54 protein-coding genes (1 of these 54 running past the window's edge) are annotated in these 55,612 nt (G+C 68.8%); 29 read left to right on the top strand and 25 right to left on the bottom strand.

Going from position 1 to position 55,612, the window contains the following annotated elements; translation table 11 throughout:
* A complete protein-coding gene (locus LRH25_RS32705; protein WP_259372474.1) occupies positions 1-135 on the bottom strand; it encodes a hypothetical protein in 135 nt (44 codons plus the stop codon).
* A 525-nt stretch (positions 136-660) separates the two neighbouring features.
* Between LRH25_RS32705 and LRH25_RS06190 the strand changes: the two genes are divergently transcribed.
* From LRH25_RS06190 to LRH25_RS06255, 14 genes are read left to right on the top strand one after another with little or no spacing between them, the layout of a single operon-like run.
* The gene (locus LRH25_RS06190) at positions 661-2,244 is read left to right on the top strand and encodes an AMP-binding protein (RefSeq protein ID WP_231010495.1); all 1,584 of its coding nucleotides are present in this window, start codon (positions 661-663) and stop codon (positions 2,242-2,244) included.
* Positions 2,234-3,202 carry a tryptophan 2,3-dioxygenase family protein gene (locus LRH25_RS06195; protein ID WP_231010496.1) on the top strand — a complete coding sequence of 323 codons (969 nt, stop codon included), beginning with the start codon at positions 2,234-2,236 and terminating at the stop codon, positions 3,200-3,202. The genes LRH25_RS06190 and LRH25_RS06195 overlap by 11 nt, the downstream gene beginning before the upstream one ends.
* A gap of 58 nt (positions 3,203-3,260) precedes the next feature.
* The gene (gene kynU, locus LRH25_RS06200; RefSeq protein ID WP_231010497.1) at positions 3,261-4,490 is read left to right on the top strand and encodes a kynureninase; all 1,230 of its coding nucleotides are present in this window, start codon (positions 3,261-3,263) and stop codon (positions 4,488-4,490) included.
* Positions 4,487-5,839 carry an FAD-dependent oxidoreductase gene (locus LRH25_RS06205; protein WP_231010498.1) on the top strand — a complete coding sequence of 451 codons (1,353 nt, stop codon included), beginning with the start codon at positions 4,487-4,489 and terminating at the stop codon, positions 5,837-5,839. Before kynU ends, LRH25_RS06205 begins: the two co-directional genes overlap by 4 nt.
* The gene (locus tag LRH25_RS06210; protein ID WP_141291837.1) at positions 5,833-6,486 is read left to right on the top strand and encodes an ABC transporter ATP-binding protein; all 654 of its coding nucleotides are present in this window, start codon (positions 5,833-5,835) and stop codon (positions 6,484-6,486) included. Before LRH25_RS06205 ends, LRH25_RS06210 begins: the two co-directional genes overlap by 7 nt.
* The gene (locus LRH25_RS06215; RefSeq protein ID WP_231010499.1) at positions 6,483-7,811 is read left to right on the top strand and encodes a hypothetical protein; all 1,329 of its coding nucleotides are present in this window, start codon (positions 6,483-6,485) and stop codon (positions 7,809-7,811) included. The genes LRH25_RS06210 and LRH25_RS06215 overlap by 4 nt, the downstream gene beginning before the upstream one ends.
* A 54-nt stretch (positions 7,812-7,865) precedes the next feature.
* A complete protein-coding gene (locus tag LRH25_RS06220) occupies positions 7,866-8,159 on the top strand; it encodes an acyl carrier protein (protein WP_231010500.1) in 294 nt (97 codons plus the stop codon).
* Positions 8,159-9,415: a beta-ketoacyl-[acyl-carrier-protein] synthase family protein gene (locus tag LRH25_RS06225; RefSeq protein WP_231010501.1), complete on the top strand. Its 1,257-nt coding sequence runs from the start codon at positions 8,159-8,161 to the stop codon at positions 9,413-9,415. The genes LRH25_RS06220 and LRH25_RS06225 overlap by 1 nt, the downstream gene beginning before the upstream one ends.
* Complete coding sequence (locus LRH25_RS06230; protein WP_231010502.1) at positions 9,412-9,906, top strand: 3-hydroxyacyl-ACP dehydratase FabZ family protein; 495 nt, start codon at positions 9,412-9,414, stop codon at positions 9,904-9,906. Before LRH25_RS06225 ends, LRH25_RS06230 begins: the two co-directional genes overlap by 4 nt.
* On the top strand, positions 9,903-10,832 hold the full coding sequence (locus LRH25_RS06235; RefSeq protein ID WP_141291461.1) for an ABC transporter ATP-binding protein: 930 nt from the start codon (positions 9,903-9,905) through the stop codon (positions 10,830-10,832). Before LRH25_RS06230 ends, LRH25_RS06235 begins: the two co-directional genes overlap by 4 nt.
* Complete coding sequence (locus LRH25_RS06240) at positions 10,829-11,590, top strand: ABC transporter permease (RefSeq protein ID WP_141291459.1); 762 nt, start codon at positions 10,829-10,831, stop codon at positions 11,588-11,590. The genes LRH25_RS06235 and LRH25_RS06240 overlap by 4 nt, the downstream gene beginning before the upstream one ends.
* Before the next feature lie 13 nt (positions 11,591-11,603).
* Positions 11,604-13,400 carry an alpha/beta hydrolase family protein gene (locus tag LRH25_RS06245; protein WP_231010503.1) on the top strand — a complete coding sequence of 599 codons (1,797 nt, stop codon included), beginning with the start codon at positions 11,604-11,606 and terminating at the stop codon, positions 13,398-13,400.
* Positions 13,400-14,752, top strand: coding sequence for a condensation domain-containing protein (locus tag LRH25_RS06250; protein WP_231010504.1), 1,353 nt, complete (start codon positions 13,400-13,402; stop codon positions 14,750-14,752). The genes LRH25_RS06245 and LRH25_RS06250 overlap by 1 nt, the downstream gene beginning before the upstream one ends.
* Before the next feature lie 5 nt (positions 14,753-14,757).
* A complete protein-coding gene (locus tag LRH25_RS06255) occupies positions 14,758-15,360 on the top strand; it encodes a hypothetical protein (protein ID WP_141288224.1) in 603 nt (200 codons plus the stop codon).
* 24 nt (positions 15,361-15,384) lie between these two features.
* Here LRH25_RS06255 and LRH25_RS06260 read toward each other — a convergent pair whose 3' ends face one another.
* From LRH25_RS06260 to LRH25_RS06295, 8 genes are all read right to left on the bottom strand, one after another.
* Positions 15,385-16,329 carry a CysB family HTH-type transcriptional regulator gene (locus LRH25_RS06260; protein WP_141288225.1) on the bottom strand — a complete coding sequence of 315 codons (945 nt, stop codon included), beginning with the start codon at positions 16,327-16,329 and terminating at the stop codon, positions 15,385-15,387.
* Positions 16,330-16,476: 147 nt separating this feature from the next.
* Complete coding sequence (locus tag LRH25_RS33005) at positions 16,477-18,030, bottom strand: GGDEF domain-containing protein (RefSeq protein WP_170200910.1); 1,554 nt, start codon at positions 18,028-18,030, stop codon at positions 16,477-16,479.
* Positions 18,031-18,107: 77 nt separating this feature from the next.
* A complete protein-coding gene (locus tag LRH25_RS06270; RefSeq protein WP_141288227.1) occupies positions 18,108-18,575 on the bottom strand; it encodes a DUF1801 domain-containing protein in 468 nt (155 codons plus the stop codon).
* A gap of 185 nt (positions 18,576-18,760) precedes the next feature.
* Positions 18,761-19,141 (bottom strand): hypothetical protein, encoded by a 381-nt coding sequence (locus LRH25_RS06275; protein WP_141288228.1) that lies wholly within the window; start codon positions 19,139-19,141, stop codon positions 18,761-18,763.
* 47 nt (positions 19,142-19,188) lie between these two features.
* Positions 19,189-19,605, bottom strand: coding sequence for a hypothetical protein (locus LRH25_RS06280; RefSeq protein ID WP_141288229.1), 417 nt, complete (start codon positions 19,603-19,605; stop codon positions 19,189-19,191).
* A complete protein-coding gene (locus tag LRH25_RS06285; protein ID WP_141288230.1) occupies positions 19,602-19,967 on the bottom strand; it encodes a hypothetical protein in 366 nt (121 codons plus the stop codon). The genes LRH25_RS06280 and LRH25_RS06285 overlap by 4 nt, the downstream gene beginning before the upstream one ends.
* Before the next feature lie 126 nt (positions 19,968-20,093).
* Complete coding sequence (gene asd / locus LRH25_RS06290; RefSeq protein WP_141288231.1) at positions 20,094-20,975, bottom strand: archaetidylserine decarboxylase; 882 nt, start codon at positions 20,973-20,975, stop codon at positions 20,094-20,096.
* Positions 20,976-21,131: 156 nt separating this feature from the next.
* Positions 21,132-22,310 carry a hypothetical protein gene (locus tag LRH25_RS06295; protein WP_231010505.1) on the bottom strand — a complete coding sequence of 393 codons (1,179 nt, stop codon included), beginning with the start codon at positions 22,308-22,310 and terminating at the stop codon, positions 21,132-21,134.
* Positions 22,311-22,528: 218 nt separating this feature from the next.
* Between LRH25_RS06295 and LRH25_RS06300 the strand changes: the two genes are divergently transcribed.
* The gene (locus LRH25_RS06300; RefSeq protein ID WP_231010506.1) at positions 22,529-24,202 is read left to right on the top strand and encodes an aminotransferase class III-fold pyridoxal phosphate-dependent enzyme; all 1,674 of its coding nucleotides are present in this window, start codon (positions 22,529-22,531) and stop codon (positions 24,200-24,202) included.
* A gap of 373 nt (positions 24,203-24,575) precedes the next feature.
* On the opposite strand, the gene LRH25_RS06305 is transcribed toward LRH25_RS06300, so the two are convergent.
* The gene (locus LRH25_RS06305) at positions 24,576-25,163 is read right to left on the bottom strand and encodes an NAD(P)H-dependent oxidoreductase (protein WP_231010507.1); all 588 of its coding nucleotides are present in this window, start codon (positions 25,161-25,163) and stop codon (positions 24,576-24,578) included.
* A gap of 82 nt (positions 25,164-25,245) precedes the next feature.
* Positions 25,246-25,881, bottom strand: a complete 636-nt coding sequence (locus LRH25_RS06310; RefSeq protein ID WP_141291052.1) for a hypothetical protein — start codon at positions 25,879-25,881, stop codon at positions 25,246-25,248.
* 149 nt (positions 25,882-26,030) lie between these two features.
* Between LRH25_RS06310 and LRH25_RS06315 the strand changes: the two genes are divergently transcribed.
* Entirely contained in the window at positions 26,031-27,302 is a 1,272-nt protein-coding gene (locus LRH25_RS06315) for a glycosyltransferase family 4 protein (protein ID WP_231010508.1), read from the top strand.
* A 73-nt stretch (positions 27,303-27,375) separates the two neighbouring features.
* Here the strand turns inward: LRH25_RS06315 and lplT are convergent, their stop codons facing one another.
* Positions 27,376-28,635, bottom strand: coding sequence for a lysophospholipid transporter LplT (gene lplT, locus LRH25_RS06320; RefSeq protein ID WP_231010509.1), 1,260 nt, complete (start codon positions 28,633-28,635; stop codon positions 27,376-27,378).
* 105 nt (positions 28,636-28,740) lie between these two features.
* On the opposite strand from lplT, the gene LRH25_RS06325 reads away from it, so the two are divergent.
* From LRH25_RS06325 to LRH25_RS06335, 3 genes are read left to right on the top strand one after another with little or no spacing between them, the layout of a single operon-like run.
* On the top strand, positions 28,741-29,535 hold the full coding sequence (locus LRH25_RS06325) for a hypothetical protein (protein WP_231010510.1): 795 nt from the start codon (positions 28,741-28,743) through the stop codon (positions 29,533-29,535).
* Positions 29,493-31,928 carry a hypothetical protein gene (locus LRH25_RS06330; RefSeq protein ID WP_231010511.1) on the top strand — a complete coding sequence of 812 codons (2,436 nt, stop codon included), beginning with the start codon at positions 29,493-29,495 and terminating at the stop codon, positions 31,926-31,928. The genes LRH25_RS06325 and LRH25_RS06330 overlap by 43 nt, the downstream gene beginning before the upstream one ends.
* A gap of 5 nt (positions 31,929-31,933) precedes the next feature.
* Entirely contained in the window at positions 31,934-32,704 is a 771-nt protein-coding gene (locus LRH25_RS06335; RefSeq protein ID WP_141290481.1) for a hypothetical protein, read from the top strand.
* A 76-nt stretch (positions 32,705-32,780) separates the two neighbouring features.
* On the opposite strand, the gene LRH25_RS06340 is transcribed toward LRH25_RS06335, so the two are convergent.
* From LRH25_RS06340 to LRH25_RS06355, 4 genes are all read right to left on the bottom strand, one after another.
* Complete coding sequence (locus tag LRH25_RS06340; protein ID WP_141290483.1) at positions 32,781-33,095, bottom strand: type II toxin-antitoxin system RelE/ParE family toxin; 315 nt, start codon at positions 33,093-33,095, stop codon at positions 32,781-32,783.
* Complete coding sequence (locus tag LRH25_RS06345) at positions 33,092-33,364, bottom strand: YlcI/YnfO family protein (RefSeq protein ID WP_141290485.1); 273 nt, start codon at positions 33,362-33,364, stop codon at positions 33,092-33,094. The genes LRH25_RS06340 and LRH25_RS06345 overlap by 4 nt, the downstream gene beginning before the upstream one ends.
* A 99-nt stretch (positions 33,365-33,463) precedes the next feature.
* Positions 33,464-34,876 (bottom strand): aminotransferase-like domain-containing protein, encoded by a 1,413-nt coding sequence (locus LRH25_RS06350; RefSeq protein WP_231010512.1) that lies wholly within the window; start codon positions 34,874-34,876, stop codon positions 33,464-33,466.
* Between the two features lie 423 nt (positions 34,877-35,299).
* Entirely contained in the window at positions 35,300-37,459 is a 2,160-nt protein-coding gene (locus LRH25_RS06355; protein WP_141290680.1) for a phosphocholine-specific phospholipase C, read from the bottom strand.
* Between the two features lie 145 nt (positions 37,460-37,604).
* Between LRH25_RS06355 and LRH25_RS06360 the strand changes: the two genes are divergently transcribed.
* The gene (locus tag LRH25_RS06360) at positions 37,605-39,620 is read left to right on the top strand and encodes a M61 family metallopeptidase (RefSeq protein ID WP_231010513.1); all 2,016 of its coding nucleotides are present in this window, start codon (positions 37,605-37,607) and stop codon (positions 39,618-39,620) included.
* A 169-nt stretch (positions 39,621-39,789) separates the two neighbouring features.
* On the opposite strand, the gene LRH25_RS06365 is transcribed toward LRH25_RS06360, so the two are convergent.
* The 7 genes from LRH25_RS06365 to LRH25_RS06395 form a co-directional block, all read right to left on the bottom strand.
* Entirely contained in the window at positions 39,790-40,221 is a 432-nt protein-coding gene (locus LRH25_RS06365; protein WP_141288319.1) for a YciI family protein, read from the bottom strand.
* A gap of 166 nt (positions 40,222-40,387) precedes the next feature.
* Complete coding sequence (locus LRH25_RS06370; RefSeq protein WP_141288318.1) at positions 40,388-40,909, bottom strand: GNAT family N-acetyltransferase; 522 nt, start codon at positions 40,907-40,909, stop codon at positions 40,388-40,390.
* Positions 40,910-40,944: 35 nt separating this feature from the next.
* Complete coding sequence (locus LRH25_RS06375) at positions 40,945-41,436, bottom strand: hypothetical protein (protein ID WP_141288317.1); 492 nt, start codon at positions 41,434-41,436, stop codon at positions 40,945-40,947.
* Positions 41,437-41,503: 67 nt separating this feature from the next.
* Positions 41,504-41,950, bottom strand: coding sequence for a GNAT family N-acetyltransferase (locus LRH25_RS06380; protein WP_141288316.1), 447 nt, complete (start codon positions 41,948-41,950; stop codon positions 41,504-41,506).
* Positions 41,951-42,240: 290 nt separating this feature from the next.
* Positions 42,241-43,557 carry a type II toxin-antitoxin system HipA family toxin gene (locus tag LRH25_RS06385; protein ID WP_141288315.1) on the bottom strand — a complete coding sequence of 439 codons (1,317 nt, stop codon included), beginning with the start codon at positions 43,555-43,557 and terminating at the stop codon, positions 42,241-42,243.
* A 1-nt stretch (position 43,558) separates the two neighbouring features.
* The gene (locus tag LRH25_RS06390; RefSeq protein ID WP_231010515.1) at positions 43,559-43,879 is read right to left on the bottom strand and encodes an XRE family transcriptional regulator; all 321 of its coding nucleotides are present in this window, start codon (positions 43,877-43,879) and stop codon (positions 43,559-43,561) included.
* Positions 43,880-43,982: 103 nt separating this feature from the next.
* Positions 43,983-44,714: a helix-turn-helix domain-containing protein gene (locus LRH25_RS06395; protein ID WP_141288313.1), complete on the bottom strand. Its 732-nt coding sequence runs from the start codon at positions 44,712-44,714 to the stop codon at positions 43,983-43,985.
* A gap of 112 nt (positions 44,715-44,826) precedes the next feature.
* On the opposite strand from LRH25_RS06395, the gene LRH25_RS06400 reads away from it, so the two are divergent.
* The 8 genes from LRH25_RS06400 (at position 44,827) to LRH25_RS06435 (ending at position 51,463) form a co-directional block, all read left to right on the top strand.
* Positions 44,827-45,321 (top strand): YiaA/YiaB family inner membrane protein, encoded by a 495-nt coding sequence (locus tag LRH25_RS06400; RefSeq protein ID WP_231010516.1) that lies wholly within the window; start codon positions 44,827-44,829, stop codon positions 45,319-45,321.
* Positions 45,321-45,788 carry a hypothetical protein gene (locus tag LRH25_RS06405; protein WP_231010517.1) on the top strand — a complete coding sequence of 156 codons (468 nt, stop codon included), beginning with the start codon at positions 45,321-45,323 and terminating at the stop codon, positions 45,786-45,788. The genes LRH25_RS06400 and LRH25_RS06405 overlap by 1 nt, the downstream gene beginning before the upstream one ends.
* Complete coding sequence (locus LRH25_RS06410) at positions 45,785-46,579, top strand: DUF2145 domain-containing protein (protein WP_231010518.1); 795 nt, start codon at positions 45,785-45,787, stop codon at positions 46,577-46,579. The genes LRH25_RS06405 and LRH25_RS06410 overlap by 4 nt, the downstream gene beginning before the upstream one ends.
* 63 nt (positions 46,580-46,642) lie before the next feature.
* Positions 46,643-48,565, top strand: a complete 1,923-nt coding sequence (locus LRH25_RS06415; protein ID WP_231010519.1) for an MFS transporter — start codon at positions 46,643-46,645, stop codon at positions 48,563-48,565.
* Between the two features lie 3 nt (positions 48,566-48,568).
* Positions 48,569-48,847, top strand: coding sequence for a hypothetical protein (locus LRH25_RS06420; protein ID WP_141287249.1), 279 nt, complete (start codon positions 48,569-48,571; stop codon positions 48,845-48,847).
* A complete protein-coding gene (locus LRH25_RS06425; RefSeq protein ID WP_141287248.1) occupies positions 48,844-49,641 on the top strand; it encodes a prolipoprotein diacylglyceryl transferase family protein in 798 nt (265 codons plus the stop codon). The genes LRH25_RS06420 and LRH25_RS06425 overlap by 4 nt, the downstream gene beginning before the upstream one ends.
* Positions 49,638-49,988, top strand: coding sequence for a hypothetical protein (locus tag LRH25_RS06430; RefSeq protein WP_141287247.1), 351 nt, complete (start codon positions 49,638-49,640; stop codon positions 49,986-49,988). The genes LRH25_RS06425 and LRH25_RS06430 overlap by 4 nt, the downstream gene beginning before the upstream one ends.
* The gene (locus LRH25_RS06435; RefSeq protein ID WP_141287246.1) at positions 49,985-51,463 is read left to right on the top strand and encodes a radical SAM protein; all 1,479 of its coding nucleotides are present in this window, start codon (positions 49,985-49,987) and stop codon (positions 51,461-51,463) included. The genes LRH25_RS06430 and LRH25_RS06435 overlap by 4 nt, the downstream gene beginning before the upstream one ends.
* Here the strand turns inward: LRH25_RS06435 and LRH25_RS06440 are convergent.
* Positions 51,444-52,244, bottom strand: coding sequence for a DUF4397 domain-containing protein (locus tag LRH25_RS06440; RefSeq protein ID WP_141287245.1), 801 nt, complete (start codon positions 52,242-52,244; stop codon positions 51,444-51,446). The genes LRH25_RS06435 and LRH25_RS06440 overlap by 20 nt on opposite strands.
* Before the next feature lie 174 nt (positions 52,245-52,418).
* Between LRH25_RS06440 and argG the strand changes: the two genes are divergently transcribed.
* Positions 52,419-53,759, top strand: a complete 1,341-nt coding sequence (gene argG, locus LRH25_RS06445) for an argininosuccinate synthase (RefSeq protein WP_141287244.1) — start codon at positions 52,419-52,421, stop codon at positions 53,757-53,759.
* 36 nt (positions 53,760-53,795) lie between these two features.
* Here the strand turns inward: argG and LRH25_RS06450 are convergent, their stop codons facing one another.
* Positions 53,796-55,612 carry the 3' portion of a hypothetical protein gene (locus LRH25_RS06450; RefSeq protein ID WP_141287243.1) on the bottom strand. It continues 196 nt past the right edge of the window, so 1,817 of the gene's 2,013 nt are visible here — the last part of the coding sequence; its start codon lies off the right edge, out of view; the stop codon is at positions 53,796-53,798.

Here is a 55,612-nt window from a genome sequence, read left to right on the forward strand (position 1 = left end):
TCACGAGCAGCTCAGGCAGCCGACGGCTTGGGCAGCCACGGCGTCGACGCTCTGGGTGTCGACGATTTCGAACGCGTCGACTTCTTGCAGCAGCGCGACGTCAGCGGCCGAGATCACGGTGGTTTCGATGCTCATAGTTTCTCTCCTTGAGTGTTAAGAAAAACCCCGGCATGGACATGCCTGGGTGGCGGGTTTTTACATGCCATCGCCCTGTTTCCGACATCCCCTGACATGGGGGGTTATTCAAAACAATGGCGATCGACTGAAAACCAAACCCGCGTAACACCAGGAAACCGATCTGAATCTATTTGTATCTGCAGTTTCACTGCCGCACAGCCGGGCACGCTGCTTACATCCATGCACATTCCTCAGCTTCGCCTAATGCTCGCCTAACGCAGCGTTTGCGCTGCTGCGCTAGGGGTGTGCGCGCGATGGCGCGCCGCACGCGTCAGCGCGCATATACCAGGGCCGAAAGATATTCGAAAGTGCTGCTTTCAAGGCGTTACAGATACACCCTGGCCGGATATCGGATATTTCCATTCCGAGAATAACCAACCCCCTTCAACGTGGGATATCGAGCCGGATTCGCGCGGTGTGCAATCGGCGCGCAGGAGATCCCGAAAAGGGTTTTCCAAAACCCCACAAACCAGGGCGAGAAAAATGAACCACATCGACTGGACCGAGCTGCTGGCGCAGCCGCAGATCAATCTGGCGGACTGCCTGGTGCAACGCCACGTGCGCGAAGGCCGCGGCGCGCGGCCGGCGCTGCTGTTCCACGACAGCCGGCTCAGCTACGACGACCTGCAGCAGGCCATGGCCCGCAGCGCCAACCTGCTGCAGCGCCACGGCGTGCAGCCCGGCGACCGGGTGCTGCTGGTGGTGCCGGACAGCCCGGCCTTCGTCAGCAGCTTCTACGCCATCCTGGCGCTGGGCGCGGTCGCCGTGCTGGCCAACCCGCTGCTGCCGCCGGCCGACCTGGTCTACATGGCCCAGCATGCCGGGGCCTGCTTCGCGGTGATGCACCAGGGCATTGGCGCCAAGGCGCAGGCCGTCGGCGAAGCAGGCGTGCAGGTGCTGCAGTGCGGCGACGGCGCCGGCGAGCGCGGCGAGCTGGAACGCGCCGCCGCTGGCGAGCCCAGCGTCTTCCCCATTGCCGAAACCGCGGCCGACGCGCTGGCCTACGTGCTGTTCAGCTCCGGCACCACCGGCAAGCCCAAGGCGATTCCGCGCCGCCACCGCGACATCCTGCACTGCACGCGGGCTTTTGGCGACGACATCCTGGCGATGGACGAAAACGACCTCATCGTCGCCGTGCCCAAGCTGACCTTCGGCTATGCGCTCGGCGGCTCGCTGCTGTTTGCCGGCGTGGCCGGTGCGGCGGCGGTGGTCTTTCCGCTGCGCTCGACCGCGGCCATGGTCGCCGAGCAGATCGAGCGCCACCGGCCTTCGGTCTTCCTGGCCACGCCGCGCATCCTCGCCGAGCTGCTGAAGAGCCCGGGCGCCGAGGCGCTGCTGGACAGCGTTCGCATTGCCACCTCGGCCGGCGAGCCGCTGCCGCCCTCTGTGCTGCAGGCCTGGCGCGCGCGGCTGGCCGCACCTTTGATCGACGGCTTCGGCTCGACCGAGGTCGGCCACATCTTCCTGTCGAACTCGGTGGGCGACATCCGCGAGGACAGCTGCGGGCGCTGCCTGTCCGAGTTCCGCGTCAAGCTGATCGGCGACGATGGCCAGCCCGTCAGCGAAGGTACCTCGGGCCGCATGTGCATTGCCGGCCCCAGCGTGGCCAGCGGCTACCTGAACGACCCGGAGCGCTCGGCCGCCAGCTTCGACGGCGAATGGCACATCAGCAGCGATCTGTTCACCTGCCGCGACGGCGCCTACACCTACGTTGGCCGGGCCGACGACATGGTCAAGAAGGGCTGCGGCGAATGGGTCTCGCCCTACGAGGTGGAAGACGCGCTGATGAAGCTGGACGCGGTGCTGGAGGTCGCGGTCGTCGGCAGCCGCACGCCGGCCGGCGTGATCGGGCTGAAGGCCTTTGTGGTCACCACGCCGAACACACCCGTCTCCGAAGCGCTGGTCGCCACGCTGATCGAGCACACCCGCCAGCGCTGGCCCGACTTCCCGCACAAGCACCTGGACGAGGTCGAGTTCATTGCCGAGCTGCCGCGCAACGTGGCCGGCAAGGTGCAGCGCCAGCAGCTGCGCCAGCAGTCGCTGACCGAGTTCTCGTATGACTGCTGAGGCCTGCCCGCTGGGCAGGGGTGGCGCAGCGCAGGCCGGGCTGCATGCCGGCCTGCGTTATGCCGGCTACCTGCGGCTGGACCAGGTGCTGGGCGCGCAGGCGCCGCTGAGCGCGGACACCGCGCAGCCCATCCACGACGAGCACTTCTTCATCGTGCTGCACCAGGCCCACGAGCTGTGGTTCCGCCAGTGGCTGGTCGAAGCCGCCGCGGTGCTGCAGGCCGATGCGCAAGCCCCCGGCTTTTTTACCGACGCACTGCCCAAGCTGCACCGCATGGCCGAGATCCAGGCGCTGCTGAATCAGCAGCTGGGCCTGCTGGCCACGCTGGACCCGCTGCAGTTCCTGGCCATGCGCCCGCTGCTGGGCAGCGCCTCGGGCAGCCAGAGCCTGCAGTTCGTGCTGATGGAAGCCACGCTGGGCACGCTGGACGAAGCCCGCGCGCCGCAGGCCTGCACGATGATGACGCCGGCCGAAAGCACGCAGGTGCTGGCCACCTGCCGCCAGCCCACGCTGCACGACCAGCTGGCACGCGGCCTGGCCGCCGAATGGCAGCGCCAGCAGGCCACGCCGGCCGCCAAGGCCTGCCACGCGCAATGGGCCCAGGCGCTGACGGAACGCGAAGCGGCGCAGGGCTGGCCGGCACTCGCGCTGCCCGCGGCCTTTGCCCGGCTGCCCCGCGCGGCCGCGCTGGCAGCGCTGCTGGCGCGCTCGCGCAGCCAGCCGCGCGAGCGGCTGATCGACGACGCGCTGGACCGCCTGTGCCAGCTCGAACAGCTGCTGCACCGCTGGCGCCTCCAGCATGCCGAGCAGGTGCGTGAACTGCTGGACGAGCTGCCCGGCACTGGCGGCAGCAGCGGCCACCGCTACCTCAGCGCCAATGCCGCCGCACAGCCGCATTCGGCACTGCGCACGCTGCGCCAATGGGCCGCCCGGCCAGGCATCCAGGTGCCTGCATGAGACCCGCTGGGCCGCCCCCAAGGGCGAAACCGGAGCACGCAGTGCGGAGGGCAGTCCAGTGACGTTGCAGCCCGCCCTGGCCCACGACGCCTTCTGCCGCCCGCTGGCCGCAGACGGTCAGTCGCTGAGCTACCTCTGCGGCCATTCGCTGGGCCTGGCGCCACGCGCCGCGGCCGAGCGCGTGGCGCACGAGATGCACCGCTGGGCCACGCTGGGCGTGCGCGGCCATTTCGAAGGTGCAGACCGTGGCGACACGCCCTGGGCCCAGGCCAGCGAGCCGCTGCGCGCGCCGCTGGCACGGCTGGTCGGCGCCTCGGTCGACGAGGTGGTGGCGATGAACAGCCTCAGCGTCAACCTGCACCTGCTGCTGCTGAGCTTTTTCCGGCCCCAGGGCGCACGCTCGCGCGTGCTGCTGGGCCGCCATGCCTTTCCTTCGGACCGGCTGGCGCTGGAGTCGCAATGCCGGCTGCACGGGCTGGACCCCGCGGCCTGCCTGGTCGAGGCGCAGGCCACCGAAGGCGTGTCGATGACGGACGCGGTGCTGCGCGAGCTGCACCGCCACGGCGAGCGCGTGGCGCTGGTCTGGCTGGACGCGGTGGACTACACCACCGGCGAAGTGGTGGACATTGGCCGCGTGGCCCGCGCCGCGCAGGCCGCCGGGGCCCGCGTCGGCTTCGATCTGGCGCATGCGATTGGCAACCTGCCGCTGGCGCTCAGCGAAGACGGCGTGGACTTTGCCGTCTGGTGTGGCTACAAGTACCTCAATGGCGGGCCGGGCGGCCTGGGCGGTGCTTTCGTGCACCGCCGCTTCCATGACGATGCGCAGCTGCAGCGCCTCGAAGGCTGGTGGGGCCAGGCCGCCGGCTCGCGCTTTGCCTGGGGCCAGCAGCCGCGCGAGCGGGAGCCAGGCGCCGGCGCCTGGCAGCTGAGCAATCCGCCGGTGCTGGCAGCGGCGGCGCTGGCCGCATCGCTCGAACTGTTCGACCGTTTCCCGGCCAGCACCTGGCGCGCCCGCAGCCTGGCGCTGACCGCGCTGGCGCGCGACAGCATCGAGGCGCTGGACCGCCCGCCGCTGCGCATCCTGACCCCCGCCGATCCGGCGCGCCGGGGCTCCCAGCTGTCGCTGGACCTGCCGGGCCAGGCGGTGGCGATGGAACACGCGCTGCTGCGCCACGGCGTGGTCTGCGACGCGCGTGGCGCCAACATCCTGCGGGTCTCGTTCTGCCCGCTCTACAACGACGCCGACGACGTTCGCGCGCTGGCCCAAGCCCTGGAGCAACTGCTGTGAAACGCGTCTGCATTGCCGGCGCCGGCCTGGCCGGCCTCTACCTCGCGGTGGCGCTGGCCCGCCGCGGCATCGCGGTCCAGCTGCACGAGCGGCGCGAGGCTTCCGAACTGGGCCTGACGGAAGACGCCAAACGCCGCTCGATCGCGCTGGCGCTGTCGCACCGCGGCCTGCATGCGCTGGGCAGCCTGGGGCTGGAAGCCCGGGCCAGCGAGATCGGCCGGCGCATGCTCGGCCGGGTCATCCACCAGGCCTCCGGCGAACTCGCCTTCTCGGCCTACGACCCGACCGGCCAGGGCCGCATCCTGGCGGTGCAGCGGGCCGAGCTGTACGAGCTGCTGGCCGATGCGGCGCGGCGCGAGCCGCTGGTCACGCTGCGCTTCGGCCAGGGCTTGCGGGACTGGGCGCATGGCGAAGACGGCCAGGTCCAGGTGCGTTTCGACAACCTTGCGCAGCCCGCCACCTTCGACGCGCTGCTCGGTGCCGACGGCGCCGACTCGCGCACCCGCGCCACGCTGGAACGCCAGCGCGGCGTGGCCTTCCAGCGGGTCGACTTCGAGCAGGCCTACAAGGAGGTGCGGCTGCGCGTGGCGCCGCGTCCGGCCGGGCAGGACGGGCTGCACATCTGGCCGCGCGACGAGGTGATGCTGATCGGCCTGCCCGGCCGCCAGGCCGGCGAGCTGGACGGCACGCTGTTCCTGCCGCGCGCCGCCGAGGCTGCCTGGTTCGGCCTGGACGCGGCGGCGCTGCAGCAGCGTTTTGCCACGCTGTTCCCGGACCTGCAGCTGCCCGCCGGCGAAGCCCAGGCGCTGCGCAGCCGCCCGCTGGGCCGCATCAGCACCATCGAAGGGGGGCCCTGGTGCGACGGGCCGGTGCTGCTGGTGGGCGACGCCGCGCATGCAGTCACGCCCTTCCTCGGCCAGGGCATGAACTGCGCGCTGGAAGACTGCGAGCTGCTGCTGGACTGCCTGGACCAGGCCAGCGGCTTTGCGCCCGCCTTCCAGGCCTTCTACCAGCAGCGCCGCGAGGACGCGCAGGCGCTGGGCCAGATGTCCACCCGCAACCTGCAGGAAATGATGGTCGAGACGCGCACCCCCGCCTATGCTCGCCAGAAGCAGTTGGAAGCCTGGCTGGCCACGCGCTTTCCCGGCGTGTTCCTGCCCAGCTATTCCGCGATCACCTTTGATCGCATGCCTTACGCCAAGGTCTTGCGCATGAAGACACTCCAGGAAGCGCTGCTCGCGCGCTTGCAGACGGCCAGCGGCGAGCCGCCCGCCGCGGCCCAGGCCGAGCGCGAAGTGGCCGCCTACCAGGCTGCGTTTTCTTCGCTGATGGCGGAGCCCGCATGCTGAACACCGCTGCCACGGCGCCGCTGCTGCAGGTCAACCAGCTCGGCAAGCAGCTGGGCGCCCGCGTGATCTTCCGCAGCCTGAGCTTTGCCTGGGCCCAGCCCGAGCTGGTCTGCGTGCGCGCGCCCAACGGCGCCGGCAAGACCACGCTGCTGACCATGCTCGCGGGTGCCGCGCTGCCCGATGCCGGCCAGGTGCTGCTGCAAGGCCTGGACCTGGCTCGCTCGCGCGAACAGGCTGCGCGCCAGCTGGCCTTCGTGCCGGACGGCTGCCCGATCTACCCTTTCCTGACCGGCCGCGAATGGCTGGCCTTTGCCGCTTCGGTGCACGGCAGCAGCCCGGCCGCGAGCGACGATCTGGTGGCGCGCTTCCAGATCACGCCGCATCTGGACACCCGCTTCGGCGCGATGTCGCTGGGCACCGCGCGCAAGTTCCTGCTGGCCTCGGCACTGGCCAGCGACGCGCCGGTGCTGATCATGGACGAGCCGACCAACGGCCTGGACACCCGCTCGCTGGCCGTCTTCAAGGACTGCCTGGACCAGCGCCGCAGCCGCGGCCTGGTCGTGCTCACCTGCCACGACACGCAGCAACAGCAGCTGCTGGGCGTGCGCACCGTCGAGCTGGCGGACCTGGAGGCGGTGCCAGCGTGAAGCCGACCGAGTCCATGCCGGCGCCCACGCAGATGGCTCGGGCCGAGCGCCCCGCCGAGCCGCAGCCTGCCCGCCTGCCTTCGGGCAAGCGTTCGACCGCGCCCTCGCCCAGTGGGCAGACCACGTTCCGCAAGCTGTTCTGGTGGCGCATGCACCATGTCGCCAGCGTCGGCTTCCGGCTGCTGACGCGGCGCTGGCAGGCCGCCATCCTGGTGCTGTTCATGGTCTCGCCCAAGCTGATGCCGCTGGCCCAGCAGCTGGAGATCCTGGGCACGCCGGTGCTGCGCCTGACCGAGCCCGGCGCGCCGGCCACCACGCTGGGCGTTTGGCTGCTGATGCTGAGCCTGGCGGCCAGCTGGTGCGCGCTGCAGGCAGGCCTCTTGAGCGGCGGCCCGGCCTGGGTCTACCTGCGAACGCTGCCGCTGCCCAGGCACCTGACGCGCCGGGTCGACCTGGCGGTGCTGGCGGTGGCCGACCTGCCGCTGCTGCTGCCGTTTTTCGCCGCCCAGTACACGCTGCACCACGAGGCCGGCCCGGCCGGCCATGCCCGGCTGGCGGCCACGCTGGTGCTGGCCGCGCAGCTGCCGCTGGTCCAGCTGCTGGGGCTGCAGCGTTCGCGGGCGCTGCTGCCGCTGCTGGCCACGCAGGCACTGGCGCTGCTGGCGGTCGCGCTGGGCCTGGGCAGCGGCTGGCTGGCGCTGCTGCTGCTGGCCGCCAGCGCCGTGGCGCTGTGGCTGCCGGATGCGGTTCGCCAGCGCCGGCCGCGCGCCCCGCTGCCGCCACCGGCCTGGCTGCGCATGGACGCGCAGCAGGCACCGCGGGCCAACCTGCTGCGGCTGGACCTGCGCTTTCTGCTCGCCCCTGCGCAGATGCTGCGCCAGCTCGGCCTGCTGACCGCCACCGGGCTGCCGGTGCTGCTGTGCTGGCTGCTGCCGCGGCTGGGCGTGCAGGCGGTGGTCGTGCATTACGTGCTGCTGATGCTGCTGGTGCCGCTGCTGTTTGCGCTGGCGGGCCGGGCCTTCGACCTGCGCCAGCTGCACGCGCCAATGGCCGCGCTGCATGCCAGCCAGGGCATCAGCCCGCGGGCCACGATGCAGGTCGGCCTGCTGGTGCTGCAGCTGCTGGGCCTGCTGGCGCTGCTGCCGCTGGCGCTGGCGCTGCTCTACAGCCTGGGCGCCGCCCGCGCGCTGTGGCTGCTGCCGGCCGGCCTGCTGGCGCTGCTGCTGCTGGCCGCGCTGAACTACCGCGGCGACCAGGGCATGTTCATTCCCAAGGTCCTGATTGCCGCGGCCGCCAGTGGCGGCCTGATGTATGCGCTGCTGTGAGCGGCGCCGCTTGCCCATCCCACCTTGCCTTTCCCACACGCCCGGAGGAATGCCATGACCCCCATCGACAGCATCAAGGCCCTGACCATCGACTACCTGGTCAACACCGCGCAGGTCCCGCGCGAGGAGCTGGCCAACGGCGCGGTCAAGCTCTCCGCGCTGAACATCGACTCGCTGTCGCTGGTCGAGATGCTGTGGATGGTGGAGGAGCAATACGGCGTGACCATCGGCCGCACTGAAGCGCTGCGCGACATGACGCTGGACGACATGGTTGCCGCGCTGGCCGAGCAGCACCGCCAGCGCGGCCAGCCGGGGCTGGACCCGCTGCCGCTGCCGCTGGCTTCGTGATGCGGCGCGCGGTGGCCATCACCGGGCTGGGCGCGGTCACCCCGCTGGGGCTGGACTTCGCCAGCAGCATGGCCGCGTTGCTGGCTGGGCAGAGCGGCGTGCGCGCCGCGCCGGCGCCCATCCTGGCGGCGGCGCCCACGGCGATTGCCGCCTCGGTGCCGGAAGGCTTTGCCGCACGCATCGCGCCGGCCGAGGCGGGCTACGACCGCGTCACGCTGCTGGGCCTGGCCGCTGCCCGCGAGGCCGTCGCGAATGCCGGGCTGGCGCCCGATGACGCGCAGCGCGAGCGCATCGGCGTGTTCACCGGCATTGGCATGGGCGGCCTGCTGACGCTGGAGACCACGATGCGCGACGTCGAGGCCAAGAAGGCCCAGCGCGGCCCGAACGGGCCCATCCTGGTGCACCCGTTCACGGTGCCGCGCATGATGCCCAACGCGCTGTGCGCCTGGTTGGCCATCGAGCTCGGCCTGCACGGGCCCACGCAGAGCTACAGCGTGGCCTGCGCCTCTTCGGCGGTGGCGCTGGGCGAGGCCATGCGCTGCATTGCGCACGGTTATGCCGACGCCATCGTCGTCATCGGTGCCGAGGCCTTGCTGTCGCCCGGCTCCTACGCCGCCTGGCAGGCGCTGCGCGTGCTGGCCACGCCAGATGCTGAGGACCCGGCCCGCAGCCACAAGGCCTTCGACCTGAAGCGCTCGGGCTTTGTGCTCGGCGAGGGCAGCGCCGCGCTGGTGCTGGAAGCCGAGGACTTCGCGCGCCGCCGTGGCGCCCGCATGCACGCGCGGCTGGCCGGCTACGGCAACAGCACCGATGCGCAGCACATCACCAAGCCCTCGCGGCCAGGCCAGGCTGCCGCCATGCGCGACGCGCTGCGCGACGCGGGCTTGCCGGCCGATGCGGTGGGCTACGTCAATGCCCACGGCACGGCCACGCCGCTGGGCGACCTGGTCGAGTCGCAGGCGATTCACGACGCTTTTGGCGCGCACGCCAGCCACCTGGCGGTCAGCGCCACCAAGTCCATGCACGGCCACCTGATCGGTGCCGGCGGCGCGCTGGAGTTCGCGATCAGCGTGCACGCGCTGGCCAGCGGCTCGATCCCGCCGACCGCCAACCTCAGCGAGCAGGACCCCGGCTGCGCGCTGGACGTGGTCCCCGGCAGCGCACGCCACGGCCAGCAACTGGACGCCGTGATGTCCAACTCGTTTGCCTTTGGCGGCAGCAATGTGTCCTTGATTGCCACGCGGGCTGACGCATGAGTGCCACGCTTGAGTCAGTGACGGCACCATTGCAGCTGGACCGCAACGCGATCGAGCAGCTGATCCCGCACCGCGGCGATGCGCTGCTTGTGCACAGCGCCGAGGTGCTGGGCGAAGGCCGCTTTGCCGGCAGCGCCTGCTGGTCCACCGAGCTGGCGGCGATGCAGGGTCATTTTCCGGGCCGGCCCATCGTGCCGGCGGTGCACCTGGTCGAGGCCGCGGCGCAGATTGCCGGCGCCGCGCTGCGCGCCAGCGAGCCGCAGGCCCAGGCCGCGGGAGGTGGGCAGCTGGGCGTGCTGGCGATGATCCAGCGCTGCAAGTTCCTGCGCGCTGTGCTGCCGGGCCAGCAGGTGCGCTTCACGCTGGCGGTGGACCGCGCCACGGCCGGTTTTGTCTCGGTCAGCGGCCAGGCCGCGGTCGACGGGCAGCGGGTGGCCGAGTTGTCGTTTGTGCTGGGGCTGGCCGGTCCGGCCGAGCTGGGTTTGTCATGACCTTGGCGCTTCAGATTGCCGGCTTGCGCAAGGTCTACGACAGCGGCTTTGTCGCGCTGCAGGACCTCAGCCTCAGCGTGCCGCGTGGCGAGGTGTTTGCGCTGCTCGGGCCCAATGGCGCCGGCAAGAGCACGCTGATCAACATCGCCTGCGGCATCGTGCGCGCCAGTGGCGGCACGGTGCAGGTCGAGGGATTCGACACGGTGCGCGAAGCCCGCCAGGCGCGGGCCCGCATCGGCCTGGTGCCTCAGGAACTGCCCAGCGATGCCTTCACCACGGTGCAGGCCGGCGTGGCCTACAGCCGCGGGCTGTTCGGCCATGCGCCGAACCCGGCCCGCATCGAGGCGGTGCTGCGCAGCCTGTCGCTGTGGGACCAGCGGCGCAGCCCGATGAAGGCGCTCTCGGGCGGCATGAAGCGCCGGGTGCTGATCGCCAAGGCCCTGTCCCACGAACCCTCGCTGCTGTTCCTGGACGAGCCCACCGCCGGCGTGGACGTGTCCTTGCGGCGCGACATGTGGGCCACCATCCGCCAGCTGCGCGAACAGGGCGTGACCATCATCCTGACCACCCACTACCTCGAAGAAGCCCAGGCGCTGGCCGACCGCATTGGCGTGCTGCGGCGCGGCGAACTGGTGCTGGTCAGGCCGACGGCCGAGGTGATGCGCGAGCTCGGCGGCAAACGCCTGACGCTGCAGTTGCAGCAGCCGCTGGTCGAACTGCCCGAGGGCCTGGCCGACCTGGCGCTTCAGCGCTCGGCCGATGCGATGCAGCTGAGCTGCGACTGCACGCCGCGCGAAGGCTGGCCCGGCATCGGCCCGCTGCTGCAGCGCCTGGCCGCGTACGGCATTGCGGTACAGGACCTGCAGACGGCGCAGCGCTCGCTGGAAGACATCGTGATCGACCTGGTCGAGGAGACCGGGGCATGAATCGCCATGCCGTGAGGGCCATGTACTTTCATGAACTGCGGCGCATGCGGCGCACGCTGACGCAGAGCCTGATCGCGCCGGTGGTCACCACCACGCTGTACTTCATCGTCTTTGGCGCCATCGTCGGCGCGCGGGTGCCGACGGTGGCCGGCGTGAGCTACGGCGCCTTCATCGTGCCGGGGCTGCTGATGATGGCGCTGATGTCGCAAAGCCTGTCGCATGGCTCGTTCAGCATCTTCTTCCCGCGCTTCACCGGCACGGTCTACGAGCTGCTGTCGGCGCCGGTGTCGCCCTACGAGATCCTGCTGGGTTTTGTCGGTGCGGCGGCGACCAAGGCGGTGCTGGTGGGCGGCGTGATCCTGCTGACCGCGCGCTGCTTCGTGCCGCTGCAGATCCTGCACCCCGTGTGGATGCTGGTCTTCAGCCTGCTGGCGGTGCTGGCCTTCGGGCTGGTGGGCTTCCTGATCGGGCTGTGGGCCGACAGCTTCGAGAAGCTGCAGATGGCGCCGCAGCTGGTGCTGACGCCGCTGACCTTCCTGGGCGGCAGCTTCTACGCGCTGGAGATGCTGCCGCCGGCCTGGCAGCAGCTCGCGCTGTTCAACCCGCTGGTCTACCTGATCAGCGGCCTGCGCTGGAGCTTTTACGGCCAGGGCGATGTGCACCTGTGGACCAGCCTGGCGGTGGCACTGGGCTGCGTGGCCGCGGCCACGGCCACGGTCGCCTGGACCTTCCACACCGGCTACAAGCTCAAGGCCTGAGCCTCCCCAACCCATGCCAGCCTTGTCCGCCCTGCGATACACCCAGCCCTTCACCGTCGCGGTGGCACCGTGGGGGCCGGCGCGGCTGCTGACGGTCGAAGTCTCGGCCGGCCCGGAAGACGAAGCACCCGCGCTGCGCGTGCGCTGCCTGGCCGACGGTGGGTCGCACGAGCTGATGGCCTTGCCGACCATCCGCCCGCTGTGGCTGCGCTGCGGCCAGCAACGCTTCGCCATCGTCAGCGGCAGCGAGGCGCAGCTGTTCGACGCCCACGGGCCGGTGGCGCGGCTGCCGCTGGGCGGCGTGTCGGCCGCCGAATTTGCGGGCGACGACGCGCTGTGGCTGCTGCAGGGCCAGCGGCTGTACCGCGCCGCGGCCGACACGCCGGGCCAGCCGCTGCCGGTCGCCTCGCGCGTTGCGGCCTTCACGCTGAATGCCGAAGGTGCGGCCTGGATTGAGCGCGACGAAGCCGGGCTGGCCGAGCTGGTGCGCGTTGACGGGCGGTACCAGCAGCGCCTGCCGCTGGGCAGCGTGCCAGGCCAGCGCCTGTCGCTGTGCCTGTCGGCCGGGCTGGCCTGGGTGATGGCCCAGCCTGCCTTTCACACCGGCCGCCAGGGCGCGGTGATCCATCGCCATGTGCTGGCCGACGCGCGCGCGCTGCCCACCCTCGCGCTGCCGGCGCTGCGCCACGCCGGGCTGCGCAAGCTGCCGCTGGTCGGCTGGGGCGAGGCGGGCGTGCTGACGCTGGCCGAACCGGGCGACGAGATGGCGGTCTGCCTGCTGCCAGCCGATGGCGGGCCGCTGCAAAGGCTGACGCCCGCAGGCGACGAGGTGCTGGACTTCGACGCCGATGCAGCGCACGACACGCTGGCCTGCCTGAGCCAGGCCACGGCCGCGCCCGGCCAGGGGCGCACGCTGAAACTCTGGCGCGGGCTGCTCGCCGGTGCGCCGCGGCTGTCGCAGCACGAGGGTGTGGCGCCGGCCTTTGGCCTGCAGGGCGGCAACCTGGGCTTTGTGCAGGCGACTGGCCCCGGCTTCCAGGCCTGTGTGGACAGCCAGATCCAGTTGCAGCCGCTGGCCCGCTGGGCCCGGCACGCGCTGCCAGCGTTGCCGGTCTGGTCCGCCGCGCCCAAGGGCGGCTGGCGTAGCCGTTGCCAGGCCACACCGGGCCGGCCCTTGCTGGTGGTGCTGCCGGGGCTGCACAAGGTCGTCACGCCCGAGCTGCAGACCAATTTCCTGCAGGACTTCCTGACCCGCAGCGTGGCCGACCTGGCGCAGCAGCAGGGCTTCGATGTGGGGCTGCTGCAGGTGCCCGGCAGCGCCGGTGCCGGCAAGGCCTACCGCGAGGCGGTGGGGCTGGACGATCTGGGGGCGCTGGCCACCCAAACGGCTGCCGCGCTGGAGGCCCTGGCCGATGCGGCCGGTGGCCCGCTGGGGGTCGTCTCGGCCAGCCTGGGCACGCTGGGCCTGTTGCAGGCACTGGGTCGCACCGAGGCGGTGGCCGCCTGCGCGCTGGTGGCGCCGGTCTACACCCCGGCCGTGCTGGACGGCGCGCCGGCGCATCAGGCGGACTCCCCGGCCCATTGGCCCACGGGCCGCTGCGCGCTGCTGCTGCTGCACGGCGAGCGCGACGAGGTCACCCCGCATGCCCACTCGGCTGCCTTCGTGCGCGGCACGGCCGAAGCCAGGTGCCGGCTGTTCACGCTGCCCGGCGAAGGCCACATCTTTGCCCACCCGGCCACCTGGCAACGCGCGGCGGCCGAGCTGTCTTCCTTCTTCGCGGCCACGCTGCAAGCCCGGCCACCCACCTGATGCGCAACGACTCCATCACCACCTTCGGCGTCTCGGAAATCCAGCGCCGCTTTCTCGCCGCCGAGGCCAGGCATGCGCAGCTCGCGCCGCACCTGCAGCGCTCGGTCTGCCTGCTGCCTGCTGGCGTGGACCTGGGCCGGCTGCGCCAGGTCTTCGCACAGGTGAGCCAGCTGCAGGACGCTTTCCGAACCTCGTTCGAGCGTGGGCCCGACCTGTTCACCTTCTTCCAGCATGTGCAGCCCGAAGGCGGCCTGCAGCTGGACGAGCAGGCCTTTGACGGCAGCGCCGACGAACTGGTGCAGGCGCTGAACCATGGGCCCTTGTTCGACCAGTTGCACCCCGGCATCGACCCCTTCGGCCCGCCGCCGCTGGCCCGCGGCAGCCTGCTGCAAACGCAGGACGGCGTGACCGCGCTGGCGCTGTCGGTGCACCACGCGATCTTCGATGGCTGGTCGGCCGCGGTGCTGTTCGGCCAGCTGATCGAGCTGTTCGAAGCCGAGGACGCCGCCGCCTGCCTGCCCGGCATCCGGGCCCGCTTCGACCCGTACCCGGCCTTCGTCGAACATGAGCGGCAGACGCTGCAAGGCGAGCGCCTGGCCACGCTGCAAGGCTTCTGGCGCGACTACCTGGCCAACCCGCCCGGCGTGGCCGCGGACCATGCCGCCGCCGCGGCGCTGTCCCTCGGCCAGGAAGGCGAGGTGCGGCACACCGAGATCGCGCTGCCGGCGGAGGTCGTGCAGCGGCTGGACGCGCTGGCCGGCGCGCACCGGCTGACGACCCATGTGCTGCTGCTGGCCTGCATGCAATGGGCCATGGCGGCAGGCAATGGCGAGCTGGACGTGCTGACCTCCACGCCCACGCGCAACCGGCCGGCACGTTTTGCCGAGACCATCGGCTGCTTCGTGAACCCGGTCATCGTGCGCCAGCGCATGGACCCGCAGCGCTCGCTGCTGGACAACCTGACTGCCCTGCGCGGCGCGGCCACCGCTGCCTACCGGCACGGCGCCTTCCCGGCCGCACGCGTGGTGCGCGAGCTGTTCCCCGAACTGCTGCGCCAGCGCATTCCGCTGGCCAGCAGCTGGTTCGCGATCCAGGTGGGCACCGCGACACAGGAGGTGCAGCAGCGCCACCAGTTCCGCCTGCTGAACCTGGCGGCCGGCCGCGCGATGGGTGCCGGCTTTGCGCTGGAGCTGCGGCCGGTGGACGGCGTGCTGCGCGGCCCGTTCCTGACCCGCCGCCACTTCGATCCCGACCACCTCGCCCCGCGTCGCTTCCTGGACCTGGTCCAGGCGCTGCTGAGCGACCCACGGCAAACCCTGGCCCAGGCCTGGCGCCGGCCGCTGTCGAACTGAAGACCATGGACTCACTGAAGCAAACGGCCGAGCGACTGCTGGCGCAATCCGACCTGGTGGCCCGGCTGCGGCCGCTGGGCGAGCCTTATGTGCACGGCAGCTTCGACCTGGACCTGATGGTCTGGCCGGAGATCGACGTGTTCCTCGCGGTGGACCCGCCCACCGTGGCCACCGCCTGCGCGGTGACGCAGACGCTGTCCGAGGCGCTGGCGCTGCGCGACATCCACATCATCAACCAGGTCGACCACGCGCCCCGCTTCGCGCTGAAGGACATGGTGCTGCTGGACCTCAGCACCGAGTTCGAGGGCGTGGCGTGGAAGCTGGACATCGGCATCATCCCGACGGCAATGCTGCCCAGCGTGCGCAAGTACAACGCCACGCTCAAGCCCTTGCTGGCACCGGCCACTGCGCAGGCCATCGTCGACATCAAGCGGCAAAGCCTGGCTTCGCCGCGCTACCGCCGGCACAACTGGAAGTACATCGAGGCCGGTGACTGGTTCTTCTCGGGCGACATCTACCGCGCCGTCGCCTTCAACCAGGTCACCAACTTCGATGAGTTCGCCGGTTTCCTGAAGCGCACCAAGGGGCTGGACCCGCTGCCGGCGTGAGCGCCAGCATCAGGACGGCCGATTTCAGAGCGGCGCTTCGGGCGTGCCGACCGGCGCGGCCTGGGCCTGGCGCACCACGTCGGGCTGCAGATGCGGCGCGAAGGTCTGGATGAAGTCGTAGGCGTAGCTGCGCAGCAGGCCACCGCGGCGCACCGCCACGCTGGTGGTGTTGATCGAGAACAGGCTGCGCGCCTCGATGGCCCGCAGCTGCGTGTCGCGCGCCTCGTCGTAGGCGATGGAGGCCATGATGCCCACGCCCAGGCCCAGCTCGACGTAGGTCTTGATCACGTCGGCGTCCATCGCGGTGAGCACCACGCGCGGCGCGAGGCCGGCGCGGCTGAACGCATCGTCGATGCTGCCACGGCCGGTCAGGCCGGTTTCGTAGGTGATGACCGGGTGCTCGGCCAGGCGCTCCAGCGTCAGCGGCTGGTCCAGCAACGCATGGCCCACCGGCACCACCACCGAGTGGGTCCAGCGGTAGCAGGGCAGCGCGACCAGTTCCGGGTTGTCGGCCAGCACATGCGAGGCAATGCCGATGTCGGCCTGGCCGGTCAGCAGCATCTGCGCGATCTGGTCCGGCGAGCCCTGGTGCATCTGCAGCTGCACCTTGGGATGCAGCGAGCGGAAGTCATGCACTGCGCCGGGCAGCGCGTAGCGGGCCTGCGAGTGGGTGGCGGCAATGCTCAGCATGCCGACCTCGCCGAGGCGGAAGTCTTCGCCGGCACGGTGCAGGTTCTCGGCGTCCAGCAGCAGCCGCTCGACCCAGGGCAGCACGCGCTCGCCAGCGGGCGTCAGCCCGGTCAGCCGCTTGCCGGCGCGCACGAAGATCTCCACCCCCAGCTCGTCTTCCAGCTCGCGGATCTGCCGGCTGATGCCGGGCTGCGAGGTGTGCAGCGCCTCGGCCACATCGGTCAGGTTGAAACCCCGGCGCACGGCCTCGCGCACAGAGCGCAGTTGCTGGAAATTCATGATTTTTGTGAGCCGCTGGCGAAACACAGCAGCAGGAGCGGGTGATCAGACGTTTTCCGCATTATTGAAAATCCAGCCCCCAAACACCAACAACTCAAAAAGCGATTCCTTCATCGCTGAGCGCATAAGGACGGCGCGGCCGCGGGGTCATCCCGCCATGTCCTGCCGCTGCACGGGGCCCACGGTCCGGTCGCGGCCGCCATGCTTGGCCTGGTAGAGGTGCAGGTCCGCGGTGCGCAGCAGCTCGCTGGGATTGACCGGCGGGGTGCCGAAGGCCAGGCCGAGACTGGCGGTCACGGGCAGGTCGCCGGCAATGTCGGCGAACGAGGTGGCGCGCAACCGTTTGCGGATCTCGTCGCTGCGCACCATCGCTGCATCGCAGGGGATGCCGCACCAGGCCAGCAGGAACTCCTCGCCACCGAGCCGCGCCGCGAGCATCGGCGTGCCCGGCCCGCTGTCGGACCGGTTGAACACCTCGTTCAACATCGCACCGAAGCGCTGAAGCACCAGGTCGCCAGCCGCGTGCGAAAAGGTGTCGTTGATGCGCTTGAAATGATCAAGGTCGGCAATGGCCAAGCAGAGCGGGACGTCGGCGTGCTCGGCCAGCCAGTGTTCGGCATGGCGGCGGTTGGGCAGGCCGGTGAGCGGGTCCGTCATGGCCAGTTGCTCGAAGTGCCTGGACTGCCTGCGCGCCTCGTCCACCGCCACGGCCTGGCTGGACTCGGCCACCGCCCGGTCGCCCTCCACAGACCGGATCTGCTCGTATGCCGCCACATAGCGGACCATCCATTGGTAGGCCTCTTCCCAACGCTGCAGCCCGGCCATCACCCGCGCACGCACGCCCAGGTCGCGCGCATTGGTCCAGGCGGAGCTGGCGCGAGCGAGGCGCCGAGGGTGTTCAAGCATCGCCAGGGCGCCAGCCGCATCGCCGCGCGCCAGCGCCACCTCGGCGCAGCTCAGCCAGGGATCGCCGTTGACATCACAGCAGCCCAGTTGTTTCTCAAGCCACAGGGACTCCTTGCAGGCGCGCTCTGCGGCAGCGAGCTCCGACAGCGCCAGCCGCGCCCGCGCGACGGACTCCCAGCTGAGCGCGGCGGCGGCCTCCGGGTGCCGCCGCATCATGGCCTCGGCTTCATCGGTGAAATGGCTGGCAATGCCCAGCTCGCCACACTCGGCGGCGACCTCGGCAAAGTTGGCTGCCGTGGCCGACACCAGAGCCGGCAAGCCGGCGACGCGGACCGCAGCCATGGCCTGGTACACCAGTGTGTAGTCGGCCCCGGCGCGGCTGGTCGAGAACAGCGCCGCGACCATCAGCGCCTCGGCATGCCAGGCCGAAAGGTCATCGCTCGACGCCCCGCGCAGCGATGCCTCCGCCCAGCGCATCGCTTCGGCCCGGCGGCCGACGCGGTCGCAGGAAGACACCAGGTAGGTGGCGGCATGCCTGGCCAGCGCGGGCCATGCCTGTGCGGCTTCATGCAGGGCCAGCTGTTCCACCCGCGCCGCCTCGGCCATGCCCTGGCGGCTGCGAACGTCACTGGACAGCAAACGCGCGCGGATCGCCTGCGGCACCAGCCCGAGCGCATCGGCCTGCGCCGCGATCTCGTCACAGGCCGGGATGACCCACATCAATGACCGGTAAACCTCGGCCTCCCAGCGACTCAGCTGCGCGTCCAGATCGGACGCCAGCTCATCGGAGTTCACAGTTGCCATCCGGCCAACACTAGCACCGATCTCGGCAACGACCATAGGCGCTGGTGCCGAGTGCGCGTGACAAAAGTTCACGCTGGCGCCGCGGGTCGCCTCGGCCGCTGCCTGTCGACCTCCGCCTTGACAACGGTGCTGAGCGGCGGCGCGGCATGCAGCGCGCTTTCGTGGGCGGCGATGGCCTGGCGGATCAGTGCCATGACGGCCGGCGCATCAAGGTCTTCCGCCTGTTTCAGCCGAATGCCGCGCACCTGCTTGCCTTTGCCTTCGAGCAGGCCTTGCGGGTCATCGAGCGCCGTGCCGTAGAGGAAAAACAGCGTGACCCACTTCGGGTAGCCGGCAATGGAGAGGAAGGACTCGCGCGAGCGTTCGCTGGGGCTGAAGCCGAAGACCAGCGCGTTGTAGTTGTCGAACACCAGCTCGAAGCCGCGCGGGAAGTGGGCGCGCAACCTGGCGCGCGCGTCGCGCAACTGGGCTTCGATCTCCGGCGTGTACCTGGCCAGGAAGCCGTCGATGCAGGACACCGTGTCGCGCGTGTTCATGAGGACTCCCTGGTGAAGGAGCCGCCGTTGCCCCTGCCTTCATGCAAGGTGCGAAGTGTCCCGCAACGCGCGACGTTCGTCTCGCAGCCCCTGCTGCCAGCCGGATCAGCGGCAAGGTGCATAGGCCACCGCACCGTTTGAGGCAGTGGATCTCTGACTTGTCGTTCACCTGGCCGCCTTGCGCGTCAACGCTCACATTGCCGGCCATCGTGGTTCCAGCGCCCGCCGCTGTCCAGGCACTTGTCCTGTAGCAGCGCACGGTGAGCGCTTGGCCACACTGCCAGCACAAAGGCCGCCATCAGCAAGCCGATGGAAAAACGGCGCCACCTCGGCAGCACCCGAATGAGCCGAAACAGGCCCACCCCTGCCGCCGCAGCAGCACCCGCATAGGCCAGTTGACCTTGCGCCCTCAGCGCCCATCCATGGGGATAAGCATTGGGCGGACCGCCAGACATCCATGCAGAGAACGCGGCGCCATTGAGACACCACAACGAAAAGACGGCAGCAGCACAAAGCACCGTCCAGGCGACGACCGTGCGCACAAAGAGGCAATGGCGAGCGTTCATGCAAGCGGGCCGAGAGGCGATCAACGGAAACAAGTCGGCTGGCCGCCTCAGTGGTCGAACGCGCCCGCCATGGCCAGCAGCCACAGCGCGCCGAAGACAAAGGGCAAGGACTGCGCGGCCAGCTTGCCGTAATTGCCGCTGGTGCGCCCTGGCGAGAGGCTGCACAGCGCGTCCAGCCCGGCGGCCTCGAAGCGCGTGTTGACGACCTCGATGGCCGTCAGCGCCGCAAAGATGCTGATGCCGATCACGGCGGCCACGACGATGCCGAAAAACGGGAAGCCCAGCACCAGCCAGTGCAGCTTGGCGGTCGACAAGGTGCCGTAGGCGGTGAACAGCAGCCCCTGCGACAGGATCAGCCACATCAGCCGGTGGTTGATGAGGTTGTCCTCGTGGGTCCACTGCTCACGCAAGGCGCGGTACAGCTCCCAGTCGGGCAGTTTGTCGGATGGGGCGGCTTGGCTCATGGAACGCCAACCATGAAGGGGAGGCCTGCACCGACGAACAAGATCACAGCCAACACCAAGAACCCGACAAAGCCGAGCAGGGCCTTGATGCGCTGGCCCTTCGGCCGGCTGCGAACGAGGTAGTACGGGACCGCCACCACGGACAGCACAATCACCGCCCCGCCCAGCAGGACCGAGCGCTTATATCGCCGCTCAGCCGCGTCCAGGTAGTACCAGACATACACCAGCACCGCCAATCCGATCGTGAACAAGAGTTCCAGCGGCTTTGGCAGTGGCGCATTGACGGAGGCGAAGTAGCCGCCCAGGGCACCATAAACCACCACCGCAATGAAGAAGAGGATCAGCGCACGCTTGGAGGTCATGAAGCAATCCGCCGCTTACGCAGCGCGTGAGGGTCGAGGGAACCGGCCATGCCGAGACCTGATTCTGACCGCAGATGGCCCCCCTCGAATGCCGCGCAAGCGCGCGATGCCGCAGCAAGTGAACCGCTACCCCGGCAAGCGCATCAACCCCTGCCCCATGCGAACCTGCACCCCGGTCTCCACCCCCTCGCACAGCGCAAACCCCGGCGGTGCAAAGACGATCACCGTCGAGCCGTGCTGGAACCAGCCGAGGTCCTCGCCTTTTTTCACCTGTACCTGGCAGGGCAGTTCGTCCGGGCCGCTGTAGCGGCGCGGGTAGCGCGCCGGTATCAGGAGGTTCAGGAAATGCAGGCGCAGGCTGGCGACCAGGATGGCGGCGACCGGGATCATCGCGATGGGGTGGCCGCCTTGCGCGAGCTTCAGGTGCACGGCCGCACGCTCGTTCTTGCAGAACAGGCGCTCCACGCGCTTGAGCGCGATCGGGTTGACGTTCCAGGTGTCGCCGGCCATGTGGGTGACGTGATGGATGGTCGCGTCGTGCGGGGCGTGGAAGTGGTGGTACATCGCCGAGGTGAGGCGCAGCGTGACGAAGATGCCTTCGGCGAACGGCACGGCGCGGGCGGCATTGCCGAACAGGTCGGCCGCGCTGTACGGGAAGCCCTTGGCCTGCCAGAGCTGGCCTTGCTGCACGCGGCCACAGGCGCCGACGATGGCGTCGCAGGGCGAGACGAGCACGGCGGGGTCTTGTTCGACCGGCCGCGCACCGTCCTTCAGCTCGCGCACGAAACAGGCATGCAGGCTGCGGAACTGCTGTTCCTTCGCCTCGCCCAGGTCCAGCTTGGTGAACTGGCGCCACACCGCGATGGACAGGCGCGCCAGCCAGGGCGACTCGATCTGGCTGAACCAGCCCATCAGCCAGGTGGCGGCGCTGCGCGGGATGCGGTTGGTCAGCAGGAAATTCAGGTCTTCCTGCTGCAGCAGCAGGTCACGCCAGCGGCGAGCTTTCATGGGCAGTCAACAGGCGACACGACAACCCGGCAGTGTCGCCAGGCTGTGTGACAGATCTCCCCATGCGGGCTCCCGCGGGGCAAGCGCCGGGCCGCCCCAAGCCGGCCTGCCATCCCCCGGGGGATCAGCCGACGCCCGCCGGCCGAGGGGTGGTCATCAAGGGAACAGGTGGATGCGCGTGACCAGCCATGGCGGCTGCGTCAGGTCCTCGGTGATCGCAGCGTTGATGGATGGGAGGCGGTGCTCCTGGTCCGAGGCCACCAGCAGCGGCGAGCGCCCGCCCACCGGCGGCAGGAACTGCAGCTTGGATGGGAAGTTGAACAGCACCGGGTCCGGCCCGACGACGACCTGGCGCGAGCCGTTATCGGTGTTGATGCGGACCACGCGCAGCTGCAGCGAGTCGACCGCGTAGAGCCAGTGTTCGCCGGGCTTGGCAGGGTTGAAGGCCAGGCCGTGCAGGGTTTCGGCGGCCACGCCTGCGGCGCGCGGCGAGACCGGCACGATGTCAGCGGCACGGGCCTGCGGATCGCGCGTGGCGTCGGTCAGCGAGGCCATGGGAATGCGCGAGACGCCGCCGTTGCAGGTGGTGGAGAAATACAGCTGCCCGCCGCGCTCGGCCAGGCCGACCACGCCGGGGCCGAAGTTGCCGGCGGTGGCAAACGGGATGCCACCGACCGTGGTCGGCAGGAACTCGCAGGGCGCGAGCGCGGGAATGGGCACGCCGGTGACGGGGAACGCGCCATAGCTGATCGTGCCGTCCAACCCGATGACCCACAGCGCGCCAATGATGGATTCGGACACCACGTACAGCCCGCTGGACGTGACCTCCACGTCCTCGGCGAAGACCAGCGGCAGGCCTTCGAAGCTGACGGTTCGCGTCAGCGTGGCGGTGAGCTGGTGGCTGCGTTCGTCGTACTGCACGTCGTAGTCGTAGACCCGTGCGATGGACGGCACGGTGGGGCTGGGGAAGCCGCCAGAGTCCAGCACCACGACGTGGCCTTCGCGCGGCACGCGCAGCGAAAACGGCAACAGCCAGCCGGCCGGTGGCGCCGGCAGTGTGCCGAGCTGCTGGCCGGTGTAGCGGTCCAGCACCGCCACCGCCTGGCCCAGCGGTTCGGCCACGAAGACCAGCCGCGAATCGCCCGCGGCGACAGAGGTCACCGTGGGCTGGTGGCCGAAGTCGTAGGCAATGCCGTGTCGGCCCACCGCCACCAGCGGGGCCGGCGGCTGCGCGGCCAGGTCCGCCGCGCCGGCGCTGCCCATCGCCAGCGCCAGCAAACCGACTTGCCACCACCGCACGCCGCCGCGGCGCCTGCCTTTGTTCGATGCCTGCATCTCGCCGTCCTCCAGACCAAGTGAATGAATGCGTGCAGGTTCACTGAACCGCCGTGGCGCTGCGGGCAGCAGCCTAGTGCAAGCCGCCAGGCCGGAACAGGGGCGGCGGCACCGGCAGCGCATTCAGGGGACATCCGGCTTTTTCACGCGGGTGTCAAAGGCAGCGGTTACAGATAGCGCTTTCGCCCTTCCCTCATTCCTGTCCGCGCGACCCGCCCATGATCCCCAGCCTGCTCGCCTCCTCTTCCTCCCTGCTGCTGACCAGCGCACTGGCCGGCGCTGCCGTGCTGGCGCTGGCGCCACGGGCCTGGCAACGGCTCTCGCTGTCGCGCGCCAAGCACCGCTCGCTGACCGGACACTCGCGCATGGCCCAGCGCGTGGCACGGCTGCTGCCAGGCTATGCCTACGACGAGCAGCGCTTCTTCGCCTGCGACGACGCGCCGGCCGAGGTGCTGGCCCGCCGCCGCGCCGGTTTCCACGCGCTGGCCGGCCAGCTCGGCGAGCGCCACGCGCGCTCCGTCGCCTGGACCGACGCGCTGCGCAGCGGCCTGTCGGACCTGCAGTTCACCGGCGCCTACCGCGTGCCCTTCCCGTTCAGCCCCTACCTGCGCCAGCACCTGAAACTGGGCAGCGTGGGCACCAGCACGCATGGTGTGTCCCTCACCGACCTGGACGGCCAGACCTACGAGGACCTGACCGGCTCCTACGGCGTGAACCTGTTCGGCCACGACGTCTACAAACGCACCATCGCCCAGGGCGCGGCCATGGTGGCCGACTTCGGCCCGGTGCTGGGCACGCTGCACCCCTGCGTGGCCGACAACGTGGCGCGGCTGCAGGCCATCTCCGGGCTGGACGAGGTCAGCTTCCACATGTCCGGCACCGAGGCCGTGATGCAGGCGGTGCGCCTGGCGCGTTACCACACTGGCAAGCGCCACCTGGTGCGCTTCTGCGGCGCGTACCACGGCTGGTGGGAAGACGTGCAGCCCGGCCCCGGCAACCCGCTGCCGCCGCGCGAGACCTACACGCTGCAGGACATGAGCCAGCGCGCGCTGCAGGTGCTGCGCCAGCGCAAGGACATTGCCTGCGTGCTCATCAATCCGCTGCAGGCCCTGCACCCGAACCGCGCGGCGCCTGGCGACTCATCCCTGGTGGACGGCTCGCGCAGCGCGCACTATGACCGCGCCGCGTACACGCGCTGGCTGCAGCAGCTGCGCGAGGTCTGCACCGAGCGCGGCATCGTGCTGATCTTCGACGAAGTCTTCGTCGGCTTCCGCCTGGCACCCGGCGGCGCGCAGCAGTATTTCGGCGTGCAGGCCGACATGGTGACCTACGGCAAGACGCTGGGCGGAGGCCTGCCGGTCGGCGTGGTCTGCGGCAAGCGCGCGCTGATGAAGCGCTTCCGCGAGGACCACCCGGCCGACATCTGCTTTGCCCGCGGCACCTTCAACGCCCACCCCTACGTGATGGGCGCGATGTCCGCGCTGCTGGATCACCTCGCGCTGCCCGCCACGCAGGCGCTCTACGAAGACCTGGACGCGAAGCAGGACCGCCGCGCCGCCGCGCTGAACCAGCGCCTGGCGCAGGCCGGCGTGCCGGTGCGCGTGGCCAACCTGTCCACCATCTGGACCGTCACCTACACCCAGCCCTCGCGCTACCACTGGATGTTCCAGTTCTACCTGCGCGAGCAAGGCCTGCTGCTGAGCTGGGTCGGTACCGGCCGCCTGATCTTCAGCCTGGCCCACACGGACCAGGACTTCGAGCGCATCAGCGAACGCTTCGTCGCGGCAGCGCTGGCCATGCAGGCCGACGGCTGGTGGTGGCAGGCGCCGGGCCAGACCAACAAGGGCATTCGCCGCGGCATGCTGAAGGAGATGCTGCACCGCTGGCTGTGACACCCAGGGCCGGACCGCCGTGGGCCACGCACCGCCATCCCGGCTCCGCTGGCGCCGGGTTGCGGCCCCCGTTCGCCTCCCCGGCGAAGGGCCATGGCGTTGCCGGAAACCCGTTGGCATCAGGCAGCGCCTGTCCCCGCGCGCCTTTTCCCCATATCGCCTCCAGCGCGCCGAGGCAGTTCATCGGCTTGCCCTGCCTGGCTTTGGTGCGGCAGTCAGTCGAGCCACATGGCGGCCAGCCGCGGCCCGGGCCGCGTTGCGACGCTCACCGTCCAGCTACCCATGCTGCCCGCCGCCGGCTCCGGCCAGGCCTGACCGCCCCGGCGCCCAGCGCCCGCAGTGCCCAGGCGCGGCCATTGCCGGCCGCGCGCATTCAGCTGGCCTTCTCGCCCAGGCTGCGCAGGCGCTGCAGCCACGCAAGCCGCCGCTTCGCGTCGCCCTCCACCATGCCGATCAGGCTCCTGCGCACCGGCGAGATGCCCACGAAACCGAGGATGTTGCGCTCCAGCGCCTTGACGTCGTGGGCCGCGAAGAACCAGCGGTACAGCGGGGCCGGCATGCCCATCGTGACGACGACCCGGGCGGAGCGGCCCTTGAGCAGTTGCCGCGGCCCGGGCGTGCCGGGCAAGGCCAGCGCAAAGCCCGGTCGGGCCACCTGCTCGAGAAAGCCCTTCAGCAGCGCCGGCATGCCACCCAGCCACAGGGGAAAGAAGAACACCAGGTGCTGGGCCCACTGGACGCCCTGTTGCGCGGGCAGCAGCGCCGGCGGCAGCGCCCCCTGTTCCCAGGCGTGCTTGGTGCGCAGCAACGGAAAGTCCAGCGCCGCCACGTCAATCACCCGCACCTCGTGCCCCGCGGCGCAGGCGCCGCTGGCATAAGCCTCGGCCAGCGCATGGCCGAAATGGCCGCCGGCGGGATCAGGATGGCCCTGAATGATCAGGATGCGCTGCTGCGGATGCATGGCGAGATGCTGCGCCGCCAGCGGCCGCCCGGCCTTGCGCGGGCGCAAATTCCGGGCGGCCGGCGCCGCCGCTCAGTTCAGCTCAGCGCGACTGCTGGGCGTGGTGCTGCGCGTGATGCGGGTCTATCCATTCGCCGCGCAGCAGGGCCAGCGGAGCTTTGTAGTACAGCAGGATGTCGTGGAACGGGTCGGTCAGGATCTTGGTCATCCAGGCCAGGCCGGTCTGCACGTTGAACAGGAAGAACAGGTGCACGGTGCGGAAGATCAGGCCGCCGACGCCGAGTGCCAGCCAGAAGATGCCAACGTCGTGGATGTAGCCTGCGGTGTCGGTCGCCGGCTCGATCAGGCCGCCGAGTGAAGGCGTGAACCACAGCAGCGCCGGGGCCAGTGCCCAGGCCGCCATCAGCACCACCTTGCGGCGCAGGTTGTAGCCGACCTTGATCTCTTCCTTGTGCTCGTGCGTGGCCTGGTTGACCTGGTCGTAGCCCTTGGGCTCGAAGAAGAAGTGGCCGGCCTGGCGGCTGGTCATCGACACACCCCAGGCCAGCAGCGCAGCCATCGCCGGGTCGATGAACAGCAGGGCATAGGCGACCACGAAGCTGCAGGCGCTCAGCAGGTGCAGCGACTGGTTGATGCGACTGTGGTGGTAGTAGCGGTGGTCATCCCAACGCTGCACGCGCAGGGTCTCCAGGAACTCGCGGATGACAGGCACGGACATGCACTCCTTAGTTTGACGGTGCGGCAGCATGCGGCCGACACATGAAGCGGCCGTGAAACGCGCGTGACAGCACGGTGTCGGTGCTGCCGTGGCGCCGTCATCGCGCTGTTGCATTGCCATCGCAACATCTTGCGATGGAGACGTGCGTGATGACCCCCAAGAAGCTGCTGGCTGCGCAACTGGACATGGCGCCCGATGAGATCGTCGTGGACGACTACCCGGCCGAACGGCGCTCTTTGCGCATCTCGGTCGTGACCGAGACCTACCCGCCGGAAGTCAACGGCGTGGCACGCACCATCGCCAGCGTGGTCGAAGGCCTGCGCGCGCGCAACCATGCGGTGCAGCTGATCCGCCCAGGCCAGCGCCGCGGCGAACAGGGCAGCGACGCGCCAGGTTTCCACGAGGTGCTGATGCGCGGCCTGCCGATCCCGCGCTACCCGCAGCTGCGCATGGGGCTGACCTCCAAGCGCACGCTGGTGAAGCTGTGGTCGGTGCGGCGGCCGGACGTGGTGCACATCGCAACAGAAGGGCCGATGGGCTGGTCCGCGCTGCAGGCCGCCACACACCTGAAGCTGCCGGTATGCTCGGACTTCCGCACCAACTTCCACGCCTACAGCAAGCACTACGGCGTGGGCTGGCTGCACAAGCCCATCATGGCCTACCTGCGCAAGTTCCATAACCTGACGCAGTGCACGATGACGCCCGACGAAGGCCTGCGCCAGGCCCTCACCGGCTACGGTTTCCGCAACGTGATGGTGGTGGCGCGCGGCGTGGACACGCAGCTGTTCCACCCGCGCTTTCGCAGCGAGGCCTTGCGCGAAAGCTGGGGCGCGGCACCGGGCGACCTGGTGGTGGTGCACGTGGGCCGGCTGGCGGCGGAGAAGAACCTGGGCACGCTGATGCAGGCTTTCGAGGCCATGCGCCAGGTGCAGCCACGCGCGAAGCTGGTGCTGGTGGGCGACGGCCCGGCGCGCAAGGACCTGCAGGCGCGCTGCCCGCAGGCCATCTTCGCCGGTATGCGCCATGGCGATGACCTGGCCGCCCACTACGCCAGCGGCGACCTGTTCCTGTTTCCCAGCCTCACCGAGACCTTCGGCAACGTGACGCCCGAGGCCCTGGCCAGCGGCCTGCCGGTGCTGGCCTACGACTACGCCGCGGCCAGCCAGCTGGTGCGCCCGCAGATCAGCGGCCTGCTGGCGCCGATGAGCAGCGCGCCGGAGTTCGTGCGCATGGCGGCCTCGCTCGCGGCCGACCGCGAAGGCCTGCGCGTGATGGGCCAGCAGGCCAGGCTGACCACCGAGACCCTGGGCTGGGACCGCATCGTGGCCAGCATCGAGACGATGTACCACGGCTTGCTGCAGCGCCCGCTGGAAACCGTGCCCGCATTGCCACCGGCCGGCTTCGGTTCGCTGCGCGCCTGAGCGGCTGAGCCGCTGAGCGCATGGCGCCTGAGGAAACGCCGGGACGGGCGCAGCCCGGCCCTTGGGGACACGATCAAAGCAGGCTGCTGCGCGCGGCGTGCACCTCGGCGCGTCGGCCGCGCCAGATCAGCCAGCCCATGGCCGCGGAGACCGCCAGACCGAAGCCGCTCATCAGCGGTACAAGAGGCATCTCTATTGCGATCAGCGCGGCATAGCCGGCCAACATCACCAGAATGCTGAGGTTCTCGTTGAAGCCCTGCACCGCAATCGAGCGGCCGGCCGTCAGCAGCGCATGGCCGCGGTGCTGCAGCAGCGCGTTCATCGGCACCACCAGGATGCCGCCCACCGCGCCGGCCAGCGCCAGCAGCGGCAGCGAGGGCAGCAGCGTGTCCTGCAGCGCAATCAGCACGATCAACGCGCCCAGCGCCACCCCGGCCGGCAGCACGCGCATGGCCTGGTTCAGCGGCACGCAGCGGCCCGCCAGCGCGGCCCCGGCCACCACGCCCAGCGCCACCACGGCCTGCAGGTAGGCGGCCTGGTCCAGCCGCAGCCCCAGCCGTTCCACGGCCCAGCGCAGCACCGCGAACTGCAGCGTGGCGCCCACGCCCCAGAACAGCGTGGTGACGGCCAGCGACAGGCCGCCGGCGCTGTCGCGCCACAGCCGGCGGTTGGCAGCATGGAAGTCACGCACCAGCGCCAGCGGATGCAGCGGCGCGCGCGGGTAGCGCACGCCGCTGTCGGGCACGCCCAGCTGCAGCAGCGCGGCCAGTGCGTAGGTGAGCAGCAGCCCGCCCAGCGAGATCAGCAGCGGCGAGGCCAGCGGCCAGTCGCCGGCCTGGGCCAGTGCATGCGCCCACTGCGCCAGCGCACTGGCACGCAGCGGCTCGGCCACCAGCGCACCGCCCAGCACCGTGCCCAGCAGCGCCGCGCCCACGATGGAGACCTCGATCCAGCCGTTGGCCGCGACCAGCCGCGGCCCCGGCACCAGCTCGGTCACCAGCCCGTACTTGGCCGGCGCATAGGCCGCCGCGCCCAGGCCCGCCACCGCGTAGGCCGCGACCGGGTGCAGCCCCAGCAGCAGCCCGCCAATGCCCAGCAGCTTCACGCCGTTCATCCAGGCCATCAGGCGGGCCTTGGGCATCGCGTCCGCCAGTGGCCCGAGCCAGGGCGCGAGCAGCACGTATGACAGCGTGAACGCGAACTTCAGCAGCGGCGCCCACCAGGCCGGCTGGCCCTGCTCGGCCAGCAGTGCCATCGTGACGATCAACAAGGCGTTGTCGGCCAGCGCCGAGGTGAACTGCGCGGCGATCAGCAGGTGGAAGCGTGGTGGCATGGAGGCGGCTTGACGGTGGCCGGATTGGACCGGCGCCGCATGCCATTGGCGTGACAACGCCGTGACCAAAGCGCGACGTCGAATCGCGTCGATATAGTGCCCGCCATGTCGCCCCGCACGCCCCTCGCCTTGCTCGTGCGGCCAGGGCTGGCGCTGGTGTTGCTGCCGCTGCTGTTGTGCCTGCCGGCCAGCAGCGGGCCGCGCCACCTGCACCCCGCTCTGGCCACGCTGCCGCCGCGCATGCTGTGGGCCTGGGAGCGGCCGGAGGACCTGCGCGGACTGCCGGCAGACACCGGCGTGGCCTGGCTGGCACGCACCATCGAGCTGGACGGCCGGCACACCCTCGTGCGGCCACGCGCGCAGGCGCTGCAGGTCTCGCCCGGCACGGTGCTGGTGCCGGTGCTGCACGTGGACCTGATCTGGCGCCGCCCGCCGCGCTTCAGTGACGAGCAGCGCGAACGTGTCATTCAAGAAGCGCTGGACCTGCAGCGCAGCACCGGCGCCAAGGTGCTGCAGCTGGACTTCGAGATCGGCCGCTCGCAGCGCCCGTTCCTGGCCGAGGTCGTCAGCCAGCTGCGCCGCCGGCTGCCACCGGACGTGGCCTTGTCGATGACTGCACTGGCATCCTGGTGCGCCGGCGATGCCTGGCTGGCCCATGCCGCCGCCGACGAGATCGTGCCGATGGCCTTCCGCATGGCTGGCGACGACGCCGAGATCCGCGCGCTGCTGGCCCGCCGCGGCCAGTTCCCGCGCGCCCGCTGCCAGGCCGCCGCCGGCAGCGCGACCGACGAGCCGATGCCCGCGCTGCGCACCCCGCGCCGCTACTACTTCTCTCCCCGTTCATGGACGCAAGAACAATGGCAACAACTGCCCGCCGCCGCGCCGCTCGACCCCACCTGACGCTGCGCCACCTGGCCCTCGCAGCCGCGCTGCTCTGCGCCACCGCGGCCCACGCCAGCGGTGGCGACGGCTTTGGCGAAAGCCCGTTGACACCCGAATGGCACGTGCCGGTCAGCGAACTGCCGGCCTTTGCGGCCGGCCGGCTGGGCGTGCTGCCGGGCAGCCACTGGCGCGTCTTCCTGTTCCTGGCCTGGCGGGCCGCCAACGGCCGCCCGCTGAGCGCCGAGGAGGTCAAGGCGCTGGACCTGAACGAGTGGCGCGTGGGCCCTTGGTCGCATGGCATTTCGGTGGAGACGGACGACCCGCAGAGCATGCTCAAGGGCTGGCAGACAGCGCGGGATGCAGCCGCTGCCGCGTTGCCTGCGGCGAGCCGGCCAGCCCCGCCAGCCCCTATCGGCGCCGAGCGCAGCACCGAGGACTGGAGCAGCTACCTGAACTGCCCGGCCGACACTTTTGCCCGTGCGGCACAGACCCTGTCCGAACGCCGCCGCCTGCCGGATTGGCCAGCCTGGGGCAGCGCCTGGCTGGCCCAGCAGGACCAGGTCTTTGCCAACTGCTCGCCGGACGATGCCCGCCCCGGCCAGCCCGCGCCGCCGCCGCGCCTGCCGGCAGCGCTGGCCAGCGGCGCACCCGCATGGCTCGCGAAGGACCGTGCCTATCAACTCGCCGCCGCACAGTTCTACGCCGGCCAGTACCCGGCCGCGCGCGCCGGTTTCCAGGCCATCGCCAAGGACGGCGCCTCGCCCTGGCAGCCGCTGGGCGCCTACCTCGCGGCGCGCGCGCTGGTGCGCCAGGCCACGCTGGCCACCGGGGCAGACAAGCAGCCCGACCGCAGCGAGACCGGCTGGCGCCAGCCGCTGGCCACTGCGCGCCAGGAGCTGCTGGCGCTCGCGCCCACGCAGCCGGCCGCTGCCGCGCTGGTCGGCTGGGTCGACGCGCGGCTGCGGCCACGCGAGCGCGCGCAGGAGCTGTCCCAGCAACTGTCCGGCGCACCGGTCAACCGGCAGACCGCCGCCGCGCTGGGCGACTACCTGCGCCTGCTGGACGGGCTCACGCCGCAGCAACTGGCCGAGTCACCCGACGCCATGACCCGATGGATCGGCCTGATGCAGGCCAGCCAGGACGGCCGCACCGGCGTGGACGCGGTCTCCCCGCAGCCGGCCGGGGACCCGGCCACCGAACGCGAGGCCGCGGCGCGCGGCGCGCTGGAAGGCGGCGCGCTGCAGCGCCTGGCCGCCAATCTGGCCCGCCAGGCAGTGGCCAAGGACAGCAAGGCTCCCGCCGGCCTGTGGCTCGCGCCGCTGCTGGCGCTGGCGCGGCCGGCCGGTGCCGGCGTTCCGCCCGAGCGTGTGCTGACCGAAGCCGAACAGCGCGCAGCCCTCGCCGTGCCGGCCGGCTCGCCGCTGTACCAGCACTTGCGCTACCACCTGGCGCGGCTGCAGATCGAGCAGGGCCAGGGCGCAGCGGCCGATGCCGGCATCAGCGCGATGCTGGCCGATGCGAAGCAAGCGATGAGCATCGCCACGCGCAACCGCTGGCTGGGCCTGAAGATGCTCAGCGCGCCGACGCTGGCCGGCTTCCTCGCCGCGGTGCCGCGCCGCGTGCTGACCGAGGAAGCAGGGCAGCCCATCATCGACGCGGACCGCACCGTCGAAAAAGGCACCTCAAAGGCTGAAGCACCAGCGCCGCAGTTCCAACCGGCCGACGACTTCCCGCTGCGCCTCTACCGCAATCTGCCGCTGTCAGTCCTGAAGCTGGCCCAGCGCGCCCCGGCGCTACCGGGCACCGAAACCACCCGCTTGGCCGAGGTCATCTGGACCCGTGCGGCGCTGCTGGGCGACTGGGCCAGCGCCGACGAGATGGCGCCGCTGCTCGCCGCACCGCGCACCACCACCAAGGCGCTGTGGGACCGCTACGCCGCAGCCAACAGCCCGGCCGCCAAACGCGAAGCGGCGGTCGTGATCTGGGCCAACACGCCCGAGCTGGACCCGGCCCTCGTCAACGACCAGGGCCTGCAGCAGTCCTGGGGCTGCATCACCTACGCCAATGTGGACACCACTGCGGACCCCACCCACCTCGCCGGCCCCGCCTTCCTCACCGCCGCCGAGCGCGAAGCGGCACGGGCCGAGCAAGCCAAGCTGCAAGCCCTGCCACTGCGCAGCGAATACCTCGGCCCGCCACTGCTCGCCTGGGCCCGCAGCCACACCTCAGACCCCGAAGCCCCCAAAGCCCTGCACTTCTTCGTCGCCAGCACCCGCATGGAATGCCGCGGCGTGCCCGCCCACCCGCGCCCCAAGGACAACCCCGCCACCGACTCGAAAGACGCCTTCCAGCTGCTGCACAAGCAGTGGCCGAAAAGCGAGTGGGCGGGGAAGACGAAGTATTACTACTGACCGCCATGAGCAAACGGCCCTCGCCCTCCCTTCCTCCGCCTGCCGCTGCAGCCAACGAAGGTTCGTCCCCACGCAAGTTGCCGATCTGGCAACTCCTCGCGCTGGCTGCCAGCACCGGTACGGTCCTGCTGCACATGATGGGCAGCGTCCGCCACGACGGCTACCTCTCCCATTGGCAGATTGACGCTGCTCTTTTCCCCAAAGGGGTCGACTGGCTCCTGATTTATGGAGCGTATGGCCTGCTGGAGCGCACTGTCACCATCGCAAAGCTCGCGACGGAGTCTTGGCTCGTTGTTGCTATCGGGCTGGTTGTGCTCGCAACTTACATTTTTATCTTGTTAACGCCGCTGGGGGATTCCACCAAACCCAAGTTGTGGCTCCGGGCGCATCGGCCGTGGATCGCGCGGCTCATCGAGTCCCTGATGTGGAGCTCCGTGATCGCCGCGTTTTCCTGGATCCTGCTGATCGCCATCGTGCTGCTGATCGGTGTTCCGGGCCTGGCAGGCGAGATATCAGGCAGGACAAGCGCCGACCAAGACGCACTTGAGTTTGCCAAAGGCTGCGCTGCCTCGAAACCCCGCTGCGTCACGCTGCTGCGCGACGACAAACCCATTGCGCATGGCTACTTGCTGGATAGCTCGCCCGAGCATATTGCGCTGTTCGACGTGGACCTGAAGCAAGCCCGAGCCATTCCGCGCGACGGACTGGAGTTGCGCAGCGACCCGGAGCGAACGACGCTTGCCACCGGAGCAGCCAGCGCCGCATCCCAACCTTGAGTCATCGCGCCGATGCTGGACTCGGTGAGGAACACAACGCCGAACTGTTCGGCCAGTTGCGCAATCTCGGTAAGGGTCAGTGGTAGTCCTCTTCGCGCTGGTGACGCGCACCGATCACGAGGACCAGTTCCGGGGTGCGGATGTCGAAGCGGAGGACGTATCCAGTGGCGCCGAAGGGCACGATGAGTTCGCGCAACGAGGGGCGGGCACCCACCTTGCGGTAGCTGTAGGGCGTGGTCGAGAGGTGGGTGTTGGCAACCGTGCGGAGCACCTCGATGGCGTCTTGAGCGCGCATGGCCTCCTCGACCGTCTCGGCGCGCTCCAGCAGAAAGTCAAAAAGACGATCCAGATCGGCATCCGCCTCGGGGGTGAACTCGACCTTGAACGTCATTTGCGCAGCTGTTTCACCCGCGCTGCGACCTTCGCCTCCAGCTTCGACAAGACAACATCCGACGCGACGGAAACCCCGGTGCGTTCGTAGTTGGCCAGCGAGGCGTCGCAACGGGCAGCGAAGTCCGTTTGCATTCGCCGGAATTCGACGGCGTTGCGAACCGCGGTCTCGACAAAATCGGTCAGGGTCTCTCCGGGCAGCAGCGCGGCGTCGAGATCGGCGCGCAACTCAGGCTCGACGCGCACTTGCGGAATGACGGCGGTTTTCATGCGCGAAGTGTAGTGCGGGCGCACTACATGCTCAAGCCGGTGTTGGCAGGTGGCTTCGCGGCTTTCTGGTGGACGCCGAACCCCTCAAGCAGCCGTTCGCTATCGCTTCAGTGCGCTTGCGATCGTCCCGACCGTCTTGAGCGCCTGCTCGAATCCTGGATGATCGGGATGCCCGAAATTGATCCGCACGTGATGCCTGAAGCGCCGGTCGGCAGAGAACAGCTGGCCCGGCGCGAGGCTGATGTCCTGCGACAGCGCCAGCCGGTGCAGCGCCAGCGCATCGACCTGCGGTGGCAGCGCCAGCCACACGAAGTAGCCGCCCTCCGGCTGCGTGGCCCGCGTGCCGGCGGGGAAGTGCTCGGCGATGGCGCGCTGCACCACGTGCAGATGCCGCGCCAGCGTGGCGCGCAGCTGGCGCAGGTGGCGGTCATAGCCGCCATGTTCCAGGTATTCGCTCAAGCCCTCCTGCGAGGGCAGCGGCGCGGCGAGGGAGCTCATCAGCTTGCGCTGCGCCACTTCGCGCGCGAAGCGGCCTGCGGCCACCCAGCCCACACGGTAGCCCGGCGCCAGCGTCTTCGAAAACGAACTGCAGTGCATGACCAGTCCCTGGCGATCCCAGGCCTTCGCAGGCCGTGGCTTGTGCGCGCCGAAGTAGAGCTCGCCGTAGACATCGTCCTCGATCAGCGGCAGCTGATGCTGTGCGAGCAGCGCCACGAGCGCCTGCTTGGCGCCATCGGGCATCAGGCTGCCGAGCGGATTCTGGAAGTTCGGCATCAGCCAGCACACCTTGACGGGATGCTGGGCGAGCACGGCGGCGAGCGCGGCCACGTCGATGCCGGTGCGCGGGTGCGTGGCGATCTCCACCGCGCGCAGGCCGCGCCGCTCCAGCGCCTGCAGCGCAGCGTAGAAGGTCGGCGATTCAACGGCCACCAGGTCGCCGGGCTGGGTCACGCTCTCCAGGCAGAGGTTCAGCGCCTCCATCGCGCCATTGGTGATGACCAGTTCTTCCGTGTCCACGCCGCAGCCCATGCCGAGGTAGCGCAGGCCGATCTGGCGGCGCAGCGCGGCGCTGCCGGGCGAGAGGTCCTCGACCGTGCGCCACGGGTCGAGCCGGCGCAGCGCCTTGCCCGTGGCCAGGGCCAGCTTGGGCAGCGGGAACAGCGCGGGGCTCGGGAAGGCCGAGCCCATGGGCACCAGCGTGCGATTCCTGGCGTGGCCGAGCACCTGGAAGACGAGCTCCGAGATGGCCACGGGATGATCGCTCACGGCGTGCCTGGCGCTCTCTGGCTCCATCGGCCGGCCCACGGCGGCGCTGACGAAATACCCCGCGCGCGGCCGTGCTTCGAGCAAGCCGCGCGCTTCGAGCAGGTAGTAGGCCTCGAACACCGTCGACGGGCTCACGCCGCGGCTGCGGCTGGCCTCGCGCACCGAGGGCACGCGCTCGCCCACGCGCAGCTGGCCGGCGGCGATCGACTCGGCGATCTCATGGGCGAGGGCTTCGTAGCGCTTCATGGGCTCTGATCCGCTTTTTTTGCCCAGGTTCTGAGCCTGGGTTTTCGGCGCGGTTTTTGGCACAGTCTGCCCTGAAAGCCGGGTCCGGTCATGCGTCCGGTCCGGTCTGTGCGAATGGTGTCTTCCTGCCAGTCATCTGCTGATGAAGATTGGCAGATCCTCAAGATGGTCAGCGTCAAGCAATCGCCTGGAAATACACAAACATGGAATGGATCCCCATCGTCTTCGTGACCTTCAAGCTTCTCGTGTTCGGCACGGGCATGTTCTTCGCCATCAAGTGGCACCACGATCAAGGGAAGAAGAACAAGAAGAAATGACGAAGCCAGTGGACCACACGCGTCAGGGACGGGCGTTCCACGACTTCGCTTGAGCCGAGCTGTCGCGGCGAATGGGCTTGCCTTTGGCGACGCCCGGTTACCGCCATCAACGCAGCGCCAACGCCCCCATCGCCGGATCGCTGATGCTGTGCGCGCCGGTTTCCAGGCGGCCGGCAGCGCGGCGGGTCCAGGTGGTCACGGGCTGACCGCTGACGGTGAACTGCAGGTCATACCAGCCTTGGGCGGCGCTGAGGTCCAGCAGCCAGGTCTGTTCACCGCCAGCGGGCAGCACGACGCTCCAGGGGCCGTCCTGGCGGTAGGCCAGCGGCAGGACGACGACGGTGCAGGCGCTGCTGCCGGGGTTGCTGAGGTGGACCTGCAGCGACTGGCCCTGCGGCTTGGCCTTGACGTTGACGACCGGCGCTGCGCTGGCCGAAGTGGTGCCGCTGAACTGACGGTGGAAGCCGTTGGGGCCGAGCACCCAAAGGTCGTACTGGCCCTTGTCCTTGGCGAGCAGCCAGCTGCCCGAGAGCGACAGGCCGGCGCCCACCGTGTAGCGGCGCGGGCGGCGGGTCAGGTGCAGGCGGTCGTAGACGTGGAACACGGCGCCGGCGCTGCCGTTGTTGACGAATTTCAGCGACAGGCTGGGCGAGCTGCCGGTGACCAGGCTGGCCTGCACGGCGAGTGCATACGGCAGTGCGCGCGAGGGCTTCACGCCGGCTGGCTGCACCGGCGCGGTCTGCGAGGCTTCGCTGGGCACGGGCACCTTGGGCAGGGCTTCCTGCTGCACGCGCAGCGCGTCCACGCCGGCCTTGGTCAGCAGCGTCATCTGCGGCGGCTGCTCGGTGTTGGGGTCGAAGAAGTTGAAGACCGACATCAGGTCACCGGCCACGGTGCGGCGCCAGGGGCTGATGTTGCTCTCGGCCACGCCGAAGCGGGCTTCGAGGAAGCGCAGCACGGAGGTGTGGTCAAACACTTGCGAGTTGACCCAGCCGCCGCGGCTCCAGGGTGAGATGGCCATCATCGGCACGCGCGGGCCCATGCCGAACACGCCCTTGTCGGGCCTGGGCTGGCCTTTGGAGCCGGGTGGCGCGGGCTGGGTGAAGCGCTCGGCACTCACGTCCACGGTGGACGCGCCGGCCTCGCTGCCGTCTGCATTCAGCGACGGCGCGCCGGGCGGCGGCAGGTGGTCGAAGAAGCCGTCGTTCTCGTCGAACATGACCAGCAGCACGGTCTTGCTCCAGACGTCCGGGTTGGCCGTGAGCGCGTTCAGTGCTTCTTCGACGTACCAGGCGCCCTGGGCCGGGCAGGACGGCGACGGGTGCTCGGAATAGGTGGCCGGCGCGACGATCCACGAGACCTGCGGCAGCGCGCCGGCGGCAATGTCGTCGCGCAGCGCCTGCAGGAAGCCGCCGTCGGGCATGGTGTTGGTCGTGCCCTTGGCCAGCGGGTTCAGCGCGTCCATCGCGGTGGTGTAGGCCGGGTAGGGCGAGCCGTCGGGCTGGTTGCCCACGTCCAGGTTGGCCTGGCGGTAAGGCACGAAGCCGGCCAACGGGTTGTCGGTGAAGTTGTCGGGCAGGTTCTGGTAGAGCTTCCAACTCACACCGGCCTGCTGCAGCCGCTCGGGGTAGGTGGTCCACTGGTAGCCGCTGGTGGGGGCTTCCATGCCGTCCCATTCGTTGACGACGACCGCCACGCCAGCGGGCTGCGCGCCATTGCTGCCGGTCCACAGGAACAGGCGATTCGGGTTGGTGCCGCCGTGCAGGCTGCAGTGATAGGCGTCGCAGACGGTGAAGGCATTCGCCAGCGCGTACTGGAACGGCACCTCGGCCTCGGCGTAGTAGCCCATGGCGTTGTTGGTCTTGAACAGCGGCCAGTGCGAAAGCCGGCCATCGCCCCAGGCGCCTTGCGCATCGTGCCAGCTGTGCGGGTTGCCGCCGTCGCGCTGGGCGTTGCCGATGCTGCTGTCCAGGTGGTACGGCATGACGGTGCGCACGCCGTTGCTCTGCTGCCAGACCGTCTTGCCGCCGGGCAGCGGGATGGTGAAGCGGTCGCCATAGCCGCGCACGCCGGGCAGCAGGCCGAAGTAGTGGTCGAACGAGCGGTTTTCCTGCATCAGGATCACGACGTGCTGCACGTCCTGGACGCTGCGCGTGGCGTTGTGTGCCGGGATGGCCAGCGCCCGGGCAATGGCGGCGGGCACACCGGCACTGGCGGCAGCGGCCGCGGCGGTTTGCAGGAACTGGCGGCGGTCGACTGCGCTCATGGAAAACCTCGGTTCGATCAGTGCGGCCACAGTAGCCGAGCCACCGGGCCAGCGGCATCCCCAGCTTGGCAACCGGCGGTGACAGAAACAAGTCAGGCACGGGCTTTGCGCTAACGTGCGCCGCTTCATTCCTGGAGAGTTGCCGGTGTCATTCGCACGTTCCGCCCGACCGTCCCCCCGCGACGCTTCCCTTGCCGCCTGTCGCCTGCTGCTGCTGGCCGGGCTGGCGCACGCCGGCCACAGCGCGGCGCAGCCTGTCGTGCCACCACCACAGCCGGCCGCACCCGCCGCTGCGCTGCCCGCGCCTTCGGCCACGCCCTACCTCGGCCGCATCACGCTGGCGGTCGACGCGACCGACCTGGATCACCGGGTGCTGGCGGTCACCGAGACACTGCCCGTCGTGCCGGGCCGCCTGACGCTGCTCTACCCGCGCTGGCTGCCCGGCAACCACGGGCCGACCGGCAACCCGAACCCGTTGGCCGGCCTGCAGGTGACGGCCGGCGACAAGCCGCTGGCCTGGCAGCGCGACCCGGTGGAGGTCAACGCCTTCCACATCGAGGTGCCGGCCGGCGTCTCGCAGCTGACGCTGCGCTTCGAGCACCTGAGCCCGCTGAAGTCCGAACAGGGCCGAGTGTCGATGTCGCCGGCCTTGCTGGGCGTGCAATGGAACACCGTGCTGCTGTACCCGGCCGGCCATGCGACCGACGGCATCAGCGTGCAGCCACGGCTGAAGCTGCCCACGGGCTGGCTGGCGGCCACCGCGCTGCGCGCGGCGGACGGTCAGTTGGCCAAGGCCGATGACCAGGGCTGGATGGCGTTTGGCAGCGTCTCGGCGACCACGCTGGTCGACTCGCCGCTGTTCGCCGGCATGCACGCCAAGCGCATCGAGCTGGACCCGCCCGGCACGCCGCAGCCGGTGGCGCTGAACCTGTTCGCCGACGAGGCCGACCAGCTCGACGCCAAGCCCGAGCAGATCGAGGCCCACCGCAAGCTGGTGCAGCAGACCGACAAGCTCTACGGCGCTCGCCACTGGCGCCACTACGACTTCCTGCTGTCGCAAAGCCGGGAGTTCGGCGGCATCGGGCTGGAGCACCACGAGTCCAGTGAAAACGGCGTGCGCCCCGGCTACTTCAAGGACTGGGAAAAGGCCGCCCGTGGCCGCGACCTGCTGGCGCACGAGTTCACCCACTCGTGGAACGGCAAGTTCCGCCGGCCCGACGACCTGTGGACCGCCAACTTCAACCAGCCGATGCGCGGCTCGCTGCTGTGGGTCTACGAAGGCCAGACCCAGTTCTGGGGCCACGTGCTGGCCACCCGCAGCGGGCTGGTGACAGCGGCCGAGTTCCGCGACAACCTGGCGCACAACGCCGCCGACCTGGCCGCGCGCGGCGGCCGTGGCTGGCGCACCTTGCAGGACACGACCAACGAAGGCGCGATGGAAGCGAGCCGCAACAAGCCCTGGGGCGACTGGCAGCGCGGCCGCGACTACTACGAGGAAGGCCGGCTGATCTGGCTGGAGGCCGACATGCTGATCCGCGAGCAGAGCGGCGACAAGCGCTCGCTGGACGACTTCGCACGCGCCTTCTTCGGTGCAGCGCATGCCAATGCGCCGGACGGCAGCATCCTGCCGCGCACCTACGCCTTCGACGACGTGGTCAAGGCCCTCAACGGCGTGCAGCCCCACGACTGGGCCCGCTTCCTGCGCGAGCGGCTGGACCGCACCGGTGCCGATGCCGCGCCGCTGGGCGGCCTGGCCCGCAGCGGCTGGCGCCTGGTCTATGAGGAGAAGGAGAGCGAATTCGCCAAGGCCGACGACGGCCGCGGCGAATCCGGCGGGCAAGACCTCTCCTACTCGCTGGGCCTGCGCCTGGACAAGGACGGCAACGTGGGCGGCGTGCGCTGGGACGGCCCGGCCTTCCAGGCAGGCCTGGCGCCGGGCGAGCAGGTGCTGGCCGTCGGCATGCAGAGCTGGAAACCCGAGCGCCTGGCCGCCGCCATCACCGCCAACAAGACCGGCCAGGCGCCGATCGAACTGCTGGTGAAGGTGGGCGAGCGCTACAAGCTGGTGAAGATCGACTACCGGGGTGGGCTGCGTTATCCGAAGCTGGAGCGCATTGCGGGGACGGTGGATCGCTTGAGTGCGGAGTTGGCAGCGCGCTGAAGCGCCCTGTATGGAAGGCCCGGTCCAGGCTCAACTGCAGCAGGGCCGGACCTCAATGTGCAGTCGGTTCTCGTCATGATCTATCCAAGTGAGCGCAATTCGCTTTCGAGCAAGAAAGGCACCTCAATCAACGGTTGGTATCGACGCGCGGAGAAGTCCCTGTAAAGGGCTAGGCGTCAGTCTGCCCGGCGATCTGCGCACGCAGTCTCTCCTCTTGCTCGCGCAACTCTGGCGTGAGGGCCTCGCCGAAGTCCTCGGTATCGAAGACTTGGCGTATCTCGATCTCCGAGTCGCCCAGCATCGGGTTAGGGCAGCGCTTGACCCAATCGATTGCCTCCTGCAACGAGGCGCACTTCCAGATCCAGAAGCCTGCGATCAACTCCTTTGTTTCGGCGAAGGGGCCGTCAACTACTTTGCGCTCGTGACCTGAGAAGCGCACACGGGCACCCTTGGAACTGGGGTGCAGTCCTTCGCCGGCCTGCATGACGCCGGCTTTCACCAGGTCTTCGTTGAACCGGCCCATCTCGGCGAGCAGTTGTTCGCTGGGCATCACGCCCGCTTCGCTGTTGCGGTCAGCCCTGATCAGCACCATGAATCGCATGTCGGTCTCCTTACGTAGAGTTGCGGAACGTTGTCGCTCCACCTTTACGACGAATGGAGGCGCTCATTTTCGACACGTAAGCCCGACGTCGTCATTGGGATCAGGGTGCCTTCTGACGCCTAACGCAAGGGGAGGCCCGCTTGCGGGACGCCTCCTTGACGAAGGGTCAGGCCGCATTGCTGGTTGCTTGAGGGGCGAGGGGCTTCGTCATGAGGACGCTCAAGAAGTTCGTGTGTGGTCGCCAGTCACAGGTGCCGACCTGAGCATAGCCCCAGGATCGGTACATCTCGATCAGTTCAGTAGCAGGCTCGGCTGTGTGGAGCGCCATGACTTGGCAACCCCCGAGAACGGCATGTTGCAATGCAGCATCATGGATGCACCTTCCGTAGCCCTTGCCCTTATGTCCTGGCGCGACGGCAAACTGACCGAACGACCACGTGTACTCGTCGCGCAGGAGCAGAACCTTGGACTCGGGGTCGGGTTTGCTGAGCGTGATGGTGGCAATCAGTTCTCCATCTACCTCGCCAACGAAGCCGACGCCTCGGGAAAGGCGCCTGGCTGTGTCCTCGACGGACTGGTGGGTTGCCCAATAGCGGAGCCCCTTCAACGCATGCGGCGCGTAGGCGGCACGAATCAAAGCAGTGAGTGCCACCAGGTCTTCGGTCTCGGCTGTTCTTCGGAAGAGCATGCTGGCACCTTGGTTAGTTTTGCGGCCTAACGAATTCAGTCGCCGCCGAAGGCGGTTGGCTGGAATGATTGGTTAGGGCGCTGGCGCGAGCGCCAGACACCATAGAACACGAGCGCGCCGACCAAACCATGCAGCGCGAACAGCAAGACGCTTTCGGCGTAGGTGAGCCAGGCATACGTGGTCGGAGTGCCGTTGACATAGGTTTCAATGTAGTTGCCATGCCAGTTCTGACCGGCCGAGTAGCCTTCGAGGGTGCGCGGCCAGGAAGACGCTCTTGGCAATGCTCCCAGAAGGGCTCCCGCGGCTCCTAGAGAACCCCAGCCTTCGCGGCGGAACCTCCGTAGTGCAAGGAACGCGGGAATCCCAAGGACTAGAACTACAGCCGCGCCAACCGCCACTACAGCCACAACCATAAGGCCAACTTCGTAGAGCGGTTGAGGTGACGACAGATAGTCAGGAAGGACTCGAAGCAGAAAAACCAGTGGCTGGACAGCCACGGCTGCGATCGCGGAAATCCAGATGTTCATTGCGCCCTCACGTTTGACATGAGAGGCGGCGCCCGGCTTGCCGGGTGACGTCCTCTCGATGGAAGGGTTAGAGCGATTGGCGGTAAACATCGGGTTTGAGGATTTCCATCATGAGCGACGGATTGGCCAGTGCGTTGAACTCGAACTGCTTGTACAAGCCATGTGCATCCTTGGTTGCGAGAATGAAGCGCCTAAGACCTTGCAGGTCTTTGTGCTCCGTGATGACTTGCATTAGCCACTTCGATAAGCCTTTGCCTCGATGTGCATTAAGAATGAATACGTCTGCGAGATAGGCGAACGTGGCTTTGTCAGTGACCACACGAGCGAACCCTACTTGCTCGGCCCGGCGATACAGGCCGAAGCACAGGGAGTTGCTGATGGCGCGCTCGACTACAGAGCGCGGAATGCCGGGCGACCAGTAGCTTTGTGTGAGAAACGCATGAATGGATGTGACGTCAAGCCGCTCCGGATCAGTGGAGATTTCGTACTCGTCGTGCTGAATGTGGTCTGACATATGAAGCGCTCTAACGTCAAATGGACAACCGCCGCCCGAAGCGGCCGGTTGGTCTAAGGTCTTTGGAGGCATTGCGCATGACCGCAGTTTCGCCTCTGAAAACCATTGCTGTCATCTGCTTCTCGAGGGATGAGCTGGCACATTGGCACGCCTAAAAGTTTGCGGATGCGCTCGCCCGCTTCGGCGGCCTCCATGATTGCCTCGGGGTTCAACGTGGGGACACCTTGGCGGAATTTCGTGTCACGGAGCGCGGAGTTGGCGGTGCGGTGAGCGGGGGGTGGGCTTGCCCGTCAGGTGGGCCGGAACGGACTCGTTTTCCGGGGTCTCGACTGCGACGCCTGAAACTGCGCCGGGTCGAAGCTTTCGCGCTGGCGCAGGAGCTCTTCGCCATCGACGCGCTCGGCCAGGCTCTCGATGTCCCGGCTCGCCACGCCGGCCTGCGCAAAGTGCGTTCGCCACTCGTTCACCACCGCAATGACGGCGACCACTTCGGCGGCCGCCTCGTCCGGGCGCAGGCCAAAGGCCTCGCACTGTGACATCGCGTTGGCCAGCGTCGAGTCCCGGCCCTCGGCGCCGCAGATGAACTCCTGATAACCCTGGCCAGAGTTGGTCGGCAAAACGTCATAGGCGGGCGCGAGTTTCAAGCGCCCATGGTCGTATGGGTTCACGACCAGCAGGGCATGGTTCTTCTCGTGATCGTCGGTGTTGTCGAGCAGGATGTTGAAGACCATGCGCCGGAAGAGCTCGCGTGCATCGCGCAGGTGGGTGTCATCCTGCGTGAGGCCAACACGGCGCAGGATGCGCGCGAGTTCGGGGTAACCCATCTCGGGCTCGGCGCCAGAGGCTGTGGCAGCGCGAATGGCAGTGCCCGCCGAAATGCTGTGGATGCGAAGGCCTTGCTCGCGGTCGAAGCGGCGGATCGCGATGGCGTTCGCGTCTTCCAGCCGGATGACCTGTGTCTCTGCCACGGTGATGCCGGCACGCGCGGCCAGCGTCATCGTTGCGTGCTCAACGAGCGGCGCGTCAACTGGCTCGTTGTTGAAGAATTTGACGACCCACTGCTCGCCATCGATCTCGATCAGCGCCTTGGGTTTTGCGCCGCCGAGCGGGCTGCCGCCACCCGCAATGATCTTGGCCTCCAGCGCACTCAACGGCTCCGAGGCTTCGATCTTGGCCACGACCTCGCTGAGCTGCTGCGCCTGGTCGAGTCGAGGCAATGGACTGCCGGCTCTGGGGCTGTAGACGCTGGACGATGTGGAGACACCCAGCGCGCCGAATCGGTCGTCGCCCGCGTAATAGAGGTACTCCATCAAGGACAGGCGCTTGGGTTTGTCGACAAAGCGGATGACTTTCTCGCCCCACCGGTCCGGCCGCGCGTCGTCAACGGCGCCAACCGCGCGCGGCCCCTCTGCGCCCAAGCGGCCAGGTGGCAGGAATTCGTTGTCGACCAGGGGAAGGTCCTCGCTCAGCGCGAATCCGTCGTGCAGCCACGCTTGGGCGTAGCGCAACGAGACGCCCTTGCCCGCAGCGACCAACTTCAGCGCGCCGACCAGGCGCGGTGCCGCGGGCTCGCCCAGGTACCAAAGGGACAGGTCGTCCAGGCGCATCTCAGTCCTGCTCCCGCTTGCTCAAACGCGTTTCGGCCGACGCCTGGGCGCGAGCACGGCCTAGTGCAACGGCCGCTCGAACATCAAGTTCAAGCGCGCCCTGGTCGTGCTCCGGCGCTGCGAGATCCCTCAGTTCACCGTCGCGCTGGATGAGCCAGAGAGCCGTCGCCACGATGCCGATGCCGACCGACGGGTCTCCGGCTTCCAGGCGCTGGAGCGTGGACACCGTCACCCCCATGCGCTTGGCCCAGGACCGCAGTGACTCCTTGCGGCGCAAGCGTGCGACGGCCAGGTCGGCGCCCAGCTTTTCCAGGGCACCCACGGTTGCCGGCGGGAGTTGAAGCAGCGCACGCGCAGTCTTTGGCATACCGATAGATTACAACAGAATAGCATATTTTGTATTTATCTATCAGCACAAATGCCGTCTAGCGCTTCATGTCTCGAAACGCCCCGAACAGCCACGCCCGCATGCCGATCAGCAGCGTCATTGGCCGCTTCTGGTCCGCCGGCAACGCGCGGTCAGACAGATGCTGCTGCGCAAAGTCCTGCGCCAGGCGCTGCAGCCGCTCCTGGAAGGCGATGGCGTGGCGCGGGGCCACCTGGCCGTGCACCAGCGCCAGCAGTTCGGCCTCGCCGTCGAAGCCGCCGCTGTAGAAGTCCTGCACCACGTCTTCGCGGAAGAACTGCATCACCGGGCCGTGCGGGCGCCAGCGGAAGCCTTTGGCGAGCTGCAGGCGGTAGCGGTTCAGCGGGCGCAGCGCGATGATGCCCAGGCGGTCCAGCTGCGCCAGGTGGCGAATGACTTCGGGCTCGGTGATGCGGTAGTGGCCGACCATCTGCTCCAGCGACCACTGGCTCATGCAGCAGATGGCGACCAGCAGCAGCTTGCGGTCGGCCACCACGGCGCGCTCCTGCTCCAGCGTCAGTTCGCGGCGTTCGGGCTGGGCCTCGGCGACCTGGCGTGAGAGCGCGGCGAAATCGGTCTTCAGCACGCGGCAGATTTCGTCCACGCGCGACAGCGGCATCTCGCCGCGCGAAAACATGCGCTTGACGCTGGACTCGGCCATCTGCAGCTCGCCGGCCAACGCGGCGTAGGTCAGGCCGGCGGCCTTCAGCTCGTTCTTGATGACCTGGATCAGGGCCTGGGTGCTGGCCATGCGGGCTCCTGCGGGAGGGTGACGTATCGAATGACGATACCAGATGTGCCATCCGGCGCGACGCAGCATCCAGACAGGCCACTTACGGCGCAAGCTCGCCAACATCGCGTCCATGTTCAACGCTCCCGTCACCGACATGGACACCTCCGCTGTCTCGTCCCTCGCCGTCCGCCGCGACACCGCGGCCTGGCGGCTGCAGGTCTGGCTGTCGTTCGGCATCGCCGTTTCGCTGTGCGCCATCGGCCTGGCCTGGCTGCCGGGCGACGACATAGCCCGCGCCTTCATGGTCATGGGCTATGTGTTCTGCCTGTCCAGCGCTTTCGGCCTGGCCAAGTTCGTGCGCGACAACCAGCGCCGCACGGTCGACACGCCGATGTGGCGTCTGGTGGTGTGGGGCGGCTTTTTGCTCTCGATGGGGCTGACGGGCTGGGGCCTGTGGCGCATGGGCATACAGCCGGTGTGGAAGGCCTTCCTGCTGGTGTCGTGGCTGTTCCTGATCTCCAGCGTGTTCACGCTGGCCAAGACCCTGCGCGACGCGCATGACGCCGACCTGCTGGAAGCCCGCCTGGCCGGCCGCCGCGAAGCCCTGCGTGAGGAGACTCGCTGATGTGCACGACCACTGTTCTCAAGCCGGCCACGAAGACCGTGCGCAAGACCGCCCGCGGCGCCGTCTCGGTCAGCCTCGGCATGGTGCTGGTCCTGGCCAGCTGGCCGCACACGGTGCTCGCGCACCAGGGCCCATCGGAAGCCAGCGAAGCCTCGGCGCTGTCGATCGCCATCTCGGTGGCCACGCCGCTGGCGGTGCCGGCTGCCGTGCTGTCGGCCGGGGCGGTGCTGACCGTGGTCTCGGTGCAAGCCGTGGCCGGCGGCACGCTGTGGGTGCTGGCCCGTGCCTCGGACGGCGCGCGCATCAGCCTGACGATGGCCGGGGCCTCGCTGGTCGCCGCCGGCACTGCGGTCACCGTGGTCGTCACCGGCACCGGCTGGGTGCTGTCGCAGGCCGGCAAGGCGCTGTGCTTCATCCCCAACGAGATCGGCGCCTCGCTGCTCTACAACGAGCCGGTGACGCGATGAAAGCGCTCCGAGTGCTCGTGGCCGGCCTGGCCCTGGCCCTGGCCGCCGGTGCACACACCGGCCAGGCTTGCGAAGCGCCACAGCCGCCCAGCGCCAGCGCCGTGACCGAGGGCATGGCGCTGGCCCAGCGCACCTCGCAGGCGCTGGACGCCAGCGGTGCGCAGGTCGTGCTGCTGGCGCGCGCCGGGCAGGACTTGCGACGCTACGGGCTGCAGTGGTCGCACCTGGGCTTTGCCTACCGCAGCACCGACGCGCAAGGCCGGCCCGCGTGGCGCGTGGTGCACAAGCTCAACCGCTGCGGCACCGACCGCGCCGGCCTCTACCGCCAGGGCCTGGGCGACTTCTTCCTCGACCAGCCCTGGCGCTACGAGGCCGCCTTCGTGGTGCCCACGCCCGAAGTGCAAGCCAAGCTGCGCCCGTGGCTGGACGACAGCCGCCGGCTGCCGCTGATGCACACCGCCGCCTACTCGATGCTCGCCTACCCCTGGTCCGAGCGCTACCAGCAGAGCAACCAGTGGGCACTCGAAACCCTGGCAGCCGCGCTGGATGACGGCGCCACCGACCGCCACCGCGCCCAGGCATGGCTGCAGCTGCGCGGCTACCAGCCCACCGTGCTGAACATCGACGCCTTCACCCGCCTGGGCGCCCGCGCCACCCGCGCCAACATCGCATTCGACGACCACCCCAACAGCAAGCGCTTCGCCGACCACATCGAAACCGTGACCGCCGACTCGATGTTCAGCTGGCTCGCCGGCAGCCAGCTCGCTGGCGCACCGCAGTTGGTGCGTTGAACCGCTACATTGCTACCCGGCACCCGCCGCGCCAAAACCAAAGCCCCCCCGAGGAGACCGTCGATGTCCGCACCTTCGTCCAGCGAACACCCCAGCCAGTTCGCGCTGCTGGGCCAGCGCCGGTTTGCGCCGTTTTTCTGGGTGCAGTTCCTGGGGGCGATGAACGACAACGTCTTCAAGTTCGCGTTCACGGTGCTGGTGACCTACCGGCTCTCGGTCAGCTGGCTGCCGTCTGCCATGGCCGGGCTGGTGATCGGCGCGGTGTTCATCGCACCTTTCCTGCTGTTCTCGGCCACCGCGGGCCAGCTGGCCGACAAGTACGACAAGGCGCGAATGACGCGCTGGGTCAAGAACCTGGAGCTGGCGATCATGGCGCTGGCCACGCTGGGACTGGTGACGCACCAGGTGCCGCTGCTGCTGGGCTGCATCTTCCTGATGGGGCTGCACAGCACGCTGTTCGGCCCGGTGAAGTTCGCCTACCTGCCGCAGCACCTGAACGAGCGCGAGTTGACCGGTGGCAACGGCATGATCGAGATGGGCACGTTTGTCTCCATCCTGCTGGGCAACGTGGCCGGCGGGCTGTTGATCGCGCTGCCCGAGAGCGGCGCCGTCAGCGGCGCGCAGGCGGTCGCCGTGGCCTGCCTGGCGCTGGCGGCGCTGGGCCGGCTGGCGGCGCAGTTCGTGCCGGCCACGCCGGCCACCGAGCCGGGGCTGAAGGTCAACTGGAACCCTGTCTCTGAGACCTGGGCCAACCTGAAGCTGGCGCACGGCCACCTGGCGGTGTTCCGCTCGCTGCTGGGCATCTCGTGGCTGTGGTTCTTCGGCGCGGTGTTCCTGTCGCAGTTCCCGGTCTTCGCGAAAGACGTGCTGCATGGCGACGAGCACGTGGCCTCGCTGCTGCTGGTGGTGTTTTCTGTGGGCGTGGGCATGGGCTCGCTGCTGTGCGAGACGTTGAGCCGCGAGCATGTGGAGATCGGCCTGGTGCCGCTGGGCGCCATTGGCATGACGGTCTTCGCGGGCGACCTGTGGTGGTCTTCGTCCTCGCTCGTGGCCCCGGCGCTGCAGTACGGCCTGGGCAGCTTCATTGCCGAGCCGGCGCACTGGCGCGTGCTGGCGGACCTGTTCCTGCTCTCGCTGTTCGCAGGCCTTTACAGCGTGCCGATGTATGCGCTGATCCAGCTGCGCTCGCCAGCCAGCCACCGGGCCCGCATCATCGCGGCCAACAACATCCTGAACGCCTTGTTCATGATCGCCAGCAGCCTGATCGTCGGCGCGCTGCTCGCGGCCGGGTTCACGGTGCCACAGGTCTTCGGCCTGCTGGCGGTGGCCAACGCGGTGGTCGCGTTGTGGATCTTCCTGGTCGTGCCCGAGTACCTGCTGCGCTTCATCGCCTGGGTGCTGTCGCATGTCGTCTACCGCTTCCGGCTGCAGGGCACGCGCCACATTCCGGCCACCGGCGCCGCGGTGCTGGTCTGCAACCACGTGAGCTTCATCGACCCGGTGCTGCTGATGGCCGCCAGCCCGCGCCCGATCCGCTTCCTGATGGACCACCGCATCTTCAAGATCCCGGTGCTGGGCTGGCTGTTCAAGCTGGCCAAGGCGATTCCCATCGCCCCACGCGCCGAAGACCCGGCCGCCTACGAAGCCGCCTTCGACGCTGCGGACGCCGTGCTGGCCGACGGCGAACTGCTGGGCATCTTCCCCGAAGGCGGCATCACCCGCGACGGCACGCTGCAGCCCTTCAAGGGCGGGCTGATGAAGATCCTGGAGCGCCGCCCGGTGCCTGTCGTGCCGATGGCGCTGACCAACCTCTGGGGCTCTTTCTTCTCGCGTGTGGAAGGCGGCACCGCGATGGTCAAGCCCTTCCGCCGTGGGCTGTTCAGCCCGGTGGGCCTGGTGGCGGCACCGGCTCAGGCGCCAGAGCAAGTTCAGATGGATGCGTTGCAAGCGCGCGTGGCGCAACTGCTGCTGGCCAGCAAGGATTGAATCGTGAAGACGCGTGCCCAACAGAATGCATCGGTCGAACACGTGGGGCTGGTCTTGATTCGTGGCTTGTTGGTCCTCGCGCTGCTCGCATTTGCCTTGATGGGCACCTGCGGTGGTGTATTCAGCCTGCTTGACTTGCGAAGCGCGCATCCCGGCGAGTCCGAGTTCATCGGGATGCTCCCGTACGCATCCCTTGGCATAGGCGTGTTGGGCGTGGGCGCCTGCTGGAGCGTGTTGCGCTGGCTGCGTCGCCGACGCGAGGCTTCAAGGCTCGCTCAGTGATCCAAGACCCACCTCTGGCCGCGGCCGTTCACGCCCTGTTCGAATGGCTCGGAATGGCGGCGGGTGCCACGCTTTGGCGACGCTCCGTCCGAAAAACCCAATCGGACAACGGATCGCATGGCCTACTGGCACCGGGACGCTTCGCCGTGCTGTTGGGCCTGCTGATAGGGGCTGGTCTGGGGAACAAGCTCGTGTTCCTAATCGAGCGTCCGGACATCGCCATGCGCATTTGGCAAGGAGAGCCCTTGTGGCCGGGGCAAAGCATGGTGGGCGGATTGCTCGGCGGTTGGCTGGGCGTCGAATTGGCCAAGTGGTTCTCCGGTCAGACGCGTTCGACCGGCGACGCCATGGTGACGCCTTTGCTGTGGGGCCTGGGCATCGGCCGAATCGGCTGCCTGCTCGCCGGCCTGCATGACGACACCTACGGCCTGCCAACAACCGTGCCCTGGGGGCTGGACCTGGGTGACGGTCGGCCGAGACATCCCAGCGCCATCTACGAGATGCTGTTTCTAGCAGCCTGGGGCGGATTGCGCCGAATGGCCGCGCCGCGCTGGCCTGCCCGGGCTCCCGAGGGCTTGCATTTCAAACTGTTTGCAAGCGGGTACCTGCTCTGGCGCCTGCTCGGCGATGCGCTCAAACCGGTGCGCATCGCCTACCCTGGCGGCCTGTCCGGCATCCAATGGGTCTGCCTTGTGGGCCTCGCGATCAGCGGCTGGGCGCTGTGGCGGACTTGTCACTCCGCCATCGGGCAGAGCGATGTGCCGCCAAGCTCGGAACAGGTGCAAAACTCATGACCGGTCTGATCGCGGCCCTAGTCATTGTGGTGATCGTCGCGTTGGTGATCGTCCAAGCGACACTCCGGCCGGCAGGGCTGACGCGGGTGTTGCGCGTCGTCACCCTGCTTTCGCTCACGGCCACTGTCCTGGGCTTCGGCACCTGCGGGGTTTGGGGCACCTGGGCCGGCATCTCCATCGTGCGTCAGTTTGGATGGAACGGCGGCAACTCGTTCGCGCTTTTCTGTTTCGTCGCCAGCGGCATCGGCTTCCTGATCGTTGCCGCCAGCATCCGCAATATCCGGCAACTGTTGCGCCCATCCGCAGCACGGCCATCCGAGGCGGTCGATCGCGGCCCGAACCCATGACCCGCAAGACCCGCCCCTGGCTGTTCTACGACACCACCCAATCGGTCTGCACCACCTGCCTGCGCCAGGTCGAAGCCAAGATCCTGATCAAGGACGATCAGGTGTTCATGGACAAGTGGTGCCCGGTGCATGGCACCGAGCGGGTGCTGGTGGCCGACGATGCGGCCTACTACCGCCAGTGCCGCGAGGTCTACGTGAAGGCGCCGGAGATGCCGCAGCGCTTTGCCACCGAGATGCGCCACGGTTGCCCGTACGACTGCGGCCTGTGCCCGGATCACATGCAGCACAGCTGCCTGTCGGTGGTGGAGATCACCGACCACTGCAACCTGCGCTGCCCGACCTGCTACGCCAGCTCCGGCCCGGAGCGGCTGACGCACCGCTCGATGGCCGAAGTGAACGCCATGCTGGACGCGGTGATCGCCAGCGAAGGCGAGGCCGACGTGGTGCAGATCAGCGGCGGCGAGCCCACGCTGCACCCGCAGTTCTTCGAGGTGCTGGACGCAGCGCGGGCGCGGCCCATCCGCCACCTGATGCTCAACACCAACGGCATCCGCATCGCAGAAGAGCCGGGCTTTGCAGAGCGGCTGGCGAGCTACGCGCCGGCCTTCGAGGTCTACCTGCAGTTCGACTCGCTGCAGCGCGCGCCGCTGCTGGACCTGCGCGGCGCCGACCTGCGGCGCATCCGCACGCAGGCACTGGCGCGGCTCAACGAAGTGGGCCTGTCCACCACGCTGGTGATGACGGTCAAGCGCGGCGTGAACGACGAGGAGATCGGCGAGGTGATCCGCTTCGCGGCGGCACAGCCCTGCGTGCGCGGCGTAACGCTGCAGCCGGTGCAGGACGCCGGCCGGGTCGAAGGCTATGACGCGGCCAGGCACCGGCTGACGGTCAGCGAGATCCGCCGCCGCATTGCCGAGCAGTCCGGCCTGTTCACGCTGGAAGACGTGCTGCCGGTACCCTGCAACCCGGACACGCTGGCGATGGCCTATGCGCTGCGGGCCACGCCGGGCGGCGAGCTGCAGCCGCTCACGCGTTTCCTGGACCCGGCCGCGCTGGTGGAGGCCGCCAGCAACACCATCGTCTTCGAGCGCGACCCGGCGCTGAAGGACCAGGTCTTCCGGCTGTTCTCGACCAACCATTCGCCGCAGTCACAGGCCAGCTGCCTGTCGGAGCTGATGTGCTGCCTGCCGCAGATCAGCGCGCCGCAGGGCCTAGACTACCGGCACGTGTTTCGCGTGCTGATCGTGCAGTTCATGGACGCGCGCGGGCTGGACATCCGGGCGCTGAAGAAAAGCTGCATCCACATGGCGCTGCCCGACGGCCGCATGGTGCCGTTCGAGAGCCACAACCTATTCTACCGCGAGCCGGCCCAACAGGCGATGCTGGCCACGCTGCGCGGTGAGCTGGACGTGCTGCATGCGCAGCGCCGGGATGCGCCACGCGGCGCGCTGTCCATCAAGCCAGCGAGTTGCTGAGCACGCCAGCGGCCAGCTTCTCAGGCAGCGCGGTGATGTCCGGCAGCGAGCCGCTGCTGCGCGGCACGATGGCCAGCGTGACGATGAGCTCGCTGCTGAAGGTGATGCGGGACGAAGTGTCAGAGCCGGAGTCGAACAGCACGGTGCTGTGGTCGCCAGTGGGCGTGAGGCGCACGCGGTAAGTGCCGGCCTCGACGGCGACGAAATCGCCCAGGTTGCCGATGGCGGAGATGGTCGCAGTGGGCGTCAGGTCGGCCAGGCTACTGGTGTTGCTGATGTACAGGTCCAGCCCGTCCAGCAGCGGCGCGGCGTGCAGCAGGCGCACATTGAAGTAGCCGCTGGACGGGGCCGAGTTGGACTCCTCGATGCGCCGAAAGGCCATGCCGGCGCTCAGCGTGCCGTAGGCGATCACGGTGTTGTAGGTGTCGGCATTGAAGCTGTAGGCGGTCGACGGGCCCGTGGTGCCGCTGGTCGAAAACAGCGCGAGCGCGCGGCTGCCGCTGTCGATGCTGACGTAGTCGCTGGTCGTTCCGCCATAGGCGAGCGACGAGATCACGGTGCTGCCGTCAACCTGCAGCCTGGCGGTCTCGAAGTCGACCGTGGCGTTGACCAGGCGCAGCGAAGCGGTGTCGCCATCGTCGGCACCGCCGCAGGCTTGCAGCGCCAGCAGGCTGCCGCCAGCGACGATGCCGGCTGCGGCTTGCAGCACGCGGCGGCGCGTGGGCAGGGCCGGCTCGGCGGCGGAGACAGGACTGGAACGGAGACGGGACGGCAAGGGCATGGACAACTCTTTGGGCAACGGGAAGGCGGACTGCCTTCACTGTCGCCGGGTCATTTCGCTGCAGTGCGTTGCCGATGGCAAAGATCTGTGAAACAGGGAACTCTGCAGCGGCCCGCAGCGGTCGCCTTAAAATCGTGGGTTCCGACTTTTGGTCTGCCTGGAAAGAGCCCTGCCGTGTCCGCCACCATCCTGCAAAAACTTCCCTCTGGCGAGCGCGTCGGCATCGCCTTCTCCGGTGGCCTGGACACCAGCGCCGCGGTGCACTGGATGCGCGCCAAGGGCGCCATTCCCTGCGCCTACACGGCCAACCTGGGCCAGCCCGACGAGAGCGACTACGACGAGATCCCGCGCAAGGCGCTGGCCTACGGTGCCGACATCGCCCGCCTGATCGACTGCCGCACGCAGCTGGTCAACGAAGGCATTGCGGCGATCCAGTCCGGCGCCTTCCACATCTCCACCGGCGGCGCGACCTACTTCAACACCACGCCGCTGGGCCGCGCCGTCACCGGCACGATGCTAGTGGCCGCGATGAAGGAAGACGGCGTCAACCTCTGGGGCGACGGCTCAACCTACAAGGGCAACGACATCGAGCGCTTCTACCGCTACGGCCTCTTGGTCAACCCCGCGCTGAAGATCTACAAGCCCTGGCTGGACCAGACCTTCATCGACGAGCTGGGCGGCCGCAAGGAGATGAGCGAATACCTCATTGCCAACGGCTTCGACTACAAGATGAGCGTGGAGAAGGCCTACAGCACCGACTCCAACATGCTGGGCGCCACGCACGAGGCCAAGGACCTGGAGTTCCTGAGCGCCGGCATGCAGATCGTCAAGCCCATCATGGGCGTGGCTTTCTGGCGCGAGGACGTGGCGGTCAAGGCCGAGCAGGTCACGGTGCGCTTCGAGGAAGGCGTGCCGGTGGCGCTCAACGGCGTGCAGTTCGCCAGCGCCGTCGCGCTGTTCGAGGAAGCCAACCGCATCGGCGGGCGCCACGGCCTGGGCATGTGCGACCAGATCGAGAACCGCATCATCGAGGCCAAGAGCCGCGGCATCTACGAAGCCCCGGGCATGGCGCTGCTGCACATCGCCTACGAGCGCCTGGTGACCGGCATCCACAACGAAGACACGATCGAGCAGTACCGCATGAACGGCCGCAAGCTCGGCCGCCTGCTCTACCAGGGCCGCTGGTTCGACCCTCAGTGCATGATGATGCGCGAGTCGGCCCAGCGCTGGGTGGCGCGTGCGGTCACCGGCGAAGTGACGCTGGAACTGCGCCGCGGCAACGACTACTCGATCATGAACACCGACAGCCCGAACCTGACCTACGCGCCCGAGCGGCTGTCGATGGAAAAGGTCGAGGACGCGCCGTTCACCCCGGCCGACCGCATCGGCCAGCTGACCATGCGCAACCTGGACATCTCAGACACCCGCGCCAAGCTGGGCATCTACAGCCGCGTCGGCCTGCTGGGCACGGCGGAGAGCAGCATCGGGCTGATCAGCGCGCCGGCCAAGGACTGAACGCGACATGCACCCATCGGTGCATGTCGCGCATGGTCAGGGGAGACTCGTACCTCGGTTCAGCCAGACCACGGAGGTGGCCAGCCCCTCGTAGTATCCGGGTGGCATCGCAGTACCGATCACCAATACCCGGTCCGGGAAAACCAATTGCACGGCGTACTTTGGCGACGCGAACCTGACGGTGGACACGGGGGTCGAAGCCAGCGCTGCGGCGCTGGTATCCATCCAATGCAGTTGGGCCACCAGGTCCGTGTCGGCAGAGTCGGGCCATAGCAGCTCCAACGACACGTCCCCGAGCAGCACCACCCGGTTGTCCAGCGCACGAGCGGCCCGGTAAGCGGCGATTGACGCGATGCGCTCGTCGCCCAGATTAGCGGTCGAACGCACCGGGCTGAAATTCGAGTCAAGTCGAAGGCCCCCGACCCCCGTCACGCCAGTCGTGAATGGCAACTGAGGCCACAACAGGGCTCCACCATCCGCCAGACTGAACGGCGCCACGAGGGCGGCTCCGTCGGAGAAGCCTCCAGCCAGGCTCACGCTGCTGGCACCTGCGGTGACGCTGGCGCTGGTCATCATCAGTTCTTTGACGCCACCCGTCGTGCGCATCCAGGTCGCCAACGCCGACCCATGGCCTGCGGAGAGGCCCGAGATCAAGAAGAAGTCAGAGCCTGAAGCGCGCATCAGGAGTTGCTCAGGCGCCAGCGGCTGGCCGTTGAAGTCGAAGGCCTGAAGCACCAGGTCGTTCACGAAGCCCACACCCACGTTCACCCAGGTGCGGGGCCACATAACCCAAAGCGTGCTGCCATCCACCGCAGCGGCGAATTGATTCTTGATGGTTGGCTGGAACACTGTTCCCGACAGATCGATAGCGATGCTCCCCACCGCCACTTGGACGGCGCCGTGCGCATCCAGCTTGGTGACCTTGACCACAGGACTGCCGGCATTCGGATCGTCCTGTGCCAGATAGAGCAAACCACCCGCATGTTGGACAAAAACAGCCTGATAGGGGGTTGGCGAGCTGATGAAGTCGAGTTGCCGCGTGCCGGTCACTTCACCTCGCAGGTTCAGCTCGCTGGCCGTGACCCCGGGGGTGAGCCCATCCGGTGCGGAAGTGAGCAGCAATGCATGATCCGCAAAGGCAAATGCCTGGAAGCCAATGCCCGCGCTGAGCCGTTGACCAGGAAACAGTGCACTGCTGTCCGGCACGAAGGTCGGCGTGATCGCCATTGCGCCAAGCCCGCTCTCCAGCCCGTCCCAGCTCGCGATCTGCTCATCGGCCTCCTCGATCCCGCTGCCCGCGGCATTCGGCCCCGTGGTGCGCTGACGAACAATCCCCACGCCTGCGGCATACCAGACCTGGCGGGTCAGCGTGACCACGTTCGAGAACTGCTGGTTGCTGCTGTATTGCAGGCGACTGACCACCGTCGTGTCCACGAGAACCGTGTCCATGGTCGGCAAGTTGGGCAAGGAGAGCGACTCCTTGCCGATCACGCTGGCGTATATGGCCACATCCATCGCGTCCGCCTTGCCGTCAAGGTCGCCGTCGTAGTTACTGGTCGCGTAGTGCCGATCAAGCACCGTGTACTGCTCACCCCGGCGGACCGGAGAACGGAGTTCAACAAGCGAGAGTGCTTCCGCGTTGCCCAGGCCCGTGAAGTCCACCGTGGCCGGCGTCGCGACGGTGCCTGCACTGATCTGCACCGTCTGGCTGGCGGACCCCGCATGGGCATCATCGGTGCTGGACTCTGAAACCTCGCCCGCAGCGGTCAGGCTCTGTGTGACGGTGTTGGTGTAGGCAGTGGCGTCAGCGCCCGAAAAGGCCTTGTAACTACCACGATAGGTCCAGGTCGCCT

Origin of the sequence: Ideonella azotifigens (assembly GCF_021043325.1) — a bacterium.
Classification (GTDB): Bacteria; Pseudomonadota; Gammaproteobacteria; order Burkholderiales; family Burkholderiaceae_C; genus Ideonella; species Ideonella azotifigens.

Bases quoted from the DNA above. Each gene is read 5' to 3' on its own strand.
- LRH25_RS32705 (WP_259372474.1), bottom strand. From the start codon at position 135: ATGAGCATCGAAACCACCGTGATCTCGGCCGCTGACGTCGCGCTGCTG.
- LRH25_RS06190 (WP_231010495.1), top strand. From the start codon at position 661: ATGAACCACATCGACTGGACCGAGCTGCTGGCGCAGCCGCAGATCAAT.
- LRH25_RS06195 (WP_231010496.1), top strand. From the start codon at position 2,234: ATGACTGCTGAGGCCTGCCCGCTGGGCAGGGGTGGCGCAGCGCAGGCC.
- LRH25_RS06210 (WP_141291837.1), top strand. From the start codon at position 5,833: ATGCTGAACACCGCTGCCACGGCGCCGCTGCTGCAGGTCAACCAGCTC.
- LRH25_RS06220 (WP_231010500.1), top strand. From the start codon at position 7,866: ATGACCCCCATCGACAGCATCAAGGCCCTGACCATCGACTACCTGGTC.
- LRH25_RS06225 (WP_231010501.1), top strand. From the start codon at position 8,159: ATGCGGCGCGCGGTGGCCATCACCGGGCTGGGCGCGGTCACCCCGCTG.
- LRH25_RS06230 (WP_231010502.1), top strand. From the start codon at position 9,412: ATGAGTGCCACGCTTGAGTCAGTGACGGCACCATTGCAGCTGGACCGC.
- LRH25_RS06235 (WP_141291461.1), top strand. From the start codon at position 9,903: ATGACCTTGGCGCTTCAGATTGCCGGCTTGCGCAAGGTCTACGACAGC.
- LRH25_RS06240 (WP_141291459.1), top strand. From the start codon at position 10,829: ATGAATCGCCATGCCGTGAGGGCCATGTACTTTCATGAACTGCGGCGC.
- LRH25_RS06245 (WP_231010503.1), top strand. From the start codon at position 11,604: ATGCCAGCCTTGTCCGCCCTGCGATACACCCAGCCCTTCACCGTCGCG.
- LRH25_RS06250 (WP_231010504.1), top strand. From the start codon at position 13,400: ATGCGCAACGACTCCATCACCACCTTCGGCGTCTCGGAAATCCAGCGC.
- LRH25_RS06255 (WP_141288224.1), top strand. From the start codon at position 14,758: ATGGACTCACTGAAGCAAACGGCCGAGCGACTGCTGGCGCAATCCGAC.
- LRH25_RS06260 (WP_141288225.1), bottom strand. From the start codon at position 16,329: ATGAATTTCCAGCAACTGCGCTCTGTGCGCGAGGCCGTGCGCCGGGGT.
- LRH25_RS06270 (WP_141288227.1), bottom strand. From the start codon at position 18,575: ATGAACACGCGCGACACGGTGTCCTGCATCGACGGCTTCCTGGCCAGG.
- LRH25_RS06275 (WP_141288228.1), bottom strand. From the start codon at position 19,141: ATGAACGCTCGCCATTGCCTCTTTGTGCGCACGGTCGTCGCCTGGACG.
- LRH25_RS06280 (WP_141288229.1), bottom strand. From the start codon at position 19,605: ATGAGCCAAGCCGCCCCATCCGACAAACTGCCCGACTGGGAGCTGTAC.
- LRH25_RS06285 (WP_141288230.1), bottom strand. From the start codon at position 19,967: ATGACCTCCAAGCGTGCGCTGATCCTCTTCTTCATTGCGGTGGTGGTT.
- asd (WP_141288231.1), bottom strand. From the start codon at position 20,975: ATGAAAGCTCGCCGCTGGCGTGACCTGCTGCTGCAGCAGGAAGACCTG.
- LRH25_RS06295 (WP_231010505.1), bottom strand. From the start codon at position 22,310: ATGCAGGCATCGAACAAAGGCAGGCGCCGCGGCGGCGTGCGGTGGTGG.
- LRH25_RS06300 (WP_231010506.1), top strand. From the start codon at position 22,529: ATGATCCCCAGCCTGCTCGCCTCCTCTTCCTCCCTGCTGCTGACCAGC.
- LRH25_RS06305 (WP_231010507.1), bottom strand. From the start codon at position 25,163: ATGCATCCGCAGCAGCGCATCCTGATCATTCAGGGCCATCCTGATCCC.
- LRH25_RS06310 (WP_141291052.1), bottom strand. From the start codon at position 25,881: ATGTCCGTGCCTGTCATCCGCGAGTTCCTGGAGACCCTGCGCGTGCAG.
- LRH25_RS06315 (WP_231010508.1), top strand. From the start codon at position 26,031: ATGACCCCCAAGAAGCTGCTGGCTGCGCAACTGGACATGGCGCCCGAT.
- lplT (WP_231010509.1), bottom strand. From the start codon at position 28,635: ATGCCACCACGCTTCCACCTGCTGATCGCCGCGCAGTTCACCTCGGCG.
- LRH25_RS06325 (WP_231010510.1), top strand. From the start codon at position 28,741: ATGTCGCCCCGCACGCCCCTCGCCTTGCTCGTGCGGCCAGGGCTGGCG.
- LRH25_RS06330 (WP_231010511.1), top strand. From the start codon at position 29,493: ATGGCAACAACTGCCCGCCGCCGCGCCGCTCGACCCCACCTGACGCTG.
- LRH25_RS06335 (WP_141290481.1), top strand. From the start codon at position 31,934: ATGAGCAAACGGCCCTCGCCCTCCCTTCCTCCGCCTGCCGCTGCAGCC.
- LRH25_RS06340 (WP_141290483.1), bottom strand. From the start codon at position 33,095: ATGACGTTCAAGGTCGAGTTCACCCCCGAGGCGGATGCCGATCTGGAT.
- LRH25_RS06345 (WP_141290485.1), bottom strand. From the start codon at position 33,364: ATGAAAACCGCCGTCATTCCGCAAGTGCGCGTCGAGCCTGAGTTGCGC.
- LRH25_RS06350 (WP_231010512.1), bottom strand. From the start codon at position 34,876: ATGAAGCGCTACGAAGCCCTCGCCCATGAGATCGCCGAGTCGATCGCC.
- LRH25_RS06355 (WP_141290680.1), bottom strand. From the start codon at position 37,459: ATGAGCGCAGTCGACCGCCGCCAGTTCCTGCAAACCGCCGCGGCCGCT.
- LRH25_RS06365 (WP_141288319.1), bottom strand. From the start codon at position 40,221: ATGCGATTCATGGTGCTGATCAGGGCTGACCGCAACAGCGAAGCGGGC.
- LRH25_RS06370 (WP_141288318.1), bottom strand. From the start codon at position 40,909: ATGCTCTTCCGAAGAACAGCCGAGACCGAAGACCTGGTGGCACTCACT.
- LRH25_RS06375 (WP_141288317.1), bottom strand. From the start codon at position 41,436: ATGAACATCTGGATTTCCGCGATCGCAGCCGTGGCTGTCCAGCCACTG.
- LRH25_RS06380 (WP_141288316.1), bottom strand. From the start codon at position 41,950: ATGTCAGACCACATTCAGCACGACGAGTACGAAATCTCCACTGATCCG.
- LRH25_RS06385 (WP_141288315.1), bottom strand. From the start codon at position 43,557: ATGCGCCTGGACGACCTGTCCCTTTGGTACCTGGGCGAGCCCGCGGCA.
- LRH25_RS06395 (WP_141288313.1), bottom strand. From the start codon at position 44,714: ATGGCCAGCACCCAGGCCCTGATCCAGGTCATCAAGAACGAGCTGAAG.
- LRH25_RS06400 (WP_231010516.1), top strand. From the start codon at position 44,827: ATGTTCAACGCTCCCGTCACCGACATGGACACCTCCGCTGTCTCGTCC.
- LRH25_RS06405 (WP_231010517.1), top strand. From the start codon at position 45,321: ATGTGCACGACCACTGTTCTCAAGCCGGCCACGAAGACCGTGCGCAAG.
- LRH25_RS06410 (WP_231010518.1), top strand. From the start codon at position 45,785: ATGAAAGCGCTCCGAGTGCTCGTGGCCGGCCTGGCCCTGGCCCTGGCC.
- LRH25_RS06415 (WP_231010519.1), top strand. From the start codon at position 46,643: ATGTCCGCACCTTCGTCCAGCGAACACCCCAGCCAGTTCGCGCTGCTG.
- LRH25_RS06430 (WP_141287247.1), top strand. From the start codon at position 49,638: ATGACCGGTCTGATCGCGGCCCTAGTCATTGTGGTGATCGTCGCGTTG.
- LRH25_RS06435 (WP_141287246.1), top strand. From the start codon at position 49,985: ATGACCCGCAAGACCCGCCCCTGGCTGTTCTACGACACCACCCAATCG.
- LRH25_RS06440 (WP_141287245.1), bottom strand. From the start codon at position 52,244: ATGCCCTTGCCGTCCCGTCTCCGTTCCAGTCCTGTCTCCGCCGCCGAG.